Annotated in this window: 54 protein-coding genes and 1 tRNA gene (2 of these 55 only partly in view); 23 read left to right on the top strand and 32 right to left on the bottom strand. The window is 62.8% G+C overall.

Annotation, left to right across the window (positions count from 1 at the left end):
• The 5 genes in view from ACTJLC_RS01815 to hyfB are tightly spaced (at most 4 nt apart) and all read right to left on the bottom strand, a layout consistent with a single transcriptional unit that may run on beyond the window.
• Positions 1-1,046 carry the 5' portion of a hydrogenase large subunit gene (locus ACTJLC_RS01815; protein ID WP_073427631.1) on the bottom strand. Its footprint begins 517 nt before the window's first position, so only the first 1,046 of its 1,563 coding nucleotides appear in the window; the start codon lies at positions 1,044-1,046; its stop codon lies off the left edge, out of view.
• Between the two features lie 4 nt (positions 1,047-1,050).
• Positions 1,051-2,511 (bottom strand): hydrogenase 4 subunit F, encoded by a 1,461-nt coding sequence (locus tag ACTJLC_RS01810; protein ID WP_073427632.1) that lies wholly within the window; start codon positions 2,509-2,511, stop codon positions 1,051-1,053.
• Positions 2,504-3,163, bottom strand: coding sequence for a formate hydrogenlyase (locus ACTJLC_RS01805; RefSeq protein WP_073427633.1), 660 nt, complete (start codon positions 3,161-3,163; stop codon positions 2,504-2,506). The genes ACTJLC_RS01810 and ACTJLC_RS01805 overlap by 8 nt, the downstream gene beginning before the upstream one ends.
• The gene (locus ACTJLC_RS01800; RefSeq protein ID WP_073427634.1) at positions 3,163-4,113 is read right to left on the bottom strand and encodes a respiratory chain complex I subunit 1 family protein; all 951 of its coding nucleotides are present in this window, start codon (positions 4,111-4,113) and stop codon (positions 3,163-3,165) included. The genes ACTJLC_RS01805 and ACTJLC_RS01800 overlap by 1 nt, the downstream gene beginning before the upstream one ends.
• Positions 4,110-6,131: a hydrogenase 4 subunit B gene (gene hyfB / locus ACTJLC_RS01795; protein ID WP_073427635.1), complete on the bottom strand. Its 2,022-nt coding sequence runs from the start codon at positions 6,129-6,131 to the stop codon at positions 4,110-4,112. The genes ACTJLC_RS01800 and hyfB overlap by 4 nt, the downstream gene beginning before the upstream one ends.
• A gap of 418 nt (positions 6,132-6,549) precedes the next feature.
• Between hyfB and ACTJLC_RS01790 the strand changes: the two genes are divergently transcribed.
• The 7 genes from ACTJLC_RS01790 to ACTJLC_RS01760 all read left to right on the top strand — a co-directional run bounded on the left by ACTJLC_RS01790 (position 6,550) and on the right by ACTJLC_RS01760 (position 10,358).
• Positions 6,550-7,311, top strand: a complete 762-nt coding sequence (locus tag ACTJLC_RS01790; protein ID WP_073427636.1) for a YoaK family protein — start codon at positions 6,550-6,552, stop codon at positions 7,309-7,311.
• A gap of 216 nt (positions 7,312-7,527) precedes the next feature.
• Complete coding sequence (locus ACTJLC_RS01785; RefSeq protein WP_073427711.1) at positions 7,528-7,974, top strand: hypothetical protein; 447 nt, start codon at positions 7,528-7,530, stop codon at positions 7,972-7,974.
• 73 nt (positions 7,975-8,047) lie between these two features.
• Positions 8,048-8,311, top strand: coding sequence for an HPr family phosphocarrier protein (locus ACTJLC_RS01780; RefSeq protein ID WP_073427637.1), 264 nt, complete (start codon positions 8,048-8,050; stop codon positions 8,309-8,311).
• Positions 8,312-8,377: 66 nt separating this feature from the next.
• Positions 8,378-9,145, top strand: a complete 768-nt coding sequence (locus ACTJLC_RS01775) for a fused MFS/spermidine synthase (protein ID WP_090518702.1) — start codon at positions 8,378-8,380, stop codon at positions 9,143-9,145.
• Positions 9,146-9,227: 82 nt separating this feature from the next.
• The gene (locus ACTJLC_RS01770) at positions 9,228-9,455 is read left to right on the top strand and encodes a hypothetical protein (protein ID WP_073427639.1); all 228 of its coding nucleotides are present in this window, start codon (positions 9,228-9,230) and stop codon (positions 9,453-9,455) included.
• Positions 9,456-9,632: 177 nt separating this feature from the next.
• Positions 9,633-9,830 (top strand): ribbon-helix-helix protein, CopG family, encoded by a 198-nt coding sequence (locus tag ACTJLC_RS01765; RefSeq protein WP_073427640.1) that lies wholly within the window; start codon positions 9,633-9,635, stop codon positions 9,828-9,830.
• A gap of 183 nt (positions 9,831-10,013) precedes the next feature.
• Positions 10,014-10,358 carry a hypothetical protein gene (locus ACTJLC_RS01760; RefSeq protein ID WP_073427641.1) on the top strand — a complete coding sequence of 115 codons (345 nt, stop codon included), beginning with the start codon at positions 10,014-10,016 and terminating at the stop codon, positions 10,356-10,358.
• 124 nt (positions 10,359-10,482) lie between these two features.
• On the opposite strand, the gene fabI is transcribed toward ACTJLC_RS01760, so the two are convergent.
• Positions 10,483-11,274 (bottom strand): enoyl-ACP reductase FabI, encoded by a 792-nt coding sequence (fabI, locus tag ACTJLC_RS01755; RefSeq protein WP_073427642.1) that lies wholly within the window; start codon positions 11,272-11,274, stop codon positions 10,483-10,485.
• Positions 11,275-11,400: 126 nt separating this feature from the next.
• On the opposite strand from fabI, the gene ACTJLC_RS01750 reads away from it, so the two are divergent.
• The 5 genes from ACTJLC_RS01750 (at position 11,401) to ACTJLC_RS01730 (ending at position 17,998) form a co-directional block, all read left to right on the top strand.
• Entirely contained in the window at positions 11,401-13,365 is a 1,965-nt protein-coding gene (locus ACTJLC_RS01750) for an extracellular solute-binding protein (RefSeq protein WP_084561359.1), read from the top strand.
• 56 nt (positions 13,366-13,421) lie between these two features.
• Complete coding sequence (locus ACTJLC_RS01745; protein ID WP_073427643.1) at positions 13,422-14,459, top strand: microcin C ABC transporter permease YejB; 1,038 nt, start codon at positions 13,422-13,424, stop codon at positions 14,457-14,459.
• The gene (locus ACTJLC_RS01740) at positions 14,459-15,565 is read left to right on the top strand and encodes an ABC transporter permease (RefSeq protein WP_073427644.1); all 1,107 of its coding nucleotides are present in this window, start codon (positions 14,459-14,461) and stop codon (positions 15,563-15,565) included. The genes ACTJLC_RS01745 and ACTJLC_RS01740 overlap by 1 nt, the downstream gene beginning before the upstream one ends.
• Positions 15,562-17,196, top strand: coding sequence for an ABC transporter ATP-binding protein (locus ACTJLC_RS01735; protein WP_073427645.1), 1,635 nt, complete (start codon positions 15,562-15,564; stop codon positions 17,194-17,196). The genes ACTJLC_RS01740 and ACTJLC_RS01735 overlap by 4 nt, the downstream gene beginning before the upstream one ends.
• Positions 17,197-17,332: 136 nt before the next feature.
• Complete coding sequence (locus ACTJLC_RS01730) at positions 17,333-17,998, top strand: C40 family peptidase (protein ID WP_073427646.1); 666 nt, start codon at positions 17,333-17,335, stop codon at positions 17,996-17,998.
• A gap of 185 nt (positions 17,999-18,183) precedes the next feature.
• Here the strand turns inward: ACTJLC_RS01730 and ACTJLC_RS01725 are convergent, their stop codons facing one another.
• Complete coding sequence (locus ACTJLC_RS01725) at positions 18,184-19,131, bottom strand: patatin-like phospholipase family protein (protein WP_073427713.1); 948 nt, start codon at positions 19,129-19,131, stop codon at positions 18,184-18,186.
• Positions 19,132-19,558: 427 nt separating this feature from the next.
• On the opposite strand from ACTJLC_RS01725, the gene gltX reads away from it, so the two are divergent.
• A complete protein-coding gene (gltX, locus tag ACTJLC_RS01720; protein WP_073427647.1) occupies positions 19,559-20,968 on the top strand; it encodes a glutamate--tRNA ligase in 1,410 nt (469 codons plus the stop codon).
• A 123-nt stretch (positions 20,969-21,091) separates the two neighbouring features.
• A tRNA-Ala gene (locus ACTJLC_RS01715) sits at positions 21,092-21,167 on the top strand.
• A gap of 303 nt (positions 21,168-21,470) precedes the next feature.
• Here ACTJLC_RS01715 and ACTJLC_RS01710 read toward each other — a convergent pair.
• From ACTJLC_RS01710 to ACTJLC_RS01635, 16 genes are all read right to left on the bottom strand, one after another.
• Positions 21,471-22,685 (bottom strand): M24 family metallopeptidase, encoded by a 1,215-nt coding sequence (locus ACTJLC_RS01710; RefSeq protein WP_374710265.1) that lies wholly within the window; start codon positions 22,683-22,685, stop codon positions 21,471-21,473.
• 95 nt (positions 22,686-22,780) lie between these two features.
• Positions 22,781-23,935 (bottom strand): hybrid-cluster NAD(P)-dependent oxidoreductase, encoded by a 1,155-nt coding sequence (locus ACTJLC_RS01705; RefSeq protein ID WP_073427649.1) that lies wholly within the window; start codon positions 23,933-23,935, stop codon positions 22,781-22,783.
• A gap of 14 nt (positions 23,936-23,949) precedes the next feature.
• Positions 23,950-25,206: an aromatic ring-hydroxylating oxygenase subunit alpha gene (locus ACTJLC_RS01700; protein ID WP_073427650.1), complete on the bottom strand. Its 1,257-nt coding sequence runs from the start codon at positions 25,204-25,206 to the stop codon at positions 23,950-23,952.
• A 108-nt stretch (positions 25,207-25,314) separates the two neighbouring features.
• Positions 25,315-26,274, bottom strand: coding sequence for a LysR substrate-binding domain-containing protein (locus tag ACTJLC_RS01695; RefSeq protein ID WP_073427651.1), 960 nt, complete (start codon positions 26,272-26,274; stop codon positions 25,315-25,317).
• A 128-nt stretch (positions 26,275-26,402) separates the two neighbouring features.
• The gene (locus tag ACTJLC_RS01690; protein WP_073427652.1) at positions 26,403-26,822 is read right to left on the bottom strand and encodes a cupin domain-containing protein; all 420 of its coding nucleotides are present in this window, start codon (positions 26,820-26,822) and stop codon (positions 26,403-26,405) included.
• Positions 26,823-26,938: 116 nt separating this feature from the next.
• On the bottom strand, positions 26,939-27,967 hold the full coding sequence (locus ACTJLC_RS01685; RefSeq protein WP_073427653.1) for a GlxA family transcriptional regulator: 1,029 nt from the start codon (positions 27,965-27,967) through the stop codon (positions 26,939-26,941).
• 113 nt (positions 27,968-28,080) lie between these two features.
• Positions 28,081-29,082, bottom strand: coding sequence for a LysR substrate-binding domain-containing protein (locus tag ACTJLC_RS01680; protein WP_073427714.1), 1,002 nt, complete (start codon positions 29,080-29,082; stop codon positions 28,081-28,083).
• Between the two features lie 224 nt (positions 29,083-29,306).
• Positions 29,307-30,077 carry a pyrroline-5-carboxylate reductase gene (locus ACTJLC_RS01675; RefSeq protein WP_073427654.1) on the bottom strand — a complete coding sequence of 257 codons (771 nt, stop codon included), beginning with the start codon at positions 30,075-30,077 and terminating at the stop codon, positions 29,307-29,309.
• A gap of 105 nt (positions 30,078-30,182) precedes the next feature.
• A complete protein-coding gene (locus ACTJLC_RS01670) occupies positions 30,183-31,676 on the bottom strand; it encodes an aldehyde dehydrogenase (RefSeq protein WP_440843199.1) in 1,494 nt (497 codons plus the stop codon).
• Positions 31,677-31,693: 17 nt separating this feature from the next.
• Complete coding sequence (locus ACTJLC_RS01665; protein ID WP_073427656.1) at positions 31,694-33,025, bottom strand: NAD(P)/FAD-dependent oxidoreductase; 1,332 nt, start codon at positions 33,023-33,025, stop codon at positions 31,694-31,696.
• A gap of 4 nt (positions 33,026-33,029) precedes the next feature.
• Complete coding sequence (locus tag ACTJLC_RS01660) at positions 33,030-33,917, bottom strand: dihydrodipicolinate synthase family protein (protein WP_073427657.1); 888 nt, start codon at positions 33,915-33,917, stop codon at positions 33,030-33,032.
• 78 nt (positions 33,918-33,995) lie between these two features.
• Positions 33,996-35,291, bottom strand: coding sequence for a serine hydroxymethyltransferase (gene glyA, locus ACTJLC_RS01655; RefSeq protein WP_073427658.1), 1,296 nt, complete (start codon positions 35,289-35,291; stop codon positions 33,996-33,998).
• Between the two features lie 91 nt (positions 35,292-35,382).
• Positions 35,383-36,264, bottom strand: coding sequence for a glycine betaine ABC transporter substrate-binding protein (locus tag ACTJLC_RS01650; RefSeq protein WP_073427659.1), 882 nt, complete (start codon positions 36,262-36,264; stop codon positions 35,383-35,385).
• A 116-nt stretch (positions 36,265-36,380) separates the two neighbouring features.
• Entirely contained in the window at positions 36,381-37,274 is an 894-nt protein-coding gene (locus tag ACTJLC_RS01645; RefSeq protein WP_073427660.1) for an ABC transporter permease, read from the bottom strand.
• Positions 37,271-38,560, bottom strand: a complete 1,290-nt coding sequence (locus tag ACTJLC_RS01640) for a quaternary amine ABC transporter ATP-binding protein (protein WP_073427661.1) — start codon at positions 38,558-38,560, stop codon at positions 37,271-37,273. Before ACTJLC_RS01640 ends, ACTJLC_RS01645 begins: the two co-directional genes overlap by 4 nt.
• A 495-nt stretch (positions 38,561-39,055) precedes the next feature.
• Entirely contained in the window at positions 39,056-39,694 is a 639-nt protein-coding gene (locus ACTJLC_RS01635; RefSeq protein WP_073427662.1) for an FMN-binding negative transcriptional regulator, read from the bottom strand.
• 125 nt (positions 39,695-39,819) lie between these two features.
• Here ACTJLC_RS01635 and pdxR point away from each other — a divergent pair, with 125 nt between their 5' ends.
• Positions 39,820-41,367, top strand: a complete 1,548-nt coding sequence (pdxR, locus tag ACTJLC_RS01630) for a MocR-like pyridoxine biosynthesis transcription factor PdxR (RefSeq protein ID WP_310129078.1) — start codon at positions 39,820-39,822, stop codon at positions 41,365-41,367.
• Between the two features lie 112 nt (positions 41,368-41,479).
• On the opposite strand, the gene ACTJLC_RS01625 is transcribed toward pdxR, so the two are convergent.
• The 5 genes from ACTJLC_RS01625 to ACTJLC_RS01605 form a co-directional block, all read right to left on the bottom strand.
• The gene (locus ACTJLC_RS01625) at positions 41,480-41,800 is read right to left on the bottom strand and encodes a pyrimidine/purine nucleoside phosphorylase (RefSeq protein WP_073427715.1); all 321 of its coding nucleotides are present in this window, start codon (positions 41,798-41,800) and stop codon (positions 41,480-41,482) included.
• A gap of 97 nt (positions 41,801-41,897) precedes the next feature.
• A complete protein-coding gene (locus ACTJLC_RS01620) occupies positions 41,898-42,602 on the bottom strand; it encodes a hypothetical protein (RefSeq protein WP_073427663.1) in 705 nt (234 codons plus the stop codon).
• Positions 42,603-42,774: 172 nt separating this feature from the next.
• Positions 42,775-44,019: an MFS transporter gene (locus tag ACTJLC_RS01615; RefSeq protein WP_073427664.1), complete on the bottom strand. Its 1,245-nt coding sequence runs from the start codon at positions 44,017-44,019 to the stop codon at positions 42,775-42,777.
• 154 nt (positions 44,020-44,173) lie between these two features.
• Positions 44,174-45,103 (bottom strand): 3-keto-5-aminohexanoate cleavage protein, encoded by a 930-nt coding sequence (locus ACTJLC_RS01610; RefSeq protein WP_073427665.1) that lies wholly within the window; start codon positions 45,101-45,103, stop codon positions 44,174-44,176.
• Positions 45,100-45,669 carry a cupin domain-containing protein gene (locus ACTJLC_RS01605; protein WP_073427666.1) on the bottom strand — a complete coding sequence of 190 codons (570 nt, stop codon included), beginning with the start codon at positions 45,667-45,669 and terminating at the stop codon, positions 45,100-45,102. The genes ACTJLC_RS01610 and ACTJLC_RS01605 overlap by 4 nt, the downstream gene beginning before the upstream one ends.
• A 165-nt stretch (positions 45,670-45,834) precedes the next feature.
• Between ACTJLC_RS01605 and ACTJLC_RS01600 the strand changes: the two genes are divergently transcribed.
• The 3 genes from ACTJLC_RS01600 to ACTJLC_RS01590 are packed head-to-tail and all read left to right on the top strand — an operon-like array spanning position 45,835 to position 48,156.
• Complete coding sequence (locus ACTJLC_RS01600) at positions 45,835-46,695, top strand: ABC transporter substrate-binding protein (RefSeq protein ID WP_073427667.1); 861 nt, start codon at positions 45,835-45,837, stop codon at positions 46,693-46,695.
• Between the two features lie 26 nt (positions 46,696-46,721).
• Entirely contained in the window at positions 46,722-47,687 is a 966-nt protein-coding gene (locus ACTJLC_RS01595) for a fumarylacetoacetate hydrolase family protein (protein ID WP_235004809.1), read from the top strand.
• Positions 47,680-48,156: a PaaI family thioesterase gene (locus ACTJLC_RS01590; RefSeq protein WP_073427669.1), complete on the top strand. Its 477-nt coding sequence runs from the start codon at positions 47,680-47,682 to the stop codon at positions 48,154-48,156. Before ACTJLC_RS01595 ends, ACTJLC_RS01590 begins: the two co-directional genes overlap by 8 nt.
• Positions 48,157-48,158: 2 nt before the next feature.
• On the opposite strand, the gene ACTJLC_RS01585 is transcribed toward ACTJLC_RS01590, so the two are convergent.
• The gene (locus ACTJLC_RS01585; protein ID WP_073427670.1) at positions 48,159-49,091 is read right to left on the bottom strand and encodes a LysR family transcriptional regulator; all 933 of its coding nucleotides are present in this window, start codon (positions 49,089-49,091) and stop codon (positions 48,159-48,161) included.
• A gap of 109 nt (positions 49,092-49,200) precedes the next feature.
• Between ACTJLC_RS01585 and ACTJLC_RS01580 the strand changes: the two genes are divergently transcribed.
• The 3 genes from ACTJLC_RS01580 to ACTJLC_RS01570 are packed head-to-tail and all read left to right on the top strand — an operon-like array spanning position 49,201 to position 52,391.
• A complete protein-coding gene (locus tag ACTJLC_RS01580; protein WP_073427671.1) occupies positions 49,201-50,253 on the top strand; it encodes an aromatic ring-hydroxylating dioxygenase subunit alpha in 1,053 nt (350 codons plus the stop codon).
• Positions 50,250-51,200: a PDR/VanB family oxidoreductase gene (locus ACTJLC_RS01575; protein ID WP_073427672.1), complete on the top strand. Its 951-nt coding sequence runs from the start codon at positions 50,250-50,252 to the stop codon at positions 51,198-51,200. Before ACTJLC_RS01580 ends, ACTJLC_RS01575 begins: the two co-directional genes overlap by 4 nt.
• 3 nt (positions 51,201-51,203) lie before the next feature.
• Entirely contained in the window at positions 51,204-52,391 is a 1,188-nt protein-coding gene (locus ACTJLC_RS01570; RefSeq protein WP_310129068.1) for an MFS transporter, read from the top strand.
• A 104-nt stretch (positions 52,392-52,495) separates the two neighbouring features.
• Here the strand turns inward: ACTJLC_RS01570 and ACTJLC_RS01565 are convergent, their stop codons facing one another.
• The 3 genes from ACTJLC_RS01565 to ACTJLC_RS01555 form a co-directional block, all read right to left on the bottom strand.
• A complete protein-coding gene (locus ACTJLC_RS01565) occupies positions 52,496-53,395 on the bottom strand; it encodes a SphA family protein (RefSeq protein WP_073427674.1) in 900 nt (299 codons plus the stop codon).
• A 127-nt stretch (positions 53,396-53,522) separates the two neighbouring features.
• On the bottom strand, positions 53,523-53,891 hold the full coding sequence (locus ACTJLC_RS01560) for a Rieske (2Fe-2S) protein (protein ID WP_073427675.1): 369 nt from the start codon (positions 53,889-53,891) through the stop codon (positions 53,523-53,525).
• 24 nt (positions 53,892-53,915) lie between these two features.
• Positions 53,916-54,866 (bottom strand): VOC family protein, encoded by a 951-nt coding sequence (locus ACTJLC_RS01555; RefSeq protein ID WP_073427676.1) that lies wholly within the window; start codon positions 54,864-54,866, stop codon positions 53,916-53,918.
• A 249-nt stretch (positions 54,867-55,115) separates the two neighbouring features.
• On the opposite strand from ACTJLC_RS01555, the gene ACTJLC_RS01550 reads away from it, so the two are divergent.
• Positions 55,116-56,114: a fumarylacetoacetate hydrolase family protein gene (locus ACTJLC_RS01550; protein ID WP_073427677.1), complete on the top strand. Its 999-nt coding sequence runs from the start codon at positions 55,116-55,118 to the stop codon at positions 56,112-56,114.
• Between the two features lie 38 nt (positions 56,115-56,152).
• Positions 56,153-56,319 carry the 5' end (the start) of an FAD-dependent monooxygenase gene (locus ACTJLC_RS01545; protein ID WP_073427678.1) on the top strand. The gene runs 967 nt beyond the window's last position, so only the first 167 of its 1,134 coding nucleotides appear in the window; its start codon is at positions 56,153-56,155; its stop codon lies off the right edge, out of view.

Below are 56,319 nucleotides of genomic sequence, written 5' to 3'. Positions count from 1 at the left end.
TGATCGTCGTAGATACGCTGCATCACGCGGACCTGCGCGTCGATCTGATCGCACTGCGTTTGCAGCGCCGCGACGGCGCGTGCATCGATTTGCGCCGCGATGCCGCCGGGGACGATCTGGTCCATCAGATAGCGGTGCCCGAAGACGCGGTGGTTCAGCCGCAGCCAGTCTTCCTTCAAACGGGAGAACTGCGCGAGGCCGTATGCGAATCCGGCGTCGTTGCCGAGCGCGCCGAGATCGCCCAGATGATTGGCGATGCGCTCGCGTTCGAGCAGCAGCGCACGCAGCCATTGCGCGCGCGGCGGAATCAGCACGCCGAGCGCCCGTTCTACCGCCATGCAATACGCCCATGAGAACGCGACGGTCGAGTCGCCGGCGATCCGGCCCGCGAGACGATGCCCGAGCAGCAGAGGCGTTTGCTGGAATAAACGTTCGATGCCTCGGTGCGCGTAACCCAGGCGCTCCTCCAGTCGCAGCACTTTCTCGCCGACCACTGAAAAACGGAAGTGCCCCGGCTCGATCACACCCGCGTGGATCGGACCCACGGCGATCTCATGCACGCCGTCGCCCGCGACCGCCACGAACGGATAGTCCGCTTCGCGCGACTCGAACCGTTCGGTCCCGGAATGCAGCTTCCGCAGCGGATGATAATCGGCGGGCCAGTTGCCATGATTGAGCCACGGCCTCGCGTCCCCGGCGTTTATCGCACGCAGTCCCAGCAGATCGTGCACGGCGCGTTGCATGCGCACCGCGCACGGAAAGATCGGCGAAAGGTCCGGGTAGCCGCCCTCGATGCCGGGCGTCGATGGAAGCGGCAGTTGAACCCACAGGAGGCCGTCTTCCACTGCATAGGCCGCGGAGATCGCGAACGAGCCCGCCGCCTCCTCGGCGCCCCACAACGAAATCAGACGGCCGCCTGTTGCGCGCGCCGTCGTGGCGGTGCGGGTCCACGTGTCGGCGTCGACGCGCGCGAGAAACGCCGACGACTTGCCCGCGAACCCGGCCAGGCGGACGAGATTGGCAAGACCGAATGCCTCGATGCGCATGTGTTCACCCCGCGATCATGGCCGCCGCCTGCCGATACCACGTCGCAAGATAAGGCGGAATGTAGAGTCCCAGCATCAAGCTCATGCCGAGATGGACGAACACCGGCAGCAGCGCCGGCGGATGTTCAAGCACCTTGGCCGTGGTGTCGCCGAACACCATGCCCTGCACGCGCACGAAGATGGCCGCGAACGCCACGGCCAGTCCGAGCAGCAGGAAGGGCGTGGCCCACGGCAGCGTGCGCATCGCCGTGGTGAGAATCAGGAACTCGCTCGCGAACACGCCGAACGGCGGCATGCCGAGAATCGCGAGCGTGCCGAGCATCATGCCCCAGCCGACAGTCGGGCTCACGCGCAACAAGCCGCGGATGTCGTCGATCGCCTGGGTGCCGGCCTTTTGCGCCGCGTGTCCGACGGTAAAGAAGATCGCGGACTTCACGAGCGAATGCACCGTCATGTGCAGCAGTCCCGCGAACGTTGCGATAGGACCGCCGAGCCCGAACGCGAACGCCATCAAGCCCATGTGCTCGATCGACGAATACGAAAAGAGCCGCTTGACGTCTTTCTGCCGGAACAGCGAAAAAGCGGCGATCAGCACCGAGACCAACCCGAAGCCGACCAGCAGATGTCCCGGCAGGCCGTTCTGCAATGCGCCATCGGCCAGCACCTTGCAGCGCAGCACCGCATACAGCGCGACGTTGAGCAGCAGCCCCGACAGCACGGCCGAAATCGGCGTGGGTCCTTCGGCGTGCGCGTCGGGCAGCCAGTTGTGCATGGGCACGAGGCCGACCTTGGTGCCGTAGCCGATCAGCAGGAACACGAACGCGAGCGAAATGATGGTCGGGTCGAGACTGCTCTTGACCGCGTTCAGACTGGTCCAGAGCAGCGCGTCGCCGCCGCCCAGTTGCCGGCTCGCGGCGAGGTAGAGCAGGATCGTGCCGAACAGCGCCTGCGCGATGCCGACGCCGCACAGAATGAAGTACTTCCACGCGGCTTCGAGGCTTGCCGCGGTGCGATAGACGCTCACCAGCAGGACCGTCGCGAGCGTGGCCGCTTCCATCGCGACCCACAGAATGCCCATGTTGTTGGTGAGCAGCGCGAGCAGCATCGCGAAGATGAACAGCTGATACATGCTGTGGTAAAGACGCATGCGCGGGGCCGTCATCTTGCCGCGGTCGCGCTCGATGCGCATGTACGGCCGTGAAAAGATCGACGTGGTCCAGCCGACGAAGGCCGTCAGCGCGACGAGGAACACGTTGAGCGGATCGACGAAGAACAGCTTGCCCAGCGCGAACGCCGGCCCGTGCGCCACGGTTTTCGCGGCGAGCAGCGCGGCCGCCGCGAACGTGAGGAAACTGAAGCCGACGTTGAGTTCCGCCGCGACATGATGCTGGCCCACGAGCGCAAGACAGACGCCCGCCAGAAGCGGGATGGCGAAAACCAGCAGCAGGACCCAGGCTTCAGTCATCTTTTAGTTTTTCGAGGTGGTGAATGTCCAGGCTGTCGAACTGCTCGCGAATCTGGAACATGAACACGCCGAGGATCAGGATGCCCACCAGCACGTCGAGTCCGATGCCGAGTTCGACGATCATCGGCATGCCGTTGGTCGCCGCGGCGGCGGCAAAGAACAGGCCGTTCTCCATCGATAGAAAGCCGATCACCTGAGGAATCGCCTTCGCCCGCGTGATCATCATCATGAACGACAGCAGCACGCAGGCGAGCGCGATGCCGAGCGTGCCGCGCGCCACCGACGAGGCGAGCTGGCTGACCGGCGAGGCGACGTTGAACGCGACGATCACGAGCACGATGCCGATCAGCAGCGTGGCGGGAATGTTGAGGAGCGACTCCACGTCCGTCCTGACGTTCAGGCGCTGCACGAGCCGATAGAGTATCCAGGGGATCAGGCCGACCTTGAGCACGAGCGTGAGCGCCGCGGAGATGTAGAGGTGCACGTCGGCGGTCACGTATCCGAGGATCATGTTCGCCGACACGAGCGTCACGCCCTGCAGCGTATAGAGGTGAATCAGCGACAGGATGCGGCGTTGGCTGAGCATCGCGAACGACAGCAGCAACAGGATCGCGGCCAGGAAATTGATGATCTGCGTGGCGAATCCGTGCATCACGCCCCCAGCAGAAAGTGAACCAGCATGCCGATGACGGCCAGCAGGAACGCCGTGGCGAGAAACTCCGGCACGCGGAAAATGCGCATCTTGGCGTTGGTCGTCTCCACGATCGCGAGTGCCGCGCCGCCTATCGACAGCTTGACGAAGAGCGTCGGTATCGCGAGCAGCAGCGCCAGCGGACTGCCGGCCTCCGCGATGCCCCAGGGAACGAACAACGCGAGGCCGATGCACGAGTACGCGAACAGCTTGAGGCTCGCGGCCCATTCCATCAGCGCGAGATGCCGGCCGGAATATTCGAGGATCAGCGCCTCGTGGATCATCGTGAGTTCGAGGTGGGTGGTCGGATTGTCGACCGGCAGGCGCGCGTTCTCCGCGAGCGACACCATCGTGAACGCGATGCCCGCGAACGCGAGGCTCGGATAGATCGCCAGTTCGCGATGGCTGAGCGTGGCGACGATGCGGGTCAGCAAGGTCGACTGCGTGATCAGCGACGCCGAGAACAGCACCATCAGCAGGGCCGGCTCGGCCAGAAAGCCGACCAGCATCTCGCGGCGCGCGCCGAGCGTGCCGAACGCGGTGCCGATGTCCATCGCCGCGAGCGAGATCGCGACGCGCGCCAGCGCGAACAGGCCCACCAGGGCGATCGCATCCGCGGCGGGCGAGAGGGGCAGATCGGTGGAAAGCGTCGGCACGATCGCGCAGGCGAGCGTCATGCAGGCCCAGACGACATACGGCGCGCCGCGGAAAATCGGGCTCGCATGTTCGGCGACGACCGACTCCTTGTTGAACAGCTTGTGAAGCATCCGGTAAGGCTGCCAGATGCTCGGCGCACGGCGGTTCTGCAAGCGCGCGCGGCAGATGTTGATCCACCCGGTCAACAGCGGCGCTGCCGCGAGCGCGAGCAGGATTTCGAGGCCCTGGGAGAGCAATCCGGAGAGCGTGATCATCGTCTCACCAGCATCAGCAGGACGATCAGCACGAGAAAGCTGTGCATCAGATAGACGGCGATGCGGCCCGTCTGAAGCAAGCCGGCCAGCGCCGCGATGCGCTTGATCAGCCGTTCGAGCGGCTCGTAAATCAGCGCCCACGCGCGATCGGTCACGCTCACGCTGTATATCGGCTGGCTGTCGAATGGCGAAGGCAGCCGCCGTTCGATCCTGAAGAGCGGCGCGAAGATTTCCCGGATCGGCTGCCCGAAGCCTTCCGCCGTGTCCTGCATGCGCGCGGTCCCGAACGGATAGCCGCAGGCCCAGGGCGCGGCCCGCCGCAGGCGCCCATGGTAGAGACGCCGCACCAGCAGCCACGCGAGCGCGCAACAGGCAAGGAAGAACAGCAGGAACACCGCCGGCATGTAGCTGGCCCGGTCCACGCTAGTGGGCGCGAGCAGCAGCCAGCCATTGCGTGCGACGGCCGGCCCGATGCCGGCGTCCACCAGCATCCGCGTGACGCGGTCCAGAACGGCCACGAATTGCACCGGCAGCAGTCCGAGCAGCACGCATATCGCGGCCAGCCATGCGAAGCCGACCCGCTCCCACGGCGTGGCGTCGCGGGCCTCGCTCAGCTTCGCCTCGCGCGGCTGGCCGAGAAAGACGATGCCGAAGAACTTGACCATGGTGTAGCCCGCGAGCGCGGCCACGAGCGCGATCAGCGCGGCGACGAGCGGCACCACCATGTTCAGGAACGGGTCCGGCAAACCCGGCGTGAACAGGAAGCTTTGCAGCAACAGCCATTCGGAGACGAAGCCGCTCAACGGCGGCAGCCCCGCGCTGGAAAGCGCGCCGACGAGCGCGGCCCATGCGGTCCAGGGCATGAAACGGATCAGGCCGCCGAGGCGCCCGAGATTGCGCTCGCCCGTGGCATGAAGCACGGAACCGGTGCCGAGAAACAGCAGACTCTTGAAGGCGGCGTGGCTCGCGATCTGATAGAGCAGGGCTGTCAACGATAAGGCGGCGAGCGCCGTCATTCCGTACGCGCGAAACAGGATCGCGAGCCCCATGCTGACGAACATCAACCCGATGTTGTCGATCGACGAGTACGCCAGCAGGCGCTTCATGTCCGTCTGAATCGCGCTGAACACGACGCCGAAGAGCGCGGAGAAGAGCCCGAGTATCAGCATGAGCACGCCCCACCAGGCAATCTGCACGTGCAGCAGATCGAACACCGTGCGCAGCACGCCGTACAGCCCCGCCTTGAGGACGAACCCGCTGAGCAGCGCCGAGACCGGCGAGGGCGCCGCCGGATGCGCCTCGGGCAGCCAGACGTGCAGCGGGACAATGCCCGCCTTCGTGCCGAAGCCGAACAGCGCCAGCACAAACGCGACCGACGCCCAGAACACGTCCAGATGCTGCGCGCGCATGTTGGCGAACGTGTAGTCGCCGGTATTGGCTTGCAACAGGCCGAAGCACAGCAGCAGCGCGAGCGCGCCGACGTGCGAGATCAGGAAGTAGAGCCAGGCCGCCCGGCGGATGTCGGCGAAGCGGTGGTTGGTCATGACGAGGAAGGTGGCCGATACCGTCATGGTTTCCCATGCCACCATGAAGCAATAGGCATCGTCGGCGAGCAGGAGGAGCGCCATGCTCGCGAGGCACACGTGATATTCGAAGCACAGCAGGCCCGGCGGCGTGCCCTCGCCCTTGCGGAAGTAGCCGGCGGAGAAGGCGCTCACGCCCGTGCTCACCACGCCGAGCACGCACAGGAAATAGGCGGACAGGCCGTCGAGCCGAAGATGGAAGGGCAGGTCCGGCAGCCCGAGCGGCAGGACGATCTGCCGGGGACCGGCAAAGACGCCCGCGAGGCCGAGCCCGCACAGCAGCAGCCCGAACACCGCGCCGGCTGGAAACAGCCCGTGCGCCACCACGCGGGTGCGGCGCAGGCTTGCCAGCCCCGCGACCCCGATGACGAGCCAGCCCGCGATCACGAGCAGCACGTAGTGGATGACCAGCGGGGTGAACTGCGCGTGTTCCATCGACGTTGTCTCCAATACCGTCAAAGGTTCTGTTCAGCGGGCAGCGTGTCTGATGAAGAGTATCCCGAAACCGCCTCCAGCCGGTGACGATCTTCCATTTCGTTGACATGGCGGCATGGCGAGCGGCTCGTGATGCGGCGCGCTGTTCACCGTCAGTGGCGCTGTTTCGCTGGAGGACATCAGGTTAGCAGTTGATGATAATTGCGTTATCATCCTAGCAGTTTTATCGTTCCAGTTCCACGCGCGATGACCCGTCGGTGTGCGCATAAAGTGCGCCGCGAGTGCGCCGCGTCGGTTCCGCGCATTGGCAATGCGACCTTGCCGCGCGCGTGGAATGTCAGAAGCTCCAGCTTGCCGCGCCGGTCCCTCTCACGCCCAACGCGCGGTTCGGACAGGCGAATCTTCGAATCGATACCCAATGCCAGCACACTATTTCCGCGCTCTGACGGGAAAGGACCGCAGCGCCGAGGCCAACAGGCAGCTCGGCTTCTCGCTTGCGTTCGTGGCTGGCGCGACCAATGCCGGTGGTTTTCTCGCGGTGAAGCAGTACACGTCGCATATGAGCGGCGTGATATCCGCGATCGCCGACCAGGCCGCGTTGGGCGACCTGTCGCTGGCGCTGGCGGGCGTCGGATCGCTGATCTCGTTCCTGCTGGGCGCTGCCTCGTCGTCCGTGCTCGTCAATTGGGGGCGGCGCAGGCGGCTGAACAGCCAGTACGCGTCGCCCTTGCTGATCGAAGCCGTTCTACTGCTGTGCTTCGGGCTGCTCGGCAGCCATCTGGCCGTATGGGAAACCCTGTTCGTGCCCGCGGCCGTCGTGCTGCTGTGCTTCATCATGGGGCTGCAGAACGCGATGATCACCAAGCTCTCCGGCGCGGAAATCCGCACCACTCACATGACGGGCATCGTGACGGATATCGGTATCGAGCTCGGCAAGCTGTTCTACTGGAATTCGTCGAAGGCAGGGCCGGCGGAGCCGGTCGTGCTCGCCAATCGCGCCAGGCTGAAGGTGCATCTGACGATGCTTGCGATGTTCTTTGCCGGCGGCGTGACCGGGGCGATGGGCTTCAAGCACATTGGATACGCCTCCACCGTGCCGCTCGCGGGCATGCTGATCGTGCTCGCCATCGTTCCTTTCATCGACGACCTGCGCGAGCGCGTTTATCGCCTCGACCGATAGGCGGGGCGCCGGGGGAAGCGGCGCTTTTCGTGCGCAAACGCCCTCGGAACCGCCAGCCGGCACCGGCGGACAAGCCACTGTTCTATGATAATGTCGTTATCATTGACTTATCCTGGTATGGTAACAATAATGCGACTCTCGGGCGAGAGCCTTGTCGGTCCCGTTTCGGGTTCAGGTGAGACGAGGAAAATGCCTGCGTACGGCATGGGGGTGAACGTGATTAATGCAGGTGTTCCGCTGCTGTCGCACGACTACACGCATCTCTATCTGCGGGACGTCATGGGGCAGCGCGGGCTGATCGTCGTCGGCGTGGGCAAGGCCGGCGAACGTGGATTCCAGATGCTGTACCGCTTCTCCAATATCTGCGACCGTCTCGAGCAATGCGGGATCAATGTGATCTTCGTTTATCAGAAGGAGTCGGCCCGTCACGTGCAGGACACGACCTCGCTGTTCGGCGCCCGCTACCGGCAAAGACCGTGTCTGTTTCTGGACGACGACGGCAAGTTTTTTGTCGGCCCGCCGCGTCCAAAATCGCTTCGCGCGATCTATCTGGATCGCGAAATGAAGCGGCTCGGCGCGGCCGAGTTCGCGCTGCGGGACGAAACGTGGGACGCGCTACTGCAGGCGTTCTTCGCGCAGGCGGCGGCAGGGTCGATGCATTGAGCCAGGGCGCGCGGGGAGCGCGCCCTGGCGGCACGACACGACGCGGGTTGGAATCACATACGAGGGGGGCGGAGTGGTCGAAGCATCGGTTCAGGTGGATGGGCGCTGGGGTTTGAACGCGCACCAGTCGGCGCGGCTTGCCGTCAATGCCGCACGATTCGCCTGCGATATCGTCTGCATGGCGAACGGCCGGTCCGTCAATGCCAAGGACGTCATGTCGGTCATGTCGCTGCGGGTCAAACGGGGCGCGCATGTGCGCATTCTGGCGACGGGGCCCGATGAGATCGTCGCGCTCGAGACGCTGTCGGCCATCGTGCAGTCGCAGCAATCCTGCTGAGCGGCCAATGCGAAAGAGCGCACGCATCCCCGCCGAATGCCGCCGCGGCGAATTCCGGCCACAGCCATGAACAGAAAGAGAAAGGCCAGCAAGCCGCTGGTCATACAGAACGATCGGATCGTTTCACTGTACTTCGATGCGCGCGGCGTGCAGAGCACGATGTTTCGGCATGACCCCTATGCGCTCGCGCTCGGCTACACGCGCACCATGATGGGTTTTCTCCTGTTGCGGCCGGCCCCGCGCCGCATTTCGATGATCGGTCTGGGTGGCGGATCGCTGGCGAAATATTGCTACCGTCATTTGCCGGAGACGGCCATCACTGCCGTCGAAATCAATCCGGAGGTGATCGCGCTGCGCGACCAGTTTCATCTGCCGCCCGATGACGAACGGTTTCGCGTGGTATGTGCGGATGGCGCGCGGTTCGTCACCGGAACGGATCACCGGCCGGACGTTCTGCTGGTCGACGCTTTCAACGCCGACGGGTTGCCCGCCGAACTGGGCAGTACGACGTTCTACGAGGCCTGCCGTCGCCGTTTGAGCGATGACGGCATGATGGTGGCGAATCTCGTGACGGACGAGCCGGACTTCCAGCGCTATCTGCGCGCTCTGAGGGAAGTCTTCGCGAACGCGGTGGCTCTCGCGCCGTCGGAGGGCAGCCAACATAACGTCACCGTGTTTGCATGGAAAGGAGCCGGGCAGGTTCCATCTCTTGCCGCGATGCTCGAACGGGCACGCGTACTCGAGCCGCGACATGCGGTCAATCTGCATGCCACGGCCACGCGCATCGAATACGGCAAAAGATTTGACTGGAATCGATACGGGCAGCCGCGTTGAGCGTGTTCGTCCGCGAGGCTTCAACGATCGGCCCCGCTTCAATGCCCGCCTTATCGAACGGGCGCATTCTCAAGGAAAGCAGATGACAGCAGAAAGCGATAATCAAAGCAGTACCCTGACTCATGCCGCCAGTTGGGCGCTCGAGCGGCTTGCGCGGCAGCGATATGGCCGCGACGCGCCGGCGCTGAACTGGTCGGTTGCACAGGAATTGCGTAACGCGGGATATGTGTCGGTGCCGGCGAACGGGCGGGGCGCTGTGTCGATTACCGAGGCCGGCCAGAACTACCTGCGCGCCAGGGCCGTGCGCTAGCAGCGCGCAGTTTGTTTTTCTCGAAGTGCTTCACGGCCGCATGATGACGGCGTATGAGCGAGTGGCCTGAGAAGCCGGCGGCGCGTGTGGCGTTGATGAGGCTTCGATGGTGGTGACTCGCATCGCGCCGTGTATTATAATCAAATTAACATATCTGAACTGGACGCCGCTCTCATCATGGAAACGAAAAGCGCTCGACTCACGATTCTGATCGACCCGGTGAAGAAGGAAGCGTTCGAGAAATTGTGTGCCGCGCAGGACCTCACGCCCTCGCAAGTGGTGCGGCAATTGATTCGCGAATACCTCGAACAGCATGGCGTGACCTACAAGACGAAGAGTGTCATCGGCGCTCGCCCACGGCGAAAGAGCGAATGAACCGGAAGGTCTCATTGCGTAATACGCGCCCTGTTCTTCATCGAAATTCCCCCGCTTGTAACCAGACGTAACCCAGCAGGCGGCACCGCGATCTCGTGCATCAGTTATTACAAACTTGAAATACGCGGACTGCCGCCTTGCGCTATATTTCGCCCAACAACACATTCGTCAAAAGGGTGATCGATGAAGTCCGTTCGTCTTGTTCCGCTTCTGATCGGGGTTTTCGCATTGGGCGCATCGGGTGCGGCAATGGCTGGTAGGGTCAACATCGGCGTCAATATCGGCATTCCCGCTCCGGTTTATGTCGCGCCGGCTCCCGTCTACGCACCGCCGCCGCCGCCGCCGCCCGTCGTGTATCAGCCGGCGCCAGTGTATTACGGCGCTCCGGCGGTCGTGATCGGCTGGCATGGCGACCGCTACTGGGACGGCCGCCGCTACTGGGCACGGAACGACTGGTATCGCCATCATCCTCCGGGCCGTTACGATTATGGCCGCAACCACTACGACAATCGGCGCGGCTGGCATTAAGCGTTCAGACCGCGGTCGATGTCGCCGCGGAATCAGAAAACCGCCCGGAGCGAATCTCGCACCGGGCGGTTTTTTTTGCGCGTGCAATACCTTCGGCCATGCGCCCATGCGGCACAAGCAACGGTTATTCGGCCACGGCGGCCATTCCGCCCACCACCGCGCTAAAGCCGCTGTCCACGTGAACGATCTCCGCCGTCACGCCCGCCGCGAGATCCGACAGCAGGAAGGCCGCGGTATTGCCGACCTGTTCGATCGTCACGTTGCGCTTGAGCGGCGCGTTCTGCTCGACGAATTCGAGAATCTTGCCGAAGCCCTTGATGCCGCTCGCGGCCAGCGTCTTGATCGGGCCCGCTGAAATGCCGTTCACGCGCACGCCCTTCGCGCCGAGCGACACCGCCAGATAACGCACACTCGCTTCGAGCGACGCCTTGGCGAGACCCATGGTGTTGTAGTTCGGAATCGCGCGTTCGGCGCCGAGGTAGCTCAGTGTGAGCAGCGACGCGTCGGGCGTGAACATGGATTGCGCGGCCTTGGCGAGCGCCGGGAAGCTGTATGCGGAGATGTCGTGCGCGATGCGGAAGTTCTCGCGCGTCATGCCGTCGAGAAAGTCGCCCGCGATCGCTTCGCGCGGTGCAAAGCCGATCGAATGGACGAGGCCGTCGAGGCCGTCCCAGCGCTCTTTCAGCGAGGCGAAGAGGGCGTCGATCTGCGCGTCGTCGGCGACGTCGCAGGGGAACACCAGGTCGCTGCCGAATTCGGTGGCGAACTCGGTGATGCGGTCCTTGAAGCGCTCGCCGACATAGGTGAACGCCAGTTCGGCGCCTTCGCGCTTGCAGGCTTGCGCGATGCCGTACGCGATCGAACGGTTCGACAGCAGGCCGGTCAGCAGGATACGTTTGCCAGCGAGGAAGCCCATGAATTCTCCTGATAAGGTCTGCGCTTCGCGCACGCGAACGTGATGCGTTCGGAACGTGCGGATAGCGCGGGTTTATTAGGTAGAATTCTCTCACATTGCTCTTGCCCACTGACCAACAAGGCCCCTATGACAACTGGCTCGCGACGGGTTCAAACGCCTCACGCGCTTCGGCGCAGCGTGATTCACAGACTCTCGCGTGTCGGTCTACCGGTTGTGCCGCGTTTGCGGAATTCATGGCGCGCGGCATGTGCCGTTGCGCTATCCGGCGCGTTGGCGGTAGCTGGGCTGCTGGTGGCGCCGCGGGCGCAGGCCGTTCATGCGATCGCGCAATACGGCGAGCCGAAATATCCGGCGAACTTCAAGCACTTCGACTACGTCAATCCCGATGCGCCCAAGGGCGGCACGCTCGTGCTCGCCAATCCGAGCCGGCTCACGAGCTTCGATAAATTCAATCCGTTCACGTTGCGCGGCAACACCGCGCCTGGCGTGAACGCGATGTTCGAAAGCCTGACCACCGGCAGCAGCGACGAAGTGGCGTCCGCGTACGGGCTGCTTGCAGACGACATCAACGTTGCGCCGGACGGCCTGTCCGCCACCTTTCACATCAACCCGAAAGCGCGCTTTTCGAACGGCGATCCGGTGACCGCCGAGGACGTCAAATTCTCGCTCGACACGCTGAAAAGCCCGCAAGCCGCGCCGCAATTCGCGTCGATCTTCGGCGAGATCACGCGCGCGGTGGTGGTCGATCCGCATACGATCCGCTTCGAGTTCCATCAGCGCAATCGCGAGTTGCCGTTGCTCGCCGGCGGCGTGCCGGTGTTCTCGCGCAAGTGGGGCATGAAGCCCGACGGCAGCCGTACTCCATTCGATCAACTGGCGTTCGAAAAGCCGATCGGCAGCGGCCCTTATCTGATCGAACGGTACGACAACGGGCGCACGATCACGTACCGGCGCGACCCGAACTACTGGGGCGCGGCGCTGCCGGTGCGGGTCGGCACGAACAACTTCGATCGCATCGTCTACAAGCTGTATTCGGATAGCACCGTGCGGCTCGAGGCGTTCAAGGCGGGCGAGTACGACGCGATGGTCGAGTACATCGCGCGCAATTGGGTGCGGCGCGACGTCGGCAAGAAATTCGATAGCGGTGAACTGATCAAGCGCGAATTTCCGCAACATAACGGCACGGGCATGCAAGGCTTCATGCTGAACACGCGGCGCCCTTTGTTTCAGGATGTGCGCGTGCGCAAGGCGCTCGACCTCGCGCTCGACTTTCAGTGGCTGAACCGTCAACTGTTCTACAACCAGTACACGCGCATCGACAGTTTCTTTGCCAACACGGATTTGCAGGCCAAGGGCCTGCCTTCGCCGGGCGAACTGGCGCTGCTCGAACCGTGGCGCGCGAAGCTCGATCCGTCCGTGTTCGGCCCGCCGCCGAAGCAGCCGGACACCGATCCGCCAGGCTCGCTGCGCGCCAATCTGCTGCAGGCGCGGGCGCTGTTGCAACAGGCGGGGTGGACCTATCGCGACGGCGCATTGCGCAACGAGAAGGGCGAGCCGTTCCGCTTCGAGATTCTCGACGACTCCGGTTCGTCCGCGCAAATGGAGCCGATCATCGCCACTTTCATCCGCAATCTGCGGAAGCTGGGCATCACCGCCACGTTTCGCGTATCCGATTTCGCCGTCTATCAGAAGCGTCTGGACGCATTCGATTTCGACACCACCACCATCCGCATGCCGGATGTGCAGGTGCCGGGTTCCGAGCAGATCGACCGTTTCGGCAGCAAGGCCGCGGATACCCACGGTTCGGACAACATGATCGGGCTGAAGTCGCCGGCGGTCGATGCGATTCTCAACGCGCTCGTGCATGCGCAGACGCGCGAGCAACTGGTCGACGCGACGCACGCACTCGACCGCGTGCTGATGCATGGCTACTATGTGGTGCCGCACTGGTATAGCGCGACGCATCGTGTCGCGTTCAAGCGCGGCCTCGCGTGGCCGAAAACCTTGCCTCTGTACTATGGCGCGGAAGGCTGGATCACGTCGACGTGGTGGTTCGCGCAGCCTCAGCCGCCATCGTCGTCGCAACCGTAACCGCAGCCGCGCGGAAGCGCCCATCCACTTACCGCCTCGCACCGGAAACGTCGACTATGTGGAGCTACATCCTCAAACGCCTGCTGCTGATGATCCCGACCCTGCTCGGCGTGCTGACGCTGACCTTCGCCGTGATCCAGTTCGTTCCGGGCGGCCCGGTCGAGCAGATGCAGCACGAGTTGCGCAAGGGCGCGGAGGGCGGCTCGCCGTTCGGTCTGCGTGCGCATAACGGCGTCGACGCGCAGCAGGTCGCGCAATTGAAGGCGCTGTATGGCTTCGACAAGCCGCCGCTCGAACGCTACGTGCTGATGCTCAAGCGCTTCGCGACGTTCGACCTCGGGCAGAGCTATTTCCGCCATCAAAGCGTCTGGTCGCTGATCGTCTCGAAGCTGCCGGTGTCGATCAGCATCGGCTTATGGACGTTCTTTCTGACATATCTGATATCGGTGCCGCTGGGCATTGCGAAGGCGGTGCGCAACGGCTCGCGCTTCGACATCTCGACCAGTCTCGTCGTGTTGATCGGCTACGCGATTCCAGGTTTCGTGCTGGGCGTGCTGCTGCTCGTGCTGTTCGGCGGCGGCACGTTCCTGCAACTGTTTCCGCTGCGTAACCTCACCTCGGACAACTGGGCGCAACTGAGCCTCGGCGGCAAGATCGTCGACTACCTGTGGCATATCACGTTGCCGATCACCGCCTCGGTGGTGGGCAGTTTCGCGGTCGTCACCATGCTCACCAAAAACGCGTTCCTCGACGAGATCCGCAAGCAGTATGTGCTGACGGCGCGCGCCAAGGGCTTGTCGGAAAAACGCGTGCTGTGGAAGCACGTGTTTCGCAATGCGTTGCTGCCGCTGATCGTCGGTTTTCCGGCGGCGTTCATCGGCGCGTTCTTCACCGGCAGTCTGCTGATCGAGACGCTGTTTTCGCTCGACGGCCTGGGCCTGCTGTCCTATGAATCGGTGGTGCGGCGCGACTATCCGGTGGTGCTCGGCACGCTGTATCTATTCACGCTGATCGGTCTCGCGACCAAACTGATCTCCGACCTGTGCTATGTGTGGGTCGATCCCCGCATCCAATTCGAACAACTGGAGCGCTGATGAATCGAGCCCGCCTTTCCGCCGATGCGGCGGCGCGCACCGAACCGGCTCGCGCGTTCGTATCGCCTTCGCCCGCGCGCCGCGTGTGGCAACGTTTTCGCCAGCAGCGGCTTGGCTACTGGAGCCTGATCGTGTTCGTCGTCGCGTTCGCGGCGAGCCTCGCCGGTCCGCTGTGGTCGAACGACAAGCCGCTGGTGGTGCGCTACGACGGCCATCTGTATTTCCCGATGTTCAAGACCTATGCCGAGACCACCTTCGGCGGCGATTTCCCCACGCCCGCCGATTATCTCGATCCGTATATCAAGCAGCGCTTCGACACGCCCGGCAACTTCGCGTTGTATCCGCCGAACCGCTACTACTACGACACGCTGAACTACTTTTCGAAGGCGCCGAACCCCGCGCCGCCCTCGCGTGAAAACTGGCTCGGCACCGACGACCGCGGCCGCGATCTGTTCGCGCGCTTGCTGTACGGCTTTCGCGTGTCGGTGGAATTCGCGCTGGTGCTCACGCTGATCGGCACGGTCATCGGTATCGCGGCCGGCGCGGTGCAGGGTTTCTTTGGAGGGCGTGTCGATATCGTTGGGCAGAGGCTGATCGAAATCTGGAGCGCATTGCCGGAGCTTTATCTGTTGATTATTTTTTCGTCGATCTTCGAGCCCGGATTCATTTTGCTGATCGTGCTGCTGTCGCTGTTCGGCTGGATCGGTTTGTCCGATTACGTGCGCGCGGAGTTTCTGCGTAACCGCAACCAGGACTATGTGCGTGCCGCGCGAGCAATGGGGCTGTCGAACTGGCAGATCATGTGGCGGCACGTATTGCCCAACAGCCTGACGCCGGTCATCACGTTCCTGCCGTTTCGCATGAGCGGCGCCATTCTGGCGCTCACGAGCCTCGACTTTCTCGGCCTCGGCGTGCCGTCGCCGACCCCGAGCCTCGGTGAACTGCTCGCGCAAGGCAAGGCGAATCTCGACGCGTGGTGGATTTCCTTGTCCACCTTCGGCGTGCTGGTCGCGATGCTGTTGCTGCTGACCTTCATGGGCGACGCGCTGCGCAACGCGCTCGACACCCGCATCTCCGATGCGATGCGCGCCGGAGGCAACCAGTGAGCGCCACGGTCGATAACAGCGCAAAAGAGGCCGTCACGCGGCCGCTGCTCGAACTCGAGCATCTGCACGTGACGTTCGGCGACACGGTCGCGGTGAACGACGTGACGCTCGCGATCCAGCGCGGCGAGCGCGTGGCGCTGGTCGGCGAATCGGGCTCGGGCAAGAGCGTGACCGCGCTGTCGATCCTGCGCCTGCTGAACGACGCGCAAGTGAGCGGGTCGATCCGTTTCGACGGCGAGGACCTGCTCGCCAAAAGCGAGCGCGAGATGCGCGGCATGCGCGGCTCGGACATCGCAATGATCTTCCAGGAGCCGATGACGGCGCTCAACCCGCTTTACACGGTCGGCGATCAGATTGCGGAGACCGTCGTCGTGCACGACGGCGTGGCGGCGGGCGAGGCGCGCAAACGCGCGGTCGCGCTGCTGGGGCGCACCGGCATCGCGGAGCCGGGCAAGCGCGTGAACAGCTATCCGCATCAACTCTCGGGCGGCCAGCGGCAGCGCGCGATGATCGCGATGGCGCTCGCCTGCCGGCCGCGCCTGCTGCTGGCCGACGAACCGACCACCGCGCTCGACGTGACGATCCGCGCGCAGATTGTCGACCTGCTGCTCGAATTGCAACGTGACGAAGCCGAAAAACGCGGCATGGCCGTGCTGCTGATCACGCACGATCTGAACCTCGTGCGCCACTTCGCGCACCGCATCGCGGTGATGGAGCGGGGCGTGCTGGTGGAAAGCGGGCCGGTCGAGCGCGTGTTCGAGTCGCCGCAGCATCCGTACACGCAGCGTCTGCTGGCCAGTCGGCCGCAGCGCACGGTGGTGCCGGTGCTGCCGATTTCGCCGGTGCTGCTCGAAGCGCGCGAGGTGTCGGTCGATTTCAAAACGAAGCTGCCGGGTTTGAGCGGCTGGTTCCGTTCGGGGAGTTTTCGCGCGGTGGCGGATGCGACTGTGTCCGTGCGCCAGGGCGAGACCTTGGGGATCGTCGGCGAATCGGGTTCCGGCAAATCGACGCTCGCGATGGCCTTGCTCGGCTTGCAACGCACCGCGCACGGCGAGATCGAATTTCAGGGCAGGGCGCTCGGCAGCTATCGCGGCGCCGAGCAGACCGCCTTGCGCTCGAACATGCAAGTCGTTTTCCAGGACCCGTTCAGTTCGCTTTCGCCGCGCCACACCATCGAGCGGATCGTCGGCGAGGGGCTCGCGCTGCACCGCCCGCAAATGACGCCGCAGGCGCGCCGCGACAAGGTGGTTTCGGTGCTGCGCGAAGTCGGCCTCGACCGGACGGTGCTGTGGCGCTATCCGCATGAATTCTCCGGCGGCCAGCGTCAACGGATTGCGATTGCCCGCGCTCTGGTGCTGGAGCCGCGCATCCTGGTTCTCGACGAACCCACCAGCGCGCTCGACGTTTCCATCCAGCAGCAAGTGCTGAAACTACTCGCCGGATTGCAACAGAAGTACAACCTCGGCTTCGTATTCATCAGCCACGATCTGGCCGTGATTGGAGCGATGGCGCACCGCGTCGCGGTGATGCAAAACGGTTCGATCGTCGAAAGCGGCGCCGTTGAGCAGATTTTTGCGACGCCCGCGCATCCTTACACTCGAAAGCTGCTGAAAGCGGCGCTTGACCATTGATTTTGCACTCTTTCACCAATTGGGTGCGTGTCTCGATTGTATTTTTCTATTTGTTTTGACACGTGAATACTTACTGGCTAGTATCGACCAAACTTTTTCCGTAGACCCTTGTTTTTTAGGCAATAAATACCGACCAATGCAGCACAGAAACCTGACCCAGGCTTGCACGCGCGTCGTCGCCGGGATGTTCATTGGCGTCTTGATGGCAGCAGCTCCCGGCGCTTTCGCCGACGAAGTAAGCAGTTTCAATCAGAATGCCTCATATTCGACCCTCAACGGGTCGAATTCGTTGTCCTCCCCGAATTCGCGTGCGGCCGCTCCCGGGAGCGACAGCGGCGCCAAGTCGTTCCTTTCCGGCATGGCCGGCAAGGCGGGCGACGTGGTCGTCGGCGCGCTGAACATGATCGGCGTGCGCTACCGCTGGGGTGGCAATACTCCGGATTCGGGACTCGATTGCAGCGGTTTCGTCCGCTACGTGTTCCAGGACACGCTTGGCATGGCGCTGCCGCGCCGCGCCGAGGAAATGAGCCGGGTCGGCGAGAAGGTGCGCGTGAGCGACCTGAAGCCGGGCGATCTCGTGTTCTTCAACACGATGCGCCGCACGTTCTCACACGTGGGCATCTACATCGGCGACAACAAGTTCGTGCATTCGCCTTCCACGGGCAGCACGATCCGCGTCGACGACATGGATAGCGGCTACTGGGAAAAGCGCTTCACCGGTGCACGCAGGATCGAGACGTCCTATCAGGACGGTCAGGATCTGCGCACACGCGTGAATGCGGCGATTGGCGGCAATAACTGATTTTGATCTGTTGCGCCGGCGGTTGTGGCGCGACAACAAAAAGCCTGCTTCGTTTGAAGCAGGCTTTTTTTACGTCTGGAGGGCGGGGGTGTGTCCGTATCGCGTCGGCGCGGGCCTTGCGTGCCGCGCAGTCCAGCCGTAGCCGCCGCGCGCCGCCGGTGTTGCCTGACCCAGGCACCGCCTGCCTACACCGCCGCGCGGCTCACCGCCAGCTTGCGCTGCAACTCCGGCATCATCTTCGCCACGGCTTCCTCGCCGGCCAGAATCGCGGCGTTGCGTTGCGAGAAATCGCTGCCGCTCATGGCGGCCAGATTCGGCCGGATCACGACGTCGGCGTACTTGTCCAGTTCGTAGGCCTTGATCGTCTGTCCCATGATCGTGAAGGTCTGCATCAGCACGTCGAAGGAACTCGCGGTCAGGCCGCTTTCCGGACGCTGCGAGATGTCCACGGCGATCACGAAGTCCGCGCCCATCTTGCGCGCGAACGAGGCGGGCACCGGGCTCACCAGGCCGCCGTCGACGTATTCGTGGCCGCCGATCTTCACCGGCTCGAAAATCGACGGCACGCTGCACGACGCGCGCACGGCGATGCCGGTATTGCCCCGCTGGAACAGGATCGGCTGGCCGGTTCTCAGATCGGTGGCGACCACGCCGAGCGGCTTCACCATCTTTTCAATCGGACGGTTGTTGAGCGTCGTGTTCAGGTAGTTCTGCAGCGCAATGCCTTGCAGGAAACCTCGCGTGCGAAACGGCATGGCCCAGTCGCTGATCGACGCTTCGTCCATGGTCAGCGCCAGCTTGTTCAGCGCGAAGCCGTTCATGCCCGACGCGTACAGTGCGCCGACCACCGAGCCCGCGCTCGTGCCGGCCACCAGATCGACCTGGATGTTGCGCGCCTCGAGCGCCTTGATCACGCCGATGTGCGCGAAGCCGCGCGCGGCGCCACCGCCTAGCGCGAGCCCGACGCGAATCGGCCGCTGCGGTTTGTCGAGCGGCGGCGTGGTCGCCGCGGGCGTGCCGGCGACCGGCGTGCGGTCGGTCTTGCTGCCGGTTGTGCCGCACGCGGCCAGCACCGTGGCGGCCGCCGCCAATGTGAAATGGCGACGGGCGAGGCGAGGGGATGACGGTTTCAACGAGTTCTCCAGCAACGGCACGGGCGGCGCGATCAGCGTGAACCCGTGCCGCGATCAGGCGGGTAGTCAACATACGAGGATCGCGGGCGGCGATGCCATGCGCGGCGGTTCTATCCCCGGCCGCGGCGCGCGCACATCATAAATCAAAGCGCCCGATGCGCGGCGACCCGGTAATGAAACGTTGCAGAGGAAGCGCTCGGGTGCCGTGAATTGCGTCGCGCACGCCGCTTGCACGCTGGTTCCACCGCCTCGTTGGCCATTCGGACGAGGGCGGGCAACTCGCTAGCCGCAGGTATAATTCGCCTCTCGCATTTATTTCCTTCGTGTCCGTGCGCGGCGTTTTTCTGCCGCATGGGCGCGGTCCGCTGCCGCGCCTGGCTGGCGATGTTTGCCGAGGCGCCGGCGCCCGTCTTCCGAGTAACCGCTAATGACCACCTCCGTTCGTACCCGTTTCGCACCGAGTCCCACCGGCTTCATCCACCTCGGCAACATTCGCTCCGCGCTCTATCCGTGGGCGTTCGCGCGCAAGATGAAAGGGACCTTCGTGCTGCGGATCGAGGATACCGACGTCGAGCGCTCCACCTCCGAATCCGTCGACGCCATTCTCCAGGGCATGGAATGGCTCGGCCTCGATTTCGACGAAGGCCCGTTCTACCAGATGCAGCGCATGGACCGCTATCGCGAAGTGCTCAAGCAGATGCAGGACGCGGGGCTCGTGTACCCGTGCTACATGTCGACGGAAGAACTGGACGCGCTGCGCGAGCGTCAACGCGAAGCCGGCGAAAAGCCGCGCTACGACGGCACGTGGCGCCCCGAGCCGGGCAAGGTCCTGCCGCAGCCGCCGGCGGGCGTGGAGCCCGTGCTGCGCTTCCGTAACCCGCTTACCGGCGTGGTGGCGTGGGACGACGCGGTGAAGGGCCGCATCGAGATCTCGAACGAAGAACTCGACGACCTCGTGATCGCTCGCCCGGACGGCACGCCCACCTACAACTTCTGCGTGGTGGTGGACGATCTGGACATGCGCATCACGCACGTGATTCGGGGCGACGATCACGTGAACAACACGCCGCGTCAGATCAACATCCTGCGCGCGCTGGGCGCCGAGCCGCCGGTGTACGCGCATCTTCCGACCGTGCTGAACGAGCAGGGCGAGAAGATGAGCAAGCGCCACGGTGCGATGAGCGTGATGGGTTATCGCGACGCAGGCTATCTGCCGGAAGCGGTCGTCAATTATCTGGCGCGTCTGGGCTGGTCGCATGGCGACGCGGAAATTTTCTCGCGCGAGCAGTTCGTCGAATGGTTCGATCTCGAGCACCTCGGCAAGTCGCCGGCTCAGTACGACCACGACAAGCTGAACTGGCTGAACGCGCACTACATCAAGGAAGCGGACAACGCACGCCTCGCCGGGCTTGCCAAGCCATTCTTCGCGCAGTTGGGCATCGATGAAGCCGCCGTCGCGCAAGGCGCGGATCTGACCGCGGTGGTGGGCTTGCTGAAGGATCGCGCGTCCACGGTGAAAGAAATCGCAGAGAACGCCGCCATGTTTTATCGCGCGCCGGCGCCGGAGGCCGACGCATTGGCGCAGCACGTAACCGATGCGGTGCGTCCGGCGCTCGCCGATCTGGCGGCCGCGCTCAAGACGGTGGAGTGGACGAAGGAAGCGATCGCCGCTGCATTGAAGGCGACGCTAGGCGCGCACAAGCTGAAGATGCCGCAACTGGCGATGCCGGTTCGTTTGCTGGTGGCGGGCACCACGCATACGCCGTCGATCGACAGCGTGCTGCTGCTGTTCGGGCGCGATGTCGTCGTGGGCCGTATCGAAAGCGCGCTGGCCTGAAGCGCGTTCGGGCCGTGCATCGAAAGACCTTGCATGCGGCTCCTGAAAAAAACGCATGCAATTGCTCAAAGGGTATTTACAAAGCGAAGATTGGCCTCTAGAATTTCGTTTCTGTTCTGCAAGGGGGGTATAGCTCAGCTGGGAGAGCGCTTGCATGGCATGCAAGAGGTCAGCGGTTCGATCCCGCTTACCTCCACCATCAGAACATTGCCAACATGCTGTACAGCATCAGAAGTCCGAAAGCCCTGAGAAATCGGGGCTTTATTTTTTTCTGAGGTCGGTAGGAACATATAACAGGCCGCAAAAGGGCACGGGTTCCCGCCAAGACTCCTGCCGCGCCAGCATTCGCTGAGAGCGCCGAAAATTCACCGTTGCGCCAGCCCCCGACCGATCAGCAAGCAGACGAAAAGATGCCGCCGGCACGGCTCATGAATCGCCATGCGAGCCCGTGTTTTCTGGTGCCACGACATCCGTGTCCGAACCAGCGCCGCTCCCGCCGACCTCAAAGCCAGCCGGTTTCAAAGCTGCACGAGGTGAGCGGCACACAACCGCTGTCAGTGACGACCACCTGCTGCTCGAGCTTCACGCCTTGATTTCCTCCTTCCGCGCCGATATAGCTTTCGACGCAAAGCGTCATGCCGGTTTCGAACTGACCGTCGTAGCCAGCGCTTTCCCAATCGACCTGATGCGCGATGGACGGATACTCGTCGACCATGCCGATGCCGTGCGCCACGCAGCTATATCTGTTCTTCAGATATAGCGCCGGTATCTTCCAGGCCCGTTCCGAGAACTCCCGGAATGTCATGCCTGGGCGCAACAGGTCCATGTTGAAATGAACTTGTGAATAGGCAGCCTCATAAAGCTTGCGCTGTTCGTCGGACGGCCGGGTATGACCTACCGTCCATGTCCGGGAGATATCCGAGCAGTAGCCATTCGGTCCGACCATGTCGGTATCGAACGCCAACAACTCACCGTGTACAAGGATCCTCGAGGAGCATTCGTGCATCCACGGATTGGTCCGGTCTCCGGATGCGAGAAGACGCGTTTCGATCCATTCGCCGCCATGCCGGATGTTCTCGTGGTGAAGGTTTGCCCAGAGATCTTGTTCGCTCATGCCGGGCCGAAGCTCGCGATGCATGCGCTCGATCCCTTTCTCGCACGCGCGCAGGGACTCGTTCATGAGCACGAGTTCGCCCGACGACTTAACCGTCCGGGCCATCTCCATCATGGCCTGTCCGTCCAGAAGAGTCAGCCCGTGCTTCGTCAGGCAGGCAGCGCCGATGGGGTCGAGCCGGTCGACGGCCAGTCGGCGCTCGTTCGGCGCACGTCTGCCGAGCGCATCGACAATCTCGGCGCCCCACGCGTTAGCGCGGCGCTCGGCTTCCGGGCCCGCGCTGAAGAAGGTCCAACCGACCGCGCTGCGCATTTCGAGGTCCAGACTCAGGCCATCCCACACATGCTCGCAACTGTGAAACTCCCAGGCGATGACACGACCGTCGGCGAATACCATCACGTATCGCGACGGGTTGCGCCCCGTCCAGATTTGCATGTTCGACGTGTCCGTTGCGTAGCGGATATTCACCGGGTCGTACAACAATATCGCGGGGCAGTTGTTCTTATGCAGTTGTTCCCGCACCCGGGCCAGCCTGTAGGCCCTGACGTCGATCAAAGTATTGCTCGTTCGTTTCAGATCGGCGGGCGTACTCGCATCGATCATCTCGCTGCAAGGCATGGGGACTCGCTTTATCGGAGTGCAACGGTCGCCGCGGAACATTCAGCATGCGACGTTGCGCGTTTCATGGGAGGGGCCAATCAGAGTTCCAGCACCAGATCGGAGGTCGGACGGCTGCAACACAGAAGGCGGAAACCTTTCTGGACTTCCCTGTCGCGAATCCCGCCGTTGTGACGCATATCCACCGTGCCTTCGAGTACCCTGGTTTTGCAGGTACCGCACATACCCTGGCTGCAAGAGGATGCGATTGCAACGCCTGCTTTTTTTGCAGCGGCAAGCACGGTTTCCGACGGGCTCATCGTGAACGTTCTGGAGGAGCGGGCCAGCTTGACCGTGACGGTTTCCCGAATCGCATCGCTCTCTTGCAGGGCAGACGCAGGGGCGGACGCAGCGGCGGACACCGGTGCGGCACCTGCTGAGATATCGAAACTTTCCTGGTGATAACGCGCCGGGTCGTGACCGCCTTCGCGCAGCAGATTCCTTACCGCACCCATGTAGCCCGCCGGACCGCAAGTGAACACCTCGCGCTCCGCGTAATCAGGAAGCCATTCCGCGAGGAGCTGAAGGCTCAATCGGCCCGTCGCGCCGGCCCAAGCCTCGTCGTTGCCGATTCCTTCGCATACGAAGAAGAGGCGAAGCCGAGGGGAGAGTTTCGCGAGTCTTTGCAGTTCCTCGCGAAACACGATATCGGCAGGCGTTCTTGCGCTGTGCACGAACGCGATATCGCGGTCGAGCCCGAGGTCGATGCTCGCGCGCGTCATCGACATCAGCGGCGTCACGCCGGAACCCGCCGACAGGTACAACGACTTCGAGGCACGCGACGCGGTAGGCGTGAAAGTGCCGGACGGACCATACGCTTTCAACTGACTTCCCGGCTTCATATTGTCATGAAGCCAGTTGGACATGATTCCCCCCGGAACCCGCTTTACCGTAATGGAAAGCAGATAGGGACGCGTGGGCGGCGAGGAAATCGTGTAGCAACGTTCGACCGATCGTCCTTGCACATTCGCCGCGACCGTCATGAACTGACCGGGCTCGAAACGCACGGGCAAACCATCGCTCGCGCGAAACTCGAAGCTCTTGACGTCGTGCGTCTCGTCGACGACGCGGCAGCACGTCAGGGTCTGCTGCTCGCTACTGGGCCAGAGCCTGCCGCCACTCTCCCACGTGTCGGGATCGGACAGTCGGTCGGCGGCCGCGGGTTCGGCGTCAAGAATGCTTTCAACGGAGTTCATAGCGCTCATTCTGCTCAGATGCCGTGTGCGCTCAATCGGGCTGCATACCAGCGCGAGAACTGCTCCACGTAGGTTTCCGTGAAAGGCGAGAACAAGCCCGGCGAGTAGGCGGGATCCTGAGTGCCTTCGTGCGTGATTTCGACGAGGTGTTTATCCTGCATGTTTGTTGCAACCCATACTTCGGTGAGATCCGGGACCTTGTAGTCCACGCCCTCGACGGCATCCGCGTGAACCAGCCACTTCGAGCGCACCAGCGTCTTGTCCGGCGCGAGAGGAATGATGTAGCTGATCACCGCATGATCGCTCATGACATGCGTCCACGAATTGTGTGTCCAGAGGTGCGTATCGCCGAGATCGCGCCGCTCGAGATATCCCAACAGCCTGGTGCTGGCGACCTTCGTGCTGATGGTCTGTGATTCGCCGTTACCGGCGATGACGAGTTGCTGCGTTCTGAACTGGGTGACCGCATCTTCGTCCAGCCGCTCGACACTGGCGCTGGTGAATCCGTCTCGCTCCCAGCTTGCCTGACATGCCGCGTTGCGTGCCTTGTACGCTTCCAGCGCGCGAAGCGATTCTTCGCTGAGATTCTCGGGACAGAAGCCGAAGTCTTCCGGCAGGAACGATGCCGTCAATTCCGGATGAGTGGCCTGGCAGTGGTAGCACTCGCGATTGTTTTCCATCACGAGTTTCCAGTTGCCGTTTTCGATGATTTCCTGCTCGAAGGCAATCCTGGTGTTTTGCAGGTCATACGGTGCGAAACGCGGTGTCATGGTCTCTTCGAGCTTCGAGATGTCCTCGGGCGCATGCTCGTCGAGACAAACGAAGATGTGCGTGCCGACAATCCTCGTATGAACCGGCATCAGGCCACGGCAGCTCGGGTCGAAGTCCTTTCCCATGTGCGTTGCGTGGCGCAGGCTTCCGTCGAGATCGTACGTCCACTGATGATACGGGCACACCAGCATGCCGACCGTCGACTTCCCGGCCTCTTTCAGACGTGCGCCGCGATGGCGGCAGACGTTGCGATAGGTTCGGACGTTTTCGTCGTCGTCGCGCACGATGATGATCGAGGCCTTGCCAATATCCACGGCCGACACATCGCCCGGCTCCGGCACATCCGCCGTGACGCCGACCAGAATCCAGTGCTTGTGGAAAAAGATCTCGACGTCCGTTTCGAAAACGTCGTGGCGGCCAAAGAGTTCGCCGGGCATGCCGTGACCGGGCTGACGGCTCCGGATCAACTCACCATGGGTTTTGAATCGCACTTCGGACATCGCCTTTCTCCAACGTTCAGGTATGTCGGGACTTCGATTGTTCCCGCTATGACTTGAGTATTGGATTGCCGAAAAACAGCGTCAATGCGCTTTATTTTCGGCCTGGCATTACTTTGGATTATGCGAAAGCCCGGCCGCTTCGCGCTGGATGGAATCCTGCCGAAGCCAGTCGACGAGACCTTCGATTGCAGGGGTGAGGGTGCGCCCATGCGGCACCACGACGTAATATGAATCGCTCACCTTGAACGAGGCGACCGGCAATCGGATCAGCTCACCTGCCTCGATAAGATCGTGGACCAATCTTCCCCAGCCAAGGGCGATGCCCTGTCCGTAGCGCGCGGCCTCGATGGCGTCCGTATAAAGGCTGCAGCGTAGGGCAAAGTTCAATCGCACCGGCCCGAAGCCCAGAGCGTGAAACCACGCTTCCCATCCCATCCAGCCTTCCGAGGTGGAATCCGACTCGATGAGAGCGGCGTTGGCGAGTTCTTGCAGCGACGCTGGCGCGCCCCGCGATTCCACCCACTCGCGCGAACAGACGGGGAAGACTTCCTCGTCAAAAAGCAGGGTTGCGGAGCCGTCGCCCCAACGTCCGTTTCCGAACCGAACCGCGACATCGATCTCCCTGGGGCGGAGGTCAGCGTTGAACATCTGCGTTGAAATGCGGAGTTGAATATCCGGTTGAGTCTTCTTGAGCGAAGCCAGCCGCGGCAAGAGGCGAAAGTGTGAAAACGCTGACGTTGCCGCAAGCACCAGTTCCTGCTGGACCGGTCCGCTCGACAACCGGTCGAACACGCCGGCGATTTTCTGCATCGACTCGGCGACCACGAGATACAGAGCTTCGCCTTCCTGAGTGAGCTCGATGGAACGATGCAGACGATTGAAGAGCCGAGTCCCGAGCGTTTCTTCAAGAAATTTGACCTGCCGGCTTACCGCTGCTTGCGTCACCCCGAGTTCATCGGCAGCCAGAGTAAAGCTGCCATGACGCGCGACCGCCTCGAACTCGACGAGCGCCGTCACGGAGGGAATCAGCCGCCGGTATCCCTTGGTCCGTGCGCCTGTCGGTTTCATTTCGGCCCCCTCCAGTCAAAAAACAGGGCAGCAGTGTCTGACTACTTTCGCAAAGGCATGACGAGCGGCTTTGACGATGTTCGCCCAGCGTGCCGCCCGCCGCCTATGAACGCCATGGTCCGCGTGACTCAGACGCGCGTGGCTGGCGATTGAGAAACTATCGTCGACCCCGTATGAGCAACGACCAGTACCGTACAGCCCGCTTGCGAGGACGTACTATGCCGCGAGCCGGCCGCGTAGCATACCGTCTGTCCCGGCAGGAAATCCGTGCCGTCGTCATCGGTGAATACGCCGTCGAGAACAAGGATCAACTCGGTCGAGTCGTGCCGGTGTTCGAACGAGCGCGCTCCGGGTTGCAGACGCATCCAGTAACTGCTCCAGGCGCCATTCTCATCATCGGCGACAGGAATCCACAGAAAGCCGGGCAGCACTGTTGCGCCGATTTTCATAGGCTGCCAGTCGCGCTCGTCAATGGAGTAACAGCGTCGCCCATTCTTGACGTTCAAGCCAAAAAGAACTGTGTCATCGTGCGCGTGCCCGGTAATCATGTTCTGCCGTATCCATTGTCTGTCAAAGGGGACCTCCTGCCTGTCGCGTCTCGGCGGCGCGCTGTAGGGGAAGTCGGTGCACTTGCATTCCACGTTCACAAGCCCAACTGGCCGCGCTACCCGGAGTCCAGCGCTAGCGCCTCGCTCTGCGGTCGAGCCACCCGATAGGCATTCGGCGATTGGCCATATTCTTTGCGGAACTCGCGGCCAAGATGCGAGGCGTCGGAGAAGCCGCAGGACGTCGCAATATCGGCCACCGTTCGGTCGGAACTCGTCAGCAGCCAGGACGCCGTCCGTATACGAATCTGCCGCCCGTACGCGTGCGGCGATTTACCCGTTTCCGCGGCAAACAGCCGCTCAAGCTGTCGGACGGACATCTCGAGACGCCGGGCAAGTTCTCCCAGGCTCAACGGCTGACCCATGTGCTGTTCCATCAACAGGATCGCGCGCCTTACCTTGTGGTGCGTCGCGGGTTCGAGTCCCGGAGGGTGCGGCTGCGGAGCATTGCCTTTCTGCGCATCGTCCACAAGCATGATGCGCAGCGCCTTCTGCACGACCGTGGCCTCGACGTGCCGCAGCAGTATGGCCGCTGCCACGTCAATCGAGGCCCGTCCGCCTGAGCAGGTAATCCGCCGTCTGTCGATGACGAACAGCCGGTCCGCAACGAGATTGCGTTCGTCAACGCCGGGAAAGCGCTCGACGAAATCCCAGTAGTGGAACCAGCTCACGCATAGGCGGTATCCGTCCATCACCTCGGCACGCATCAAGGCGAATACCCCTGTGCAAATGCCGACCAGGGTGGCGGACGTTCGCGCTGCGTCACGAATGAACTGGAGCGTGGCTTTGCTTGCGGACGGCCCCGAGTGCAGCAGGCCGCCGACGATCACGACGTAATCGAAGGACCCGGCTTCCTCGAAGGTTGTCCACGGCGCGATCTGGATTCCGCAGCTTGCCCTGACGGGAGTAAAAGACTCGCCGACGATGCTCCACGAACAGCGGACCGGCCTGCTCATGTCACCTTCGTCGCTTGCCAGCCTGAGAAGGTCGACGAAACCGGAAAATGCGGTCAACGTGAAATTGGGCAACAGCACGATTCCAAAGCGAAGCGGCCGGACGGTTCCGGGATGAGTGGGGTCGCTGAACATGGGACTGCCTGCATTAATGCTCTGGAAGCGCTCTAGATGCGCTCTGGAATCCGGCCAGGAGAATCGTCTTTCGACGGACCTGCTCATGCTGTTCGAACGGTTGCGAGCGAAAGCTACCTGGTAGTCTCCGCTTCGACGCCTCGCCATTCGCGCATCATCGCGCCGACTTCCTCACCGAGCCATTCGCGGAACTGCAAAGACTCCGGTCGAAGCTTCGCGTTCTTATGCGTGATCAGGTAGTGGTGACGGTCGTGGAACTCGAGCGCGTCACGCACCGGCCGAATCAGACGGCCCTGTTCGACCTGGCGATGGACGAGATGATGCCAGCCGAGCAGGGTGCCTTCGCCCGCTTCGGCCTGGGCGACGAGGAGTCGATAGTCGTTACTCTCGAAGTGCTCGTTTTCAGTGAGCCTGTCCGAGCCATCACCTTGCTGAAACCAGTTTCGCCACACGCGCCAGTCGACGTGTTCACACACCTGGGCCCGTCCCAGCAGCGAGAGGTTCAACGTGGGCTGCGACAGCAGATCGAGCGGCTTCAACGACTGTCCGCGAAAGTGTTTCTCGAAGAACGGCTGACTACAGACGGGATACACCACGTCGTGGAAGAGCGGCTCGACTTCGTACTCCGGTTCGCGCGGCGGATTCTTGGTAATGATGACGTCAGGTTGCATGAGTTCATCCAGTTCCATGAAATGCTCGGTCACCATCACGAGCAATCTGATGTCCGGGAACCGTCTGCGGAACTCGGGCAGCCTGAACGACAGCCACAAAGCCGAGAACGTATGCGAGACGCAAATGGTCAGCGCGCGCTTGTCCGAGCGACGCACCGCCTCGGCTGCTTCCGCGATATTCATGATCGACAGATACGATGCGTTGTAGAGAATGCGGCCCGCATCGGTGAGCGCGATGTGCCGCCCGGTGCGCTCAAACAGGGCCACATCTAGCGAATCCTCGAGTTCCTTGATTTGCCTGCTGATTGCGGCCTGCGTGACGCATAGCACTTCCGCCGCCTGTGTGAAGCTTTCGTAGCGCGCCGCGGTGACGAAGCATCGCAGTGCCCGTAACGACGGCATCTGGGCGAGGAGTCGGTCCGCGAATAAATGCTTCTGTTGCATCGTTGTCACCTTTTTCACGCGCAAGCGCGGTGCTGTCCGAAGACGGTGGATCTACGCCGCTCTATTTTTTCTCGGTGCAAGGCGGCCATCCGTCATGAGGCAGGAGCATCTCGATCGGAATAGTTTGCGAGTCTCCCTGCTCGTTGGCAAGAGAGGTCAACCCGAGGTCAGGCCTCTCCTCAGGCGGCGTTCTGCGTGGCGAAAAACGTGGCGAAAACGTGACGTTATGCGCGGCCTTGGATCCTCATCAAAACCCGGTCGAGGGCGTCGGCGAAATGCGCATACGTACCGCGTTTCGAGAGCTCGTCGTGAACCTGTTCGTTGATGCCACCCGGCGTCATGGAGTGCTCGATCAGCTCAGTAAACGATCTTTCACCTCGCGTTGTGTCGTGCGCGAGGCCGACAGAATAGCCCGACAGAAATGAGCGAGCGGCATCGTCACTGAGCCCTTGGCGGACCAGCCATGACGCCTGGGCTTCCAGCACCGCATAGAAGCTCGCCATCGTCGCGGTGACGGCCAACAGTGCGTCGAACCTGGCTTCGTCGTCGACTTCGACCGCCTGTCCCAACGCCGAGAACAAGGATTTCGCAACGTGGTCCGCGGGACAGATCGCCGTGCTTCCCTTGCCCTCGGCAACTGCCGGCAGCGGTATCGCGCGAACGACCTTGCCCTGCGCGCGGACGAGCCTGCGCACCTCATCGATCGAGATGCCGGCGATGAAGCTGACGACATGATGGCGCGCATCAAAATGCAGTTCGCTCAACACGTCGGCAGCGATTTGCGGCACGACGGCAAGACAGACGACGTCGGATGCTTCCAGCACGTCCTGATTGCTTTCGCATACCTGCACCCGCTTATCGAGAGCGGCAAGCGCCGCTGCGGTCCGCGCATTGCGGGGCGACAGCGAAATGCGTTCAAGCGGAAAGTCGAACCGAAGCAATCCGGTAACGACTGCCTGCGTGATGGCGCCGGTCCCGATGAATCCAAGTCGCATGGGGTCTCACATAGCGTTGAAGCGCGGCAGCGTCAAACGCCGTCGCGCCCGGAAAGTCAACACCCCGGCGTCACAGGCCGGGGCTCCCGATCGAGTCGAATTGCTTTAGTCCAGCTTCAGCCAGGTGGTTTTCAGCTCGCAATACTGATCGTGCGCGTAGACCGATTTATCACGGCCGCCGAAGCCCGATTGCTTGAATCCACCGAATGGCGTGGACAGGTCGCCCTCGCCGAAACAGTTCACCGTGACCGTACCCGCCCTGATGCGGGCGGCAATCTTGTGAGCGTTGTTGACGTTGTCGGTCCATAGCGATGCGGCGAGTCCATAGCAGGTGTCGTTGGCGATCCGGACAGCCTCGTCGATGTCGGCGTATTCGATGAAGCAGACGACGGGGCCAAAGACTTCCTCGCGGGCGATGCCCATCTCTGGCGTGACACGGTCGAAGATGGTCGGCTCGACGAACCACCCGCCGGTCTCAGTCAGCGTGGCTTTGCCGCCGCACACGAGGTGCGCGCCTTCCGCTTTCGCTTTCTCGATGTGGGCGAGTACTTTTTGACAGTGCTTCTCTTCGATCAGGGAACCAAGCTTGACCTCGGGGTCGAGCGGGTCGCCCGTCTTCCATCCCGCCAGAACGGCCAGGACCTTGTCGAGCAACTCGGTTTTTGTTGTCGAAGGAACCAGAATACGGGAGCCCGCGCTGCAGTTCTCGCCCATGTTCCAGAACGCGGCAGCGACTGCCTGCTCCGCGACGGCATCCAGGTTCGCGACGTCGGGCAGAACGACTTGAGGGTTCTTGCCGCCACATTCCAGCACGACTCGCTTCAGGTTCGTGTCCGCCGAATAATGGAGGAACCGCTTGCCGGTTTCCGTCGAGCCCGTGAAAGCAATCAGGTCGACGTCGGCATGGCGGCCCAAGGCCTGGCCCGCGCTTTCGCCAAAGCCGGTGACGACGCTGAAGACACCTTCGGGCACGCCGGCTTCCCTTGCCAGGTCGGCGATGCGCAGTGTGGAAAGCGATGTCTGCTCGGCGGGTTTCACAATGACGCTGTTGCCGACGGAGAGCGCCGGGCCGATTTTCCAGGCAAGCATGAGCGCCGGGAAGTTCCACGGCAGAACTGCGCCCACGATACCAATCGGCTCGCGCGTAATCATGCTCACGACGCTCGCGCCAGACGGCGACAGCGCGTCGTACCGCTTGTCGGTGACTTCCGCGTGCCAGCGGATACAGGCCGCCGATTCGGGGATGTCCAGTGCCATGCACTCGCTGATCGGCTTGCCCGCTTCGAGTGCTTCGAGCAGCGCCAGTTCCTCGGCGTTTTCCTCGATGAGTTGCGCGAGCCGCAGAAGCACCGACTTTCGTTGGGCAGGCGCGGCCTTCGACCACACGCCGGACACGAACGCATTCCTTGCCGCCGCCACCGCCCGGTCGACGTCCTTCATATCGCACTTTGCAATATCGGCCAGTACTTTTCCTGTCGAAGGATTGAGTGTCTGGAACGTTTCGTTCGCCGCCGCCGGACACCGTTGCCCGGCGATAAACGCTCTGCCATCGACTGAGAGGGTTTCAGCTTTCTGCAGCCATTCCTGATAAGTCGTCATGTTCTGTCCTCGCAAATTTAAAGCTCGGCTCCCGCCGAAAATTCCTTCATCCAGATAGCCGCTGACACCGCGACGTCCGCGATCGGGCGGACCGGCAGCGAGCGCGGATGCGGCTGGTTCAAAAGCTGGCGAACGAGTTCATTGGATTGGCCGAGTGCGTATTCGGCGATGAGTTTCCCGGATGCCGACCCTCTGCTCAGACCGAGGCCATTGCATCCGATCGCCTGGAAGACGCCATCGTCCCTGCATCCGAACAGCGCGCCGTTGTTCGCGGACAGACACAACGGACCGCCCCATGTGTATTCCAGTTCGACGTTTTTCAGCATCGGAAAGCGCCGGTCGAACGACCGTTGATGCATGGTCTTCGCCTTCGCCAGGTCAGCCTGCGAAAGTTCCAGGCCAGGTCGAAAGGCGAAGTGGTTGCGAACGCAGATACGGTCCGTAATCAGACGGCGAACGGTCGAGCCCATCGGGTCGGCGGGAATCAGTGCCCATGACCGCGTGCCGCCGAGTCGCCCGACTTCTTCCGGGTTCATTACCCGTGTCATGGACGCAAACGTATAAACAGGCAGCAGACCGTTCGGATGCCCGCCGAAGGTCGCCGCATACGCGTTGGTGCATAGAATCACGCGCCTCGCGACGATCTTGCCGCTGTCGAAGCGCAGTACTTTCGATAGCCCCTGGTCTTCGATGCCCTTGACCGCGCTCAGCTCGAAGACCTTCGCGTTCTCCGGCAACGTTGCCGCGAGACCGCGCATGAGCGCTGCCGGCTGAACCGTGCTGCAACCCGGCGTAAAGAGCGCGCCCTGATAAAAGTTCGTGCCGGTCACTTTAGCGATGGCGGTCTCGTCCAGCCATTGAAAGGCTTCGTCGATGCGAGCAAGTCCTTCTGCAAAGTGGGTCAGTGCGGCGTGGCCTTTCCTGTTCACCGACGCATGAAACTTGCCGTCGTCCCGCCAGTCGCAATCGATGTTGTATTGCTTGACCGTCGAGCGCACATAGTCAATGCCGTGACGTTGAAACCGGACATCGGCCTTATCGGTTTCCACACTGCGCGAATAGCTTTCACTGCTGATGTCGTGTGGCAAATCGATGAAGAACCCGGAATTTCGTCCCGCCGTGGTGCGCCCGATGCGGTCCGCTTCGACCAGCGCTATCGTGGCGTCAGGCGCAAGCTCCGCCAGACGCCGCGCGGCGCACAGCCCCGTAATACCGCCGCCGACGACGACCCAGTCATATCGATGCCCGGAAGACACCGTATTGGCGGGGGAGGGCGGCGGCAGACTTTCCCACCAGCCGTTCACGCCATCTGGCGCCGGGAACCGCACGAATTCCAGTTTCGAGGCCATGCGTTTACTGCGCGTTGCGCAACATGGGTTGAACGAGCTTCGCAAAATCGCCGCGCTCTTCTTCAGTGAGCGTGCCGAGCGGCGCGCGCGCGATACCGACTGGCGTGCCGGCGAGTTCACAGCCGTAGCGAACGTATTGAATGAATTTGCCGCTGCGCTCCAGCAATTCGAGTACGGGCAGCAGTTGCGCCATCAGCTTGCGGCCCGTTACGAAGTCAGCTTGCTCGACGCATGCGTCGAAGAGCGCGGTATGCGCTTCGGGCAGGAAGTTGGAAGCACCCCCGACCCAGCTCCTCGCTCCCCATGCGAAGAACTCGAGCGCCTGATCGTCCATGCCGCAGCTCAGTACCAGCTTGTCGCGGAAATGCGTGGCAAGGTGATGCAGACGCGAGATGTCGCCGGTGCTTTCCTTCATCGCGATGAAGTTTGGCCGTTCGAGCAGCGTTGCCAGAACGCCGTTGCTGATTTCGGTCCCGGTGCGCGCCGGAAAGTTGTACAGCATGATCGGCATGTCGAGACTGTCGTCCACCTTCAACATGTGGTTCAGCAGTTCTTCCTGCGTCGGCTGCGCATAGTACGGAGCGGCAAGCAGCAACGCGGACAGGCCGGCCCGCCTGGCTTCCTGACCCAGGCGAATGACTTCCTTCGTCGTGGTCGCATTGATGCCGGCGGTCAGATACGTCTTGCCGCCTGCCGCTTGCGCCACGGTGTTGAAGGTCCGAACCCGTTCTTCGAAACTCAACGCGTAGTACTCGCCCGTGGTCCCGCCGACTCCAAGGCCCGAAACCCGGCCTGCGAGATTGGCGGCATGTTTGCCGAGTAGATCATGGTCGATCTCGCCGTCCGCCTTGAACGGTGTGACTAGCGGTGTATGTACGCCCTCGAAGCTCATTTTGAATTCTCTCTTGAATAAAAGATGCAAAGCGCTGCCCGGATAGCCGGCAAGAATCGCAGGCGTATCGTGGGCCGGCTACACAAGTGCCTCGGCATGCGAGTAAATCGGAAACTGGTTGCACAGATCTCGTACGCGGCTGCGGATCGCGCGTTCGACCTGATCATCTCCGTCGGGCTCGCGTTCGAGCGCCGACAGCACTTCCAGAATCATCTGGCCGACCTGCTCGAACTGATCGGTGCCGAAGCCTCGGGTTGTTGCAGCGGGCGTGCCGAGGCGGATTCCCGAGGTGACAGTCGGGCTTTGTGTATCGAACGGAATCCCATTCTTGTTGCAGGTGATGCCCGCACGTTCCAGCGCCTTTTCAGCCTGGGTGCCGGTGAGCCGCTTGCCGCGCAAATCGACCAGCAACAGATGGTTGTCGGTTCCGCCAGTGACGAGACTCAGGCCGCCCGACGTCAGGACGTTGCCGAGCGCCTGGGCGTTACGCAGCACCTGGTCGATATACGCCGTGAAATCCGGACGAAGCGCTTCACCGAATGCGACCGCTTTGCCCGCTATGACGTGCATGAGCGGGCCGCCCTGGAGACCGGGGAATACAGCCGAGTTGATTTTCTTGGCTATGTCGCCGTTATTCGTGAGGATGAAGCCGCCGCGCGGCCCGCGAAGCGTCTTGTGCGTCGTGGATGTCACCACGTCGGCGAATCGAACCGGGTTCTCGTGCCTGCCTGCCGCGACGACCCCGGCAATGTGCGCCATGTCGACCATCAACAATGCGCCCACGCTATCGGCGATTTCACGGAACGCGGCAAAATCCAGCGCGCGCGGGTAGGCCGAATAACCTGCGATGATGAGCTTGGGGCGATGCTCGTCGGCAAGCCGATGGACCTGCTCGTAGTCGATGCGATACGTTTCGGGATTCACGCCGTACTGGACCGCGTTGAACCATTTGCCGGAAAGCGCGGGACGCGCGCCGTGCGTCAGATGTCCGCCGGCGTCGAGCGACATGCCCATCACCGTGTCGCCCGGTTTGGCCAGCGCGAGCATCACTGCGCCGTTTGCCTGGGCGCCCGAATGGGGTTGCACGTTCGCGTATTCGGCATCGAACAGCGCTTTCACGCGGTCAATGGCGAGCGCCTCGATCCTGTCCACGTGCTCGCAACCGCCGTAATACCGCTTTGACGGATACCCTTCCGCGTATTTGTTGGTCAGCACGGTGCCTTGCGCTTCCATTACCGCAGCCGAGACAATGTTCTCGGAAGCAATCAATTCGATCTGGGTTTGCTGGCGACGCAACTCCAACGCAATCTCCGATGCGATGACGGGGTCACGGCTCTGGAGAGTTTCAGCAAAAAAGCGTGAGTTCTCGTTCACGTGGTCACTCCGGAATTAAATCGTGTAAGACAAGTCATGCCACGCCGCGAGCGGCAATGAACCCTTCCGCTCACGGCGAGAACAACGTGATCTATTGCTGCAACCAGGCCTTCAACTTCTCCGGATGCGCGTCGACGAATTTCTTCGCCGCCGTCGCATAGTCGTTCGTGGCGTTGCCCTCGAACTCGATGGCCTCGACGTCAGCGAGAGTCAGCTTGAAATGCTTGAAGAAGACGTCCGCCCGCGGAAACTTGCTTGCGAACTGTTTGGATGCGAAGGCGTGAACCTGCTCCTCGCCACCCAGCGTACCCTTGGGGTCCTTGAGATAACGCATCTGCCATTTCTGGAACAGCCAATGAGGGCTCCAGACCGTGGCGACGATCCATTGCTTCGACTGGTAAGCTCGCTGCACGCCTGCGAGCATGCCTGCTTCGCTCGACGATTGCAGGTTGTAGCCATTCAGGTCATAGGCCTTGATGGTTTTCTCGGACGCCTGCATCAGGCCGCCGCCGGGCTCGATACCCTGCACGGTGCCATTCAGCTTGCTCTTGACGTCGGCTTTCTCCAGGTCGGCAATCGACGAGAGCTGGGCCTCGGGAATGTATGCCGGCACCGCCCAACCGTTCTTGCCGCCGGTATAGATGATGCCGACGTCGTCCATATCGTTCTTGTACTTTGTGTAATACGCTGCGTGCGTCACCGGCAGCCAGCCACCCACCATGATGTCGAGGTCGCCGCGGGCGACGCCCTGGTACTGAATGCCGATATCGGCCTGAACAAACTGCACCGGCTGCTTGAGGTTCGTCTCCAGAGCGTACTTGGCGACATTGGCGACGGCCAGTACATCCGCCCAGTTCGTAACCGCCATCTTCAGCGGTTCGGCCGCGACTGCCGGCCCCGCACCGGCAGCCAGGGCAACGACCGCCGACACCGCCAGTTTCATAACGAGCGACTTCAATACATTGCTGTTCATGCGCTACTCCTACGAGATGATGAAATCTTCTTGAAAATTCGACTGCTGCTGCAATAGCGTGTCGGGTCTCCAAACTCGCTGGCGATCGCATCGCATGCGCGATGCGATGCTGCCGGTCAAGTGCGCGCCGCGGCATGTGTGCCGGCCTTTGCCGCTCCCGTGCCGGGCGTGACTCGTTTGACTTTCTTCTTCGCCTTCACGCCAAAGCTCTCCGTCAAGCGGTCGAGTACGATGGCGAGCAATACGACGCCGAGTCCGCCTTCGAAGCCGATCCCGATGTCGAGACGCTGAATACCACTCAGCACGTATTCGCCCAGCCCGCCGGCGCCAATCATCGACGCCACCACGACCATCGAAAGCGCCATCATGATGGTCTGATTCACGCCGGCCATGATTGAAGGCAGTGCATTCGGCAACTGGATTTTCCAGAGAAGCTGCATGTCCGTACTGCCGAAGGCGCGGCCCGCCTCCAGCAGTTCCTCGCGCACCTGCCGGATACCCAGGGTCGTGAGCCGCACAACTGGCGGCATGGCAAACACGATGGTGGCGATCACCGCCGGCACGCGTCCCAAGCCAAACAGGATGACCGCCGGGATCAGATAGACGAAGGCGGGCATCGTCTGCATGAAGTCGAGCAGCGAGCGCAAGATCATTTCCACCCGTTTGTTGCGCGCTCCCCAGATGCCGAGTGGCACGCCCACTACCAGGCTGAAGAAGGTCGCTGCGATGACGAGTGCCAAGGTCGAGACGGTTTGAGCCCACAGACCCATGTAATGAATCGCGAGAAGCGCAAGGCCGACGAAGACCGAAAAAACCACACCGCGTCGCCACAACGCAAAGGCCACGAGAATGACCAGCATCGCAACGAAGGGAATCGCGGCCAGTCCGTCCTGCAATAGCTTGATGACCGCGCCCAATGAGGCGGAGAAAGCGTCGAAACCGCCCCGGAAATGCTGAAAGAGAAAATTGACGCCGTCTTCTGCGAATTTCCCGATGACTGACGAGTTCATGCTGCTCTCCGTTCCATAACCTGCTTGAGTATCGTCCGGCAGGACACCACGCCCGCGAGCTTTCCGGCCGTGTCGGTGACGGGTACGTCGTGCTCCTGGCTCAATGCAATCGCGGCCAGTTGATGCAAATCCGCATCCAGCGAAACCGCATTCACATCCCGAAGCAAGGCGTCGCGCACGGGGCGCGTACCGCTCTTATGCAACGAGGCCGGCGTGACGCAGCCCTGGTATCGACCCGATTCGTCGCAGACATAACCGCATTCGACGCCGCTATCGATAAGCTGATTGAGGTAACGTTCCGAGGATGTGCCGACGTCGCAGGAAATGAGACCCCGGTCCACCTTTGTCATCAGGCTGGAGGCCTTGAGGAAGCGGGATACGTCGACATTGCGGAAGAAGTCCCGCACGTAAGCGTCCGCGGGCGACTGGATAAGTTCAGCAGGCGTGCCGACCTGGATCAGGCAGCCATCCTTCATGATGCCGATCCGGCCGCCAATCTTGATGGCTTCTTCGATGTCGTGTGAAATGAAGACGATTGTCCGCTGCTCTTCTTTCTGAAGCCGTAGAAGTTCGCATTGCATTTCGAAGCGGATCAGCGGGTCCAGCGCCGAGAACGCTTCGTCCATCAGAAGCACGGCGGGATTCACGGCAAGCGCGCGTGCGAGGCCTACCCGCTGCTGCATGCCGCCGGACAGTTCGCTGGGAAGCAGTTTTTCGTACGAGCCGAGACCGACTCGCGTGAGCGCGGTACGGGCGATTTCGTAGCGCTGCGCCTTCTTGATGCCGGCCACTTCCAGCCCGTACGCGATGTTGTCGAGGACCGTGCGGTTCGGCAGAAGCGCGAATGACTGGAACACCATCGCCATCTTCTTGCGGCGCACATCACGTAATTCCAACGTAGACATGGGCGCAATGTCGTGGCCTTCGAGAATGACCTGGCCCGACGTCGGCTCGATCAGCCGGTTGAGCAGTCGAACCAGCGTCGACTTGCCGGAACCCGAGAGGCCCATGACGACAAAAATCTCGCCCGCCTTAACGCTGAGGCTGACGTCGTTGACAGCGACCATGTTGCCGGTTTGCTCGAAAATCTCGTTGCGGCCAAGGCCTTGCTTGATTAGATCGGCGGCACGCTCGGGCTTCGGCCCGAAGATTTTCGACAGGTTTTTAACCGTAAGAATGTCGGTGCCGGAAACCGCGACATGTTTGGCAGCCGCTGCAACGTCTTCCGCTTCCATTGTGCCCGGGCTCAACACATCTCCCGGCGCAAATGTCAGGTTAGGGTTCATTCTGTCTTCCCAACTGGCGAGTTCAAGAAATCAAGCCCGCGACCTATGAAAGTTGCAAGGCAGCCGGGCGAACAGCAAACACGATTCGTCGAATGAAAAGAAGCACTATGTCGACCGTGCGCTGCCACCTCTGCTTGATGGATGAATCGCAGCGTATTCAAGCCAATTTGATCGATCCAGCTACATTTTCTGCGGGCTTTTCCCTACTTTTGGTAATGCAAGTGGAGCCGGCAGTGCTGGTGAAAGAGGAGCCTCAGACGGGGCGGGCCCGTGCAGCTTCATTGAAGGGTTTGCGCAGAAGGCGGAGTGCCGGCCCGGCCTTTCATTATTGAACGCGGAACCCTGTCGTACGGGAATGTCCTGGGGTTCGGCGACTGCTTTGCATAACCGAAGGTAGGGCAAAGCATGAACAAAGCGTGATGAGATAGGGCGGTTTGGTTTCGCCATAAACCATTGCCCGGCTTATGCCGGGCAATTCGACAGCGGCGGAGCGGGTTACTCCGGCTTCCTGGCGGCCTCGGCCAGCATGGCATCGCCGATCTGAAAGTTCTCGCGCGCCCTGAGCGCTTCGCCAGCACCTCGAATATCGCGTGCGTCCTTGTTCTGGGCAAGCTTGCTCTTGCCGACCAGTCGCGTGATGTCGATCCGCAGGCCGACGATCGACTTGAGCAGGGTATCGATGTAGTCCCTCGGTGCGTCGGCCATCTTCCAGGGTTTGGGTTGCGAAGCCTCATGCGTGCGGGTTAGCCGGGCGACCACGCCGCGCACGTATTGCTCGTCATCGTGAACGGCGATGCGTCCATACGCATGGACGACGACGTAATTCCAGGTGGGAACCTGCCGGTGAAACTCGTGTTTGCTCGGATACCAGGTCGGGGAAATATAAGCGTCTCCCGCACGAAAGACGACGAGCACTTCATCGCCGTTCGCGACGTCCTGCCATACCGGGTTGGCCCGCGCGACGTGCGCGCGCAGGACGCCCAGCTCGCCCTCGGCCGCCGCCAGTTCGAATGGAAGATGGTTGGCGTCGAGCCCACTGTTTCCATGCGTAATCAGCGTTCCGAACGGATGTTGCGCGATGTGCGCGTGCAGAATCTCGGTGCGAGGTTCATTGAAATCGGCGGGTATGTACATGTCGGTTCCACTAGCTGGCGGAGGTGTTCGAAGGCGATCGGATCGAAAGCCGTGTGGACGCATTATGTTGAAAAACTGGTTTATCCTACAGATCCAGTTTAGATCGATTTCATAGGACCAGAATCATGGCGAGAACGGCGCGGGCCGCGGAAATTCCGTCGATCGGCACCCTGGACCGCGCGGCGGGCAGCCTCAGCCGTCAGGTCGCGCAGGCGTTGCGAGAGGCGGTGCGCACGGGGAATATCCAGCCCGGCGATGCGTTGCCGTCCACGCGATTGCTGGCGGCTTCGCTGCAAGTCTCGCGCGGCACGGTGATCGGGGCTTACGAGCAACTGATCGCCGAGGGCTTTCTGGAATCGAAGGGGGGCGCCGGCACGTGCGTCGCGCAAGCACTCGCCGAGCCGCGACAGGCGATCGAACCGCGTGCGGCCCGCCGGCGTGTCGCGCGGACCAGCCTGCCTGAGCCCGCCGCGGCATTTGCGCGGATCGCGCAGGAATTCAGGCCGCTGCCGCCGGTGCCGTTCGCGATTTCCGTACCTGTCGGTTCGACCGCGCCCGCCGACATCTGGCGCCGGCTCGGCAACCGTCTGCGTGCCAGGGGAGCCGGCGCGCCGGCTGGGTACTCCGATCCGCTTGGGGCCTTACCGCTGCGTGAAGCGATTGCCGACTACGTGCGCAAGTCCCGTTCCGTGCGCTGCGAACCGGGTCAGGTCATCGTTACCAGCGGTACGCAGCAGGGACTTTTTCTCGCGAGCCAGGTGTTGCTGGGTCCGCGCGATCAGGTCTGGGTGGAGAACCCGGCCTACCGTGGTGTTACCGCGATACTCGAAAGTACGGGGCATGGCGATGCGATGATTCGCATACCGGTCGACGCCGAGGGCATCGATGTCGAAGCGGGGATACGGGCGGCGCCTCACGCGCGGGCCGCATTCGTCACGCCGTCGCATCAGTATCCGCTGGGCATGCCGATGAGCATGGCTCGGCGCAGCGCCTTGCTGGCCTGGGCGCGTGCAAACCACGCATGGGTCGTCGAGGACGACTACGATAGCGAACTTCGCTACCAGGGCTATCCGTTTCCGTCACTTCAGGGACTGGACCCCGACCGGGTGATTTATCTCGGCACGTTTAGCAAGGTCCTGTTTCCGTCGTTGCGCTCGGGTTATGTGATCGTCCCCGACGATCTGGTCGATGCTTTCTGCGGCGCGCGTGTGCTGATGGACCGTCATCCGCCGAACGCCGATCAGCATGTGTTGGCGGCCTTCATGGCCGAGGGCCATCTGGAGCGCCACATCCGCAGAGTTCGCAACGTCTATTCAGACCACCGGGCCCAGTTGATCGAGACGCTGAACGCGCTGCTTCCGAATGATCTGGCATGGCTGGAGCCGGGCGACCAGGGCATGCATGTCGTCCTGTGGCTGGCGCAAGGCATGGATGACCGCAAGGTGGTCGAACTGGCCGCGCGGGCCGGAGTCGCCGTGCGGGCCGTATCGCCGATGTTCGCGCCGGGAACGGCCCGGCCCGGTCTGGTGCTTGGATTCGGCGGATTCAGCAACGCGCAAATGAAGGCGGCCGCGCAACGTCTTGCCGAGGTGATTATCGGCGTGACGAAGCCACTCAAACGAAAACACGCCGCCCTACGAAAAGCAGCCACGCGAAGTGGTCCAAGTCGATAGAAAGCGCAGCCATTAGGCTTACACGCTGCGTGGTCGGAGCGGGCTTCTTTCGTGGCCCCGGCGCATGCCTATGAAGCCGCCTGCATCGCCGCGCGTCATGCGCCCAGTCGATCTACAGATAGCTGCAGACGTAGTCGAGGGTTTCGATCACGTCGATATCGAAGCGGCTCTTGCCGGGCACCGAGAATGACTCGCCCGCGCCATACGTCCGCCACTCGTCGGTGCCTTCGAGGCGAATGCGGCATTGGCCCGCCTGCACCTCCATGATCTCCGGCGCGTCGGTGCCGAAGTTGAGCACGCCCGGCAAGATAACGCCGAGCGTCTTGCGCGTGCCGTCGGCGAACAGAACGGTGTGCGACACGCACTTGCCGTCGAAGTAGACATTGGCGCGTTTGACGATGGAAACCTGATCGAATTGCGTTGCGGCCGTCATGGCGGTCTTCCTCTGAGTGTGGATGAATGCGTTGCGCCGCGCGTGCCAGGCGTCGGCGAAAGCCGCCATCATACAGACGGTCGGCGAGCCCCGACGTCTAGTCCACCTGGAACCAGCGACCGGAATTCGGGCACACGTCGGCTCGTTCGCCATCGAGCCGGACTTGCTCTTCGTCCGGTTGCGGCGAAACAGGAGGGGCGATATCGAATGCAATGTTGAGCGCCTGCCCGACATGAGCCTCTTCGATAGGAAGCTCCCAGGTCAGGAATATCTGGAGCCAGTCCTGGTCCTGCGGGAAGTCGGCGGCGTCGAAGCTCGTGCGGCCGCGCCGAATGACGCCATGAGGCTGGCCAGTGTCGAATATCACGGCCGTGCCGCGGGTCAGGGGAATGCGCAGGCCCAACGCGGGAAAATGCAGATCCAGCCCCTTGTCCTCGCTCATGAAGAGATTGCAAAAGGCCGCTCCGCCATATTGCGCGGCGTCATGGTGATACCGCGCGCCGCGGCAGGCCATGAGGGCGATGTCGCTGGAAGCGAGCACCTCGGGCAGCCCTAGCGCGGACGTCCAGTCGGACATGGCCTCGACGCAGCGCGCGTAGTCGGGCCAGCGCATCCGCGCTCGCGCCAAAGGCATGGGCTCGACGTCGCCGGGGTCCAACCGCATGTGCGTCGACGTCTCTCTTTGCCAATCCGCCAGCAGACGCGCCGGGGGGGCGGGCACGTCGATCGTGTCCGTTAACACGATATCGCTCACGCGCCGGCTGCGGATGGCGTCGCCGCTCCGGAAATAAGAGGTCAACATGTGTCGCACACGATGCGGTTGAAGGGAACGCGTTTTTGCACGGGCTATTGTAACGAGTCGAAGGGCTCGCTTGAGCCGTCTCCATGCCATGCGTCGGTGTCGCCTTGTTCATGGCACGAAGGACGTCGACGCGGCGACTGCCGGCGCAGTCGCAGACGTGTGATCGAAGCGGTCAGCCGAGCGGAACGCGGTTCACCTGCGCCGCATGCACCGATCCGCTGGGTCCGCGTTTCGCCAGTGTCAGGATCAGGACCGCGACCGCCGTGCCGGCGCAGGCCACCGCCAGCCACGCGACCGCCTGGATGAGTCCGCCGGCGAACCTGGCGACTGATTCGACGATGAGCGGGCTCAGGAAATTGCCGAGGAAAAACGATCCCATATACCCGCCGGTCGCTCGACCGCTTTGCGCGAACGGCACGCGCGCCAGCGTCCACGTGCCGAGTAGCGGCAGCGCCATGCCCGCGCCCGCCGCGGCGAGAAAAGCGCCCGCGACCGTCGCGTTTGCGCCCGCGCACGATGCGATGACAAAAAAACCCAGCGCGAGCAGCCCGAAGGCGATGACCAGAAGCCGGTTGATAGGCCAGCGGGCGAGCCGGTGAAACGCAAACGAACCCACCGGAATGCCCGCATTGGCGATGGCGCCGCCGAACCCGAGAATCGCCGGTGCCGTGACGCCGCGCTCGCTGAGCAAAAAGCTGATCTGCACCGGCACGACGAAAAACATGACCGACGCGAAAAGAATCAGCAAACAGAGAAGGCCGATCTCGCGCCACGGAAACGGCAACTTCTGCACGGGAGCATGCTCGACGTGCGTTTTTTCGCCGGGTTCCCAGATCATCACCGCGATAAACGGAAGGAACAGGATCGCGCATCCATAGACCAGGAACGGCGTGCGCCAGCCCGCCGCCAGGCTGCCAAGCCCGCCGCCCACGGCGAACATCAAGGCGGCCACGACGGAGGCCGACGCGTGCTGCATCGTCAGCCACTTCTGTCGCCGCATACCGGAGAAATAATTGGCGACGAGCGCGGTGGCGATCGTGACGATCGCCGCTTCCGCGAGACCGATCACCGCGCGCGCGGCGACGATCGCGTAGAGGCTCGTTAGCCAGAACGGCAGGACGCCGGCCACCGCGTAGATCGCGACCGCGGCCAGATAAAGGCGCTTGCGTCCGAACGCGTCCACCAGCGATCCGACGAGCGGACTGAACAACGCGATCATCAGCGCGGGAATGACCAGCACGATCAGCGTCAGCACGTCCGCATGCGGGACGCCCGCATAGTCGTGCCGCATCTGCGGAAGCACGGGGGCGATCAGCACGGCGCCGGTCGAAGAGAGCCAGCAACTGGCCATCAGGAGCCAGCCGTGCCGCGCACCGGCGACGCGTGCCGGCCGGGCTTCAGGGGAAAGATGAGTCATGTTCGTCTCCAACGTTCTTGTATTGGCTGCTCCTGACGCAGGGCGTCGGGCAATGTGTCGCCGTCCGCGGACGGAACGACGGACATCGAACGCCGGATCGGGATCGCTGCCGGTTTCACGCCAGCGACCGGGGGGCGATCCCTGTCCGGTATGGCTAGAAGGCCACCTGGTCGTGGCCCTTCAGATCGAGCATCCGTCTCGCTTCGTCCGGCGAGGCGATCTCGATGCCCAGTTCGCCGAGAATCCGGCGAATCTTGCGCACCTGGTCGGCGTTGCTTCGAGCCAGCTCGCCGCGGCCGATATACAGGCTGTCTTCGAGGCCGACCCGGACGTTGCCGCCCATCAGGCTCGCCATCGTCGCGACAGGCATCTGATGCTTGCCGGCCGCCAGCACGGACCAGTGGTAGTCGTTGCCGAACAGCCGGTCGGCGGTGCGCTTCTGATGCAGCAGGTCCTCGGCGTGGGCGCCCATCGCGCCGCGCAGGCCGAACACGGTCTGCACGAAAAGCGGCGGCTTCACGAGACCCTTTTCCAGGAAGTACTGCAGCGTGTACAGATGGCCGACGTCGTAGCACTCGAATTCAAAGCGCGTGCCGCCGGCTTTTCCGACATGCTCGAGAATCCACGCGATGTCGTCGTAGGTATTGCGGAAGATCAGCCCGCGCGTGCCCTTCAGGAACGGCACTTCCCAGTCATGCCGCCATTCGCGCTCGCGTTCGGCCATCTCCGACAGCACGAGGTTGAGCGAGCCCATGTTGAGCGAGCACATCTCGGGCTTGAGCGCCCGGCCTGCCGCCGTGCGCTCCTCGATGGGCATGTTCGGACCGCCGCCGCCCGTCGAAATGTTGATGACGGCGTTCGTCGAGGACTTGATGGCCGTGACGAAGCGCCTGAAGATTTCAGGGTCGCCGGAGGGGCGGCCGTCCTCGGGATCGCGGGCATGCAGATGAATGATCGAGGCGCCGGCCTCGGCGGCCGCGATGGATTCGGCTGCGATCTGCTCCGGCGTGACCGGCAGAAACCGCGACATGGAGGGTGTATGAGCGCCACCCGTCACCGCGCAGGTAATGATCGCCTTGCTCACAGCGGCTCTCCTTCGACGAGATCGAGCAGCACGAACGCCATCCGGCACGGCTTGTCCGAGCGGTTCGCCCAACTGTGACTGGTCGCGCGCTGGATCAGCACGTCTCCAGCGCGCATGAGCGTTTCGCCTTCGTCGAGCAGCGCCCAGATTTCGCCTTCGAGCACGATTGCGTAGTCGAGCGACTCCGTCTTGTGAAACCAGAAATGCCGTGCGTCGGATTTGCCGCGCACGCCGCTGTCGTCGAGGAATTGCTTGAGCTGCGCTTCGTCGTAGTTGTTGTCAGGCGGAAAATCGACGACGCGTAGCAACGAGCCGCCCTTCGAATGGAACGCGAACGCGCGACCGGCCGGCGCGGGATCGTCGCCGGGTGCGCGCGCTTCGCCGGTTGCCCACACGACGTGCGCAAGCGGCAGCCCCGGCCGGTTCGTCCGGTTCGGCGTCGGTCCATCCGACACGAAGCAGGACTGGCCCCGCGTATTGGTGCCCGTGACGATCCGCCTGACCGGGCAATACGTGTCCGTGTCCGCCTGCTGCTGCAAGCCCTGATTGTTGACCAGCGTCTCCATGTTCTCTCCATTAACGAGTCGTATCGTATCGTTAATGAGTCGGAGTTGCCTGTCAATAGGGAAAATGATTAGGGATGGTTAGCGGTTTTTGGCTAGGTTTGAGCTTGACAAATATGAACGGTCCGTTTTGTAATGGGGGCAATCAAATGACAACAGCCGGGATTCATGGAGACAGAGAAAATTCGCGTGATGTGGTTCGTGCCGCCGCTGCTTGCGCTTGTCGCGAGTCGCGACGAGCTGGCCATCGCGGTTCACGCCGATCGCAACCGTTCGTCGGATGAGCAATTCGACGCGCTCGTGGCCGGAAGCGTGGATGCGGTCGTGACTTCGATGGACAACGTCATCGGCTGGAACGGCCGCGTGGGTCCGCGAGACTTTCGCGTCGTCGCGCAGATCGAGCGAACCACGCCGTTGACGGTGCTCGCGAGGCCGCAACTGCGCAATCTGCGGGATCTGCACGGTGCGAACCTGCTCGTCGATGCGCCGGACAACGGCTTCGTCGTTGCGCTCAGGGCCATGCTGCGCGATGCGGGCGTGCCGTCCGATGCGGTGCGCCTGACGCCTGCGGGCGGCGTCAAGGAGCGCTTCGACGCGCTCGTGGCGGGACAGGGCGACGCAACCTTGCTAGGGCCGCCATTCGATTCGATGGCGCAAGCGGCGGGGCTTGCCTGTATCGCGAGCGTGCAGGACACGTACGCCGATTTTCCCGGGCAGGGCGTCGTCGTGCGCCGGGGCGGCGCGGCGAACGCCAGGGTCGCCGCGTGGCTGCGAGCGCTGGAACGCGCTCGCCGGCGCGTTGGCGAGCGCGCGGAATTTGCGAGGCAGGCAGTGCTGGCGGCCGGTTTTCCGGACGCGGTTGCCGCCGCGATGATCGCGCAGAACCCGGATTCGCTGCGTCCATCGGCAGAGGGCGTCGCGCTACTCGTCGCGCACCGTCGCTCGCTCGGTCTGGTGGGTGCGGACAATGACTATTCGACCATCGTCGACGATTCGATGGTCGAGCAATACATGGGGGGACAGAAGTGAAGCGATACGCGCTCGGAACGTTTTCGGTGGGGGACGCTGCCCGCTTTGTGGGCTTCGTCGTGAATGATCGCGTGGCTTCGCTTGCCGAACTGGCAGCGCGTCATGGCGAACGCGATCTGGCAAACGCGCCCGGCGTGCTCGCGCTTCTCGACGCCTGGCCGGCGAGCGAGCCCGCATTGGGCCGCCTCGCCGCGCAGGTCTCGGCGGAAGAGGGCCGCTGGCATGCGTTGTCCGATTTGCAGGCTCACCCGGCCATCGATCTGCCGCGTCAGATTTTTTGCACGGGCGCGAATTACCGCAAGCATGTGGTCGATCTGACGGTGGATGCGAAGGTCGGTCCAGAAGGACTCGACGAGGCTGGCCTTCGGCGCTGGGCGGAAGCCATGATGGATGAGCGGCTCGCGAACGGCGAGCCTTACGCATTCACGAAGCCGGTCTCCGCGGTCTCGGGGGCGTTCGATCCGCTGGTGCTGCCGGTCACGACAGTGAAGCCCGACTGGGAGCTGGAGCTGGCCGTCGTCATCGGTCGCGGCGGCTATCGGATTCCCCGCGAGCAGGCGTTGGACCACGTGGCGGGTTACACCATCGCCAACGACATCTCCGCGCGTGATCTGATTCCACGCACCGACTACAAGATGCTGGGCACCGACTGGCTGCGCTCGAAGGGACAGCCGGGCTTTCTGCCGCTCGGACCGTATCTGGTGCCCAAGGCATTCGTTCCCGACCCGCATCGTCTGCGAATGCGGCTCACGGTGTCGGGGCAAGTCATGCAGGACGAGACGACCGCCGACATGCTGTTCGGTATCGAGCGGCAGATCGAATACATTTCGCGCTATTCGCGGCTGTTGCCCGGCGACGTCATCTGCACCGGCTCGCCGGCCGGCAACGGCACGCACTACAACCGTTTCCTGCGCGACGGCGATGTGATGGAAGCCGAGATCGAGGGACTGGGCCGTCAACGACAAGTGTGCGTCGCGCAACGACATGGCTGACGTGATCGAACCGACGCTACGTCGAGACAATCCCGATCGCGCCTTGCTTCACGAGCTTCTGTCCGCGCAAGCGAGCAACGTCACGCTCGACATGAATCCCGCGTTGACCTCGCTGCGCGCCACCTTGCTGGCGGGCAGCGCGGAGGGGCTGTCGCTCCGCTTCACCGCGCCGGACCACTCGGTGCAAGGCAATGGCGTGGTATCGGGCGGAACGCTCGCCTCGATGCTCGATCTCGCGATGGCCCTAGCGCTGCTCGCCAGGCTGCCGCACGGCCGCACGTGCGCAACGATCAGTCTCACGGTCGACATGATCGAGCCGGGATACGTGGGCGACTTTATCGCCGACGCCCGCGTCAAACGTCTGGGCGGGCGCGTCTCGTTCGTGGAAGCCGACCTTTACGATGCGACGGGAACGCGCCGCGTCGCAAGCGCCACCGCGCCGTTTGCGGTGTTCGATGTGCGGGGCTGACTTCAGGCCTCGTCGTCCGCGATATCCGGATAGCGGTCGAACGTTTCCTTGATGAGATGGCGTAGCCAGATGTTGGCGGGATCGTCGTGGAATCGCGGGTGCCAATGCTGGCGGAGGGCGAACGGCGGCAACGACACCGGCGGCGGCACCATCCTGATCGTGCCGAGCCGCGCGAACACGTTGCCGAGTTCGAGCGGCACCGTGGCGATCAGATCCGGCTGCGCGTCGATCAGATGCGGCACGACCAGAAAGTGCGGCGTGGTCAGATAGACGTTGCGCTTGATGCCGTATTCGTCGAATGCGCTGTCGTAGGCAGCGCTCGCCCGGCCGGTCAGCGAGACGACGATCTGGGGCATGCGCTCGAACTGCGCGCGGCTGATCGTTTTGCCGACCGCCTTGTTGCGCACGCTGACCATCGTGACGAAGGTGTGCAAGAACAGGCGTTGCTGGAATAGTCCATCGGGCGCCGCGCGCACGGAGCCGAGCGCGAGATCCGCCTCGCCGGCCGCGAGCGTCGCCTCGATCTGTTCGAGCGGCACCTGCACGGACCGCACCGCACAGTTAGGCGCAATCTTGCGCAAGCGGCGGATCAGCGGCGGCAGAAAAACCAGTTCGCCCATGTCGGTCATGCTGAGCACGAACGTGCGGCGAGCGCTGGCCGGATCGAAGTGCGCCTGCGAAACGACGCGCTGCCTCAACGCCGTCATGACCTCGGTAATCGTCGCGCCGAGCAGCAAGCCTTTCTCAGTCGGCTGCATGCCGGCCGACGTCTTGATGAATAACGGGTCTTCGAAAAACGTTCTGAGCCGGTTGAGCCCGTGACTCATCGCGCCTTGCGACAGCCCGACTTCGGCGGCGGCGCGCGTGACGCTGCGCTCCCTCAGCAGGGCGTCGAACAGCACCAACAGGTTGAGATCGAGGTCGCGGATATGCATGGCGTGCATTCAGGGAATTAGTCCCATTAGGTTGACGCATGATCCGGGCAAACCTATCGTGGCGTCAAGCGTTGAACAAGACGCGCTATAACGAATCAGGAGACAAGCGATGTTCATCAGGAACACCTGGTATGTGGCCGCCTGGTCGCATGAGGTCGAGGGCGCAGAACTGTTCTCGCGCACCATCATCGGCACGCCCGTTCTGCTGTATCGGAAGGAAGGCGGCGAGGTCGTCGCGCTGATGGATCGCTGCTGTCATCGCGGCGCGCCGTTGTCGGTCGGCCGGCGTGAAGGCGATTGCGTTCGTTGCATGTATCACGGCCTCAAATTCGACAGCAACGGAGCCTGTGTCGAAGCTCCGGCCCAGGAGAGAATTCCGCCGCAGGCCAGGGTCAGGCAGTTTCCGGTCGTGGAGCGTTACCGCTGGATCTGGATCTGGATGGGCGATCCCGCGCTGGCCGATCCGGCCACGATTCCCGACACGCATTGGGTCGACGATCCAGCATGGCGCTCGCTGCCCGGCTACATTCACTACGACGTCAACTACCTGCTCATCTGCGACAACCTGCTGGACTTTTCGCATCTCCCATTCGTTCATCCAACCACGCTGGGCGGAGGCGAGGACTACGCCGCCAGCCAGCCGAAAGTCGAGCGACTCGAAGACGGTGTGCGCATCACGCGGTGGACACTCGACACCGAGCCGCCGCCGTTCGCCAAAGCGGTCCGGGCGTGGCCGGGCAAGGTCGACCGCTGGAACATCTACGACTTCACGGTGCCGGCGGTTCTGCGCATGGATTCGGGCATGGCGCCCACGGGTACCGGTGCGCCCAAGGGCGTTCGTGTCGGCGCGGTCGAGTTTCGCGGTTGCCAGGCCCTGACGCCTGAAACCGAAAACTCGACGCACTATTTCTTTGCTCATCCGCACAATTTCTCGCTCGATCAGCCCGACGTGACGCGTTCGATTCATCAGGCGGTGGTCGACGCCTTCGACGAGGACCGCGACATCGTGACGGCTCAGCATCGGAATCTCACGCTCGATCCCGGCTTCAGGATGATGGCGTTCGGCATCGACGCGGCCCTCTCGCAGTTTCGCTGGGCCGTGAACAAACGGATCGAGGAAGAAGGCGCCGCAGCGGCGCGGAAGAGCGAGGTCACGTCGTGATCGAAGTCGTCGTCGAGAAAATCGCGCGTGCGGCCGAGGGCATACTCGACATCGAATTGCGCAGACCGGATGGGACGAACCTGCCGGCATTCGATCCGGGGGCGCACGTCGACGTTCACTTGCGCGAGGGGCTCGTGCGTCAGTATTCGCTGTGCAATGACCCGATCGATCCGACACGCTACCGCCTCGGCGTCAGCCGAAGTGCGGCGTCGCGGGGCGGATCGGCTTACCTGCACGATGCGCTGCGGGCCGGCGACACGCTGCGCATCAGTGAGCCGCGCTCGCTCTTTGCGCTCTCGGCCGAAGCGACCTGTCATCGCTTCATCGCCGGCGGCATTGGCATCACGCCGATCCTCAGCATGATCCGCTGGTGTGAGCGTCATGCGCTGCCGTGGCAATTGAGCTACTGCGTACGCTCGAGAGCACACGCGGGGTTCCTGGACGAGTTGCTCGCGCTGGGCGGTGACATTCGTCTCCATGCCGACGACGAGGCAGCGTTGCCGCACGACGTGAGCGGCATGCTCGCTGGCGTGAAACCCGCCGAGCATGTGTACTGTTGCGGACCGGGCGGGCTCATGGACGCAGTCGCGGCGCGCGCTCGCGACCTGGGCATCGGTGCGAATCGCGTTCATTTCGAGCGATTCGCGGCTTCAACGGACGAGCGGGAGCGCGGCGGCGAGAAGCTGTTTACCGTCACTCTCGCGCGGAGCGGCGCGCGGTACACGGTAGAGCCCGACGAATCGATTCTCGATTGCCTCGAACGGCATGGTCTGACGCCTGCGTTTTCCTGCCGGGAAGGGCTTTGCAGGAGTTGCGAGACGGCGATCGTGTCGGGGAAGGTCGATCATCGCGACTATGTACTGAGCGCCGAGGAGCAGCGCGAGGGCAAGTCGCTCATGATTTGCGTGTCGAGAGCGACGACCGAGGAGCTGGTGATCGATCTCTGAGCCATGACCGGAACCCGCGATAACGCGCAATGGCCGCTTTATATCTGCTGCTTTGGCAGCATGGCCTCCATGCGCATGTGCGATTCGATGCTGCCCGTTCTTGCGACGGCGTTCGCGGTCGGCGCCGATCGCGCCGCGCAGACCATAGCGTCGTTCGCGCTTGCCTACGGAATCTGTCAGCTAGGCTCGGGGCCGCTCGGCGACCGGCTCGGAAAAATGCGCGTGATCGCGCTCGCGGCGGTTGTTTGCGCACTCGGCAACCTTGGCGCGTGCCTTGCCGGCAACCTGGACGAACTGCTCGCGGCGCGGTTTTTTTCGGGTGCGGCGGCGGCAGGCATCGTTCCGTTGACGATGGCGTGGATCGGCGATCACAGCGCGGACGGCGAGCGCCAGGCGGCGCTCGCGCGTCTGCTCGGCGCTACCGTGCTCGGCATGATCGCGGGGCAATGGGGCGGCGCGGCGCTGGCTTCCTCATGGGGGTGGCGGACTCCGTTCGCGTCGATCGCGGCGGTGTTCGCGCTCGGCTGGCTGGCGGTGCGAAGCGTGTCGCCGCCGATCGCGCGAGACACCCCGGCGAAGCAACCGGCGTTCGCGCGCCGGACGATCGGGATGCTCGGCGCAAGCCGGGTTCGCATCGTCTTGCTGGTGACCTTCGTTGAAGGCGCCTTTGCGTACAGCGCATTGGCATTCTTGCCGACCTACCTCAACACGTCGTTTCGGCTGCCTTCGTCCACGGCGGGATTGATCGCCTCGAGCTACGGCGTGGGAGGGCTGCTCTTCAGTCTGAGCTCGAAGCACGCGATACGGCGTTTCAGGGATGCGCGGCTTGCGCGAGTGGGCGGGCTGCTGCTCGCAATCTCGCTGGTCGCGCTTGCGGTCTCGCCGTTCTGGTGGCTATCCGTCCCAGCCTGCATGCTCGCCGGATTCGGTTTTTACGCCCTTCACAACGTCTTGCAGAACCATGCCGCGCAGATGGCCCCGCAGGCGAGAGGCACGGCCGTTTCGCTGTTTTCGTGCGTGCTCTTTCTGGGGCAGTCGTTCGGAATCGCATTGGGTGCGCGGTCGCTCGCTCATGCTTCGGTACGCATCCTGTTCGCTGTCTGCGCGGTGGGGCTGCTCGTCCTTGCGCTCCTCTTCGCGCATCTGTCGGCGCCCAGGCGTGCGCCGCAAACGTCGCGGGTCCCGGAATAAGCGGGCGGTTGCAATGCGGTGGCGGCGCCTTGATGCAGGAAAGAAGCGAGACGCGAGCAGCACAAAAATCGGGCGATGCAGCCGCAACGCCCGACTTCATGCCGCTAGAACTTGACGTACGCGTTGAGCCACAACGTATTGCCGTAGGCGGCATTGCGCGCGTAGATCTGATGCTGCCAGTGAAGCACGGCGCCCCATTTCTGCGTGCCGTAGCCGACCTGCGGTCCCAGCGTCAACTCGTTGGTGCGATGTCCGTCGCCGAACGCGGACTGGCCGTTGATCTTGTCGTCGTTGAGCTGGGTATTCACGTATCCGCCGACACCGACGAGCCAGTTCTGATTGATGTGGTAATTGAGGCCGTAGTCAGCGGTAAGCTGAACGCCCGACTGATAGTGCGTCGCCGAATTCACGCTGCTATAACTCAGATTGATCTTGGAGCTGAGCTCGATCTGCTGGAGCGGCATCCAGGTAAACGCATAGGCGAGATAGAAACTCGTGACATTGCTTCCCGGATTGAACAGACGGCTCTTGTCGTATGAACCCCACGGGGCGACGACGTCGAGTTCGACGGTCTGCAGATAGTGCGGCGATTGCCAGCCGACGAGCATGCCAAACAGCGGATCGGCGAATCCACGCCCGCCGCCGGAGATTCCAAACGACGGCAGGTGCAAGGTGCCGTCCACATAGGGAAGCGCAGCCTGGACGGCGATGGTGCCGCCCAGAATGGTCGGCGTTTCGAACACATGAACCGCTCGCAGCGAATGGGCCTGCAGCCCGCCATTGGCGCCTTGCGGATTGCTGTTGCCGCCGCCGTCGCGTAGCGACGTTATGTTCTCGAATTTGTTGTAGGTGTAGAGATAGGTTCCGGGGCCGCCAAGCAGTCCGCTCATCACGGTCATGATCCCAGACGGATAGCTGCTCGTGCCGTTTTCGAGCGCGAATGCGGGGCTCTGGGCGAGACCCAGCGCGGCGCACGCGACGCCGTAAAGTTTGTATCGTTTCATTGCCGTGTCTCCTGTATTTATAAGGATTTTGATTTGTGCCGCGAAGTTATTGCGCGACGAACACGCTCTCGTTGGCGTGCAGTCAGCGATACCGGACGACGTTTCGCGAGGGTCGCCGGTGCGTTTGTCAACGCGGCATCGGCAAGAGCGCGCTGACGTACCTGCCTTCTTCAATCCTCAAGGCGACCGCCTGGAGGTGCTGGCCCGCGCAGGGCCCCGATACGCACAGGCCGTCATCAAGCGTGAATTTCGCACCGTGGCCGTGGCAAACGATGTGGTTCGCACCCTGGTCGAGATAGGCGTGCTTTCGCCACGGCAGAGAAGCCCCGGGCCAATGCGGACACGAATTGATGTAGCCGCGCAGGAGCGCGTGCCGGCGCACGACGAAGAGGTCGTCGACGCCGCGTCCTTGCAAGTCGAATCCGCGTGCGCCAGTCGGCGCAAGCGCGTTCAACTCGCACAGGCGGACCCATTGGGCAGTGCCCGAATCCGGCATGGCGACGTGCGTTCAGGATTGCTTTCAGGACTCTGTTCGGGATTGTGTCGGGGGCGGCCCTCCGGGCGCCCACGTCTCGCGCAACTGGAAGAGAAATTCCTGCGAGTTCTCCGCGATGGCGGGGGCGACACGCGGAACCCAGGAGTCGTCGAGCTGATCCATGTCGGCGTCGTATTCGATATGGCAACCCAGCGGGCTATTGAAGTACCAGAACCAGTTCGAGCCGAACCGGTGACGGCCCGGTCCCCAGAACGATTCGTAACCCTTGGCCGCGAACGCGTGGCCTGCTCGCAGCACCTCCGACGGACCGCCCATGTGGAACGTGAAATGTTCGCAACCCTGCATGGCCGGCGGCGTCTGGATGAAGAACAACGTGTGGTGATCGAGGGTACCCCGCGGGCGCAGGAACGGGCCCATTCCGGTGAAGCGGTCGTTGACCCGGAAGCCGAGCCGGTTCACATAAAACGCCTCGGCCTTGTCCGTGTCGGGCACGAAGTAGACGACGTGCGAAAGCGTCCTCGGAAGCGGCGGCGGTTCGTCGCGGTTCGCCGGCGAACCGGTGACGTTCAGTGCGCGCTGCGCATCGCCGGGCGCGTTGATCTGCTCGGCCGCGAGCGTTGGCGTTCGACGCACGGAGAGTTGAAACCCGAGGAGGAATCCCGAGTCGTCGGTCGCTTCGATCGAGCCGTCCGCCAGAAACTTGACTTCGCGGTCCCTGGCCAACTCGTGCGCGATTTCGTCGAGTGCGGCTCGATCCTCCACACCGTAGATCGTTTTGCGTAGCTGATTGCTCGTCGGCAGCGTCCACTTCGGCAGCGCGGGGTCGTCCTTGTGGCGAATCACGACGCCCGTTCCGTCGAGCGCCTCGAACGCGCCATCGCCTTGCGGCGTCAGTCCGTAGTCGGCGAGAAAGCTCGCGCAGCTTGCGACGTCGTCGACGCCGAAAACGAGTGTGTCAGGTCCAAGGATTCTCACTTTAAGCGTCCTGTCGAAAGAGAAAGGTGATGTCGGTTAATACGATACGGTGCGGATCATAATATTCCGCTTGCTTCGAATAACGCAAGAGGCGTTCGGGTTTCCACATGGTTTTTCAGCATGAGGAAAAACCCTCGCTTACGATACGCAGCGTATCGTATATATAATGAAACGGTCACTAACGAGGATGCGTGGGGTTGGACCGGGAAGGCCGGCATAGCCGCCGTATCCAGAAACTGGAGCCGAACAATGAAGCTGGGTCGCATCGCTGTGAACGGTCCGGATGGGGATGTCGCCCGTCTGGTGCTGGTATTGCCGGAAGAAGGGCGCGTCATCGATCTGAAGCGCGCGTCCGTGCTGGCGCTGGAGAAACAGGGCGCGACGGGAGAATCGGCGCGCCGGCTGTCGGAGGCGCTCTTTCCCGGCAGCATGTCGGCGGCGATCGGCCTCGGCGAGCGGTTTCTCGACGCTGCCCGCCGCGCGGACAAGGAGCGCCCGGACGAAGCGTCGATCCCGATCGCAGAGGCGAAGTGGCTGCCTGCCACCGATCCCTCCGTTGTCCGCGACGGCTTGACGTTCATCGGACACATCAAGGGCTTTCACGAGAAGATCGGGCACGAGCCGCATGAGAGCCTGCTGAAGGTGCCGGGCTATTTCAAGGGGACGCCGCATACCGTCATCGGTCATGATGCGGAGGTGCCGTGGCCGGGCTATATCGGGCATATGGATTACGAACTGGAACTCGGCTACATCATCGGCCGGCGCGGCGGTAATCTGAGGCCGGAACAGGCGCGTCCCTATCTCTTCGGCATCACGGTGTTCAACGACTTCAGTGCCCGCGATCGCCAGTCGATCGAAATGCCCATTCAAATGGGGCCGACCAAGTGCAAGGACTTCGCCTATGGAGTGGGGCCGTGGATCACGACGATCGACGAATTCGCCGACCTCGACGCCATTCCCATGGAAGTGCGCGTCAACGGCGAGACCTGGGGCAAGGGCACGAGCGCGAACAAGCTCTGGAGCGTCGACGAACTGATCGCGTGGGCGAGCCTGGGCGAAGTGCTGGAGCCCGGCGACGTGATCGGCTCGGGCACGATGGGCGGCGGCTCCGCGCTCGAACTCGATCGCAGGCTTCAGCCCGGCGACGTGGTGGAACTCGAAGTGGGCGGCGTGGGCATTCTGCGCAACCGGATGGGCCAGCCGCAACCGGGATTGTGGTGGCCGCAGGAGCGCGCTCCGTTCATGTGAGTTGACGCGACTAAAACAAATTTCAAGGAGACACAGTCATGGCTTCGCAGCACAAGGTGCTTGTCGTCGGCGGAGGGATCAGTGGCATGACGCTCGCTCACGGACTCGCGCGCGCCGGTATGGACGCGAGGGTCGTGGAGAGCGGCCACCGGATGGATCAGCAGGGAACCGGCATTTCCCTGCTTGGCAACGCGTTGCGCGCACT

The organism is Paraburkholderia sp. 22099 (assembly GCF_052045835.1).
In the GTDB taxonomy this organism is placed as follows: Bacteria; Pseudomonadota; Gammaproteobacteria; order Burkholderiales; family Burkholderiaceae; genus Paraburkholderia; species Paraburkholderia terricola.
The sequence above is the reverse complement of the archived record's forward strand: the minus strand, read 5'-3'. Positions and strand labels throughout refer to the sequence as shown.

Excerpts from the sequence above, each read along its gene's own strand:
- ACTJLC_RS01810 (WP_073427632.1), bottom strand. The coding sequence starts at position 2,511 with ATGACTGAAGCCTGGGTCCTGCTGCTGGTTTTCGCCATCCCGCTTCTG.
- ACTJLC_RS01805 (WP_073427633.1), bottom strand. The coding sequence starts at position 3,163 with ATGCACGGATTCGCCACGCAGATCATCAATTTCCTGGCCGCGATCCTG.
- ACTJLC_RS01800 (WP_073427634.1), bottom strand. The coding sequence starts at position 4,113 with ATGATCACGCTCTCCGGATTGCTCTCCCAGGGCCTCGAAATCCTGCTC.
- hyfB (WP_073427635.1), bottom strand. The coding sequence starts at position 6,131 with ATGGAACACGCGCAGTTCACCCCGCTGGTCATCCACTACGTGCTGCTC.
- ACTJLC_RS01790 (WP_073427636.1), top strand. The coding sequence starts at position 6,550 with ATGCCAGCACACTATTTCCGCGCTCTGACGGGAAAGGACCGCAGCGCC.
- ACTJLC_RS01775 (WP_090518702.1), top strand. The coding sequence starts at position 8,378 with ATGAACAGAAAGAGAAAGGCCAGCAAGCCGCTGGTCATACAGAACGAT.
- ACTJLC_RS01770 (WP_073427639.1), top strand. The coding sequence starts at position 9,228 with ATGACAGCAGAAAGCGATAATCAAAGCAGTACCCTGACTCATGCCGCC.
- ACTJLC_RS01765 (WP_073427640.1), top strand. The coding sequence starts at position 9,633 with ATGGAAACGAAAAGCGCTCGACTCACGATTCTGATCGACCCGGTGAAG.
- ACTJLC_RS01760 (WP_073427641.1), top strand. The coding sequence starts at position 10,014 with ATGAAGTCCGTTCGTCTTGTTCCGCTTCTGATCGGGGTTTTCGCATTG.
- fabI (WP_073427642.1), bottom strand. The coding sequence starts at position 11,274 with ATGGGCTTCCTCGCTGGCAAACGTATCCTGCTGACCGGCCTGCTGTCG.
- ACTJLC_RS01750 (WP_084561359.1), top strand. The coding sequence starts at position 11,401 with ATGACAACTGGCTCGCGACGGGTTCAAACGCCTCACGCGCTTCGGCGC.
- ACTJLC_RS01745 (WP_073427643.1), top strand. The coding sequence starts at position 13,422 with ATGTGGAGCTACATCCTCAAACGCCTGCTGCTGATGATCCCGACCCTG.
- ACTJLC_RS01740 (WP_073427644.1), top strand. The coding sequence starts at position 14,459 with ATGAATCGAGCCCGCCTTTCCGCCGATGCGGCGGCGCGCACCGAACCG.
- ACTJLC_RS01730 (WP_073427646.1), top strand. The coding sequence starts at position 17,333 with ATGCAGCACAGAAACCTGACCCAGGCTTGCACGCGCGTCGTCGCCGGG.
- gltX (WP_073427647.1), top strand. The coding sequence starts at position 19,559 with ATGACCACCTCCGTTCGTACCCGTTTCGCACCGAGTCCCACCGGCTTC.
- ACTJLC_RS01710 (WP_374710265.1), bottom strand. The coding sequence starts at position 22,685 with ATGATCGATGCGAGTACGCCCGCCGATCTGAAACGAACGAGCAATACT.
- ACTJLC_RS01705 (WP_073427649.1), bottom strand. The coding sequence starts at position 23,935 with ATGAACTCCGTTGAAAGCATTCTTGACGCCGAACCCGCGGCCGCCGAC.
- ACTJLC_RS01700 (WP_073427650.1), bottom strand. The coding sequence starts at position 25,206 with ATGTCCGAAGTGCGATTCAAAACCCATGGTGAGTTGATCCGGAGCCGT.
- ACTJLC_RS01695 (WP_073427651.1), bottom strand. The coding sequence starts at position 26,274 with ATGAAACCGACAGGCGCACGGACCAAGGGATACCGGCGGCTGATTCCC.
- ACTJLC_RS01690 (WP_073427652.1), bottom strand. The coding sequence starts at position 26,822 with ATGATTACCGGGCACGCGCACGATGACACAGTTCTTTTTGGCTTGAAC.
- ACTJLC_RS01685 (WP_073427653.1), bottom strand. The coding sequence starts at position 27,967 with ATGTTCAGCGACCCCACTCATCCCGGAACCGTCCGGCCGCTTCGCTTT.
- ACTJLC_RS01680 (WP_073427714.1), bottom strand. The coding sequence starts at position 29,082 with ATGCAACAGAAGCATTTATTCGCGGACCGACTCCTCGCCCAGATGCCG.
- ACTJLC_RS01675 (WP_073427654.1), bottom strand. The coding sequence starts at position 30,077 with ATGCGACTTGGATTCATCGGGACCGGCGCCATCACGCAGGCAGTCGTT.
- ACTJLC_RS01670 (WP_440843199.1), bottom strand. The coding sequence starts at position 31,676 with ATGACGACTTATCAGGAATGGCTGCAGAAAGCTGAAACCCTCTCAGTC.
- ACTJLC_RS01665 (WP_073427656.1), bottom strand. The coding sequence starts at position 33,025 with ATGGCCTCGAAACTGGAATTCGTGCGGTTCCCGGCGCCAGATGGCGTG.
- ACTJLC_RS01660 (WP_073427657.1), bottom strand. The coding sequence starts at position 33,917 with ATGAGCTTCGAGGGCGTACATACACCGCTAGTCACACCGTTCAAGGCG.
- ACTJLC_RS01650 (WP_073427659.1), bottom strand. The coding sequence starts at position 36,264 with ATGAACAGCAATGTATTGAAGTCGCTCGTTATGAAACTGGCGGTGTCG.
- ACTJLC_RS01645 (WP_073427660.1), bottom strand. The coding sequence starts at position 37,274 with ATGAACTCGTCAGTCATCGGGAAATTCGCAGAAGACGGCGTCAATTTT.
- ACTJLC_RS01640 (WP_073427661.1), bottom strand. The coding sequence starts at position 38,560 with ATGAACCCTAACCTGACATTTGCGCCGGGAGATGTGTTGAGCCCGGGC.
- ACTJLC_RS01635 (WP_073427662.1), bottom strand. The coding sequence starts at position 39,694 with ATGTACATACCCGCCGATTTCAATGAACCTCGCACCGAGATTCTGCAC.
- pdxR (WP_310129078.1), top strand. The coding sequence starts at position 39,820 with ATGGCGAGAACGGCGCGGGCCGCGGAAATTCCGTCGATCGGCACCCTG.
- ACTJLC_RS01625 (WP_073427715.1), bottom strand. The coding sequence starts at position 41,800 with ATGACGGCCGCAACGCAATTCGATCAGGTTTCCATCGTCAAACGCGCC.
- ACTJLC_RS01620 (WP_073427663.1), bottom strand. The coding sequence starts at position 42,602 with ATGTTGACCTCTTATTTCCGGAGCGGCGACGCCATCCGCAGCCGGCGC.
- ACTJLC_RS01615 (WP_073427664.1), bottom strand. The coding sequence starts at position 44,019 with ATGACTCATCTTTCCCCTGAAGCCCGGCCGGCACGCGTCGCCGGTGCG.
- ACTJLC_RS01605 (WP_073427666.1), bottom strand. The coding sequence starts at position 45,669 with ATGGAGACGCTGGTCAACAATCAGGGCTTGCAGCAGCAGGCGGACACG.
- ACTJLC_RS01600 (WP_073427667.1), top strand. The coding sequence starts at position 45,835 with ATGGAGACAGAGAAAATTCGCGTGATGTGGTTCGTGCCGCCGCTGCTT.
- ACTJLC_RS01590 (WP_073427669.1), top strand. The coding sequence starts at position 47,680 with ATGGCTGACGTGATCGAACCGACGCTACGTCGAGACAATCCCGATCGC.
- ACTJLC_RS01585 (WP_073427670.1), bottom strand. The coding sequence starts at position 49,091 with ATGCATATCCGCGACCTCGATCTCAACCTGTTGGTGCTGTTCGACGCC.
- ACTJLC_RS01580 (WP_073427671.1), top strand. The coding sequence starts at position 49,201 with ATGTTCATCAGGAACACCTGGTATGTGGCCGCCTGGTCGCATGAGGTC.
- ACTJLC_RS01570 (WP_310129068.1), top strand. The coding sequence starts at position 51,204 with ATGACCGGAACCCGCGATAACGCGCAATGGCCGCTTTATATCTGCTGC.
- ACTJLC_RS01565 (WP_073427674.1), bottom strand. The coding sequence starts at position 53,395 with ATGAAACGATACAAACTTTACGGCGTCGCGTGCGCCGCGCTGGGTCTC.
- ACTJLC_RS01560 (WP_073427675.1), bottom strand. The coding sequence starts at position 53,891 with ATGCCGGATTCGGGCACTGCCCAATGGGTCCGCCTGTGCGAGTTGAAC.
- ACTJLC_RS01550 (WP_073427677.1), top strand. The coding sequence starts at position 55,116 with ATGAAGCTGGGTCGCATCGCTGTGAACGGTCCGGATGGGGATGTCGCC.